At 70.5% G+C, this 57,671-nt stretch carries 45 protein-coding genes and 1 tRNA gene (1 of these 46 running past the window's edge); 30 read left to right on the top strand and 16 right to left on the bottom strand.

Translation table 11 applies throughout. The features are described 5' to 3' along the window. The 4 genes from MFF04_RS07845 to MFF04_RS07830 all read right to left on the bottom strand — a co-directional run. Positions 1–95: the beginning of a porin gene (locus MFF04_RS07845; protein ID WP_238274877.1), read on the bottom strand. 214 nt of this gene lie to the left of the window's left edge; 95 of the gene's 309 nt are visible here — the first part of the coding sequence; the start codon lies at positions 93–95; its stop codon lies off the left edge, out of view. A 73-nt stretch (positions 96–168) separates the two neighbouring features. Beyond that, positions 169–1,992, bottom strand: coding sequence for a flagellin N-terminal helical domain-containing protein (locus tag MFF04_RS07840; protein ID WP_238274876.1), 1,824 nt, complete (start codon positions 1,990–1,992; stop codon positions 169–171). A 4-nt stretch (positions 1,993–1,996) separates the two neighbouring features. After that, positions 1,997–3,877, bottom strand: a complete 1,881-nt coding sequence (flgK, locus tag MFF04_RS07835) for a flagellar hook-associated protein FlgK (RefSeq protein WP_238274873.1) — start codon at positions 3,875–3,877, stop codon at positions 1,997–1,999. A 39-nt stretch (positions 3,878–3,916) separates the two neighbouring features. Further along, entirely contained in the window at positions 3,917–5,311 is a 1,395-nt protein-coding gene (locus MFF04_RS07830; protein WP_238274872.1) for a flagellar hook protein FlgE, read from the bottom strand. 224 nt (positions 5,312–5,535) lie between these two features. Between MFF04_RS07830 and MFF04_RS07825 the strand changes: the two genes are divergently transcribed. Beyond that, positions 5,536–6,003 (top strand): BLUF domain-containing protein, encoded by a 468-nt coding sequence (locus tag MFF04_RS07825; protein WP_238274870.1) that lies wholly within the window; start codon positions 5,536–5,538, stop codon positions 6,001–6,003. Positions 6,004–6,034: 31 nt separating this feature from the next. Beyond that, complete coding sequence (locus MFF04_RS07820; protein WP_238274868.1) at positions 6,035–6,487, top strand: response regulator; 453 nt, start codon at positions 6,035–6,037, stop codon at positions 6,485–6,487. 7 nt (positions 6,488–6,494) lie between these two features. Here the strand turns inward: MFF04_RS07820 and MFF04_RS07815 are convergent, their stop codons facing one another. Both MFF04_RS07815 and MFF04_RS07810 read right to left on the bottom strand, forming a co-directional pair. Beyond that, a complete protein-coding gene (locus MFF04_RS07815) occupies positions 6,495–8,120 on the bottom strand; it encodes a peptide chain release factor 3 (protein ID WP_238274866.1) in 1,626 nt (541 codons plus the stop codon). A 121-nt stretch (positions 8,121–8,241) separates the two neighbouring features. Next, positions 8,242–8,985, bottom strand: coding sequence for an SDR family oxidoreductase (locus MFF04_RS07810; RefSeq protein ID WP_238274864.1), 744 nt, complete (start codon positions 8,983–8,985; stop codon positions 8,242–8,244). A 105-nt stretch (positions 8,986–9,090) separates the two neighbouring features. Between MFF04_RS07810 and MFF04_RS07805 the strand changes: the two genes are divergently transcribed. The 4 genes from MFF04_RS07805 to MFF04_RS07790 all read left to right on the top strand — a co-directional run bounded on the left by MFF04_RS07805 (position 9,091) and on the right by MFF04_RS07790 (position 13,032). After that, positions 9,091–9,165 (top strand) — tRNA-Gln (locus MFF04_RS07805). A gap of 494 nt (positions 9,166–9,659) precedes the next feature. Continuing rightward, entirely contained in the window at positions 9,660–10,097 is a 438-nt protein-coding gene (nikR, locus tag MFF04_RS07800; RefSeq protein ID WP_238274862.1) for a nickel-responsive transcriptional regulator NikR, read from the top strand. Between the two features lie 233 nt (positions 10,098–10,330). Beyond that, positions 10,331–12,307 carry a TonB-dependent receptor gene (locus MFF04_RS07795; RefSeq protein WP_238274860.1) on the top strand — a complete coding sequence of 659 codons (1,977 nt, stop codon included), beginning with the start codon at positions 10,331–10,333 and terminating at the stop codon, positions 12,305–12,307. Next, positions 12,304–13,032, top strand: a complete 729-nt coding sequence (locus tag MFF04_RS07790) for a DUF4198 domain-containing protein (protein ID WP_238274858.1) — start codon at positions 12,304–12,306, stop codon at positions 13,030–13,032. Before MFF04_RS07795 ends, MFF04_RS07790 begins: the two co-directional genes overlap by 4 nt. A gap of 16 nt (positions 13,033–13,048) precedes the next feature. Here MFF04_RS07790 and MFF04_RS07785 read toward each other — a convergent pair whose 3' ends face one another. The 8 genes from MFF04_RS07785 to MFF04_RS07750 form a co-directional block, all read right to left on the bottom strand. After that, complete coding sequence (locus tag MFF04_RS07785) at positions 13,049–13,924, bottom strand: urease accessory protein UreD (RefSeq protein WP_238274856.1); 876 nt, start codon at positions 13,922–13,924, stop codon at positions 13,049–13,051. A gap of 17 nt (positions 13,925–13,941) precedes the next feature. Next, the gene (gene ureG / locus MFF04_RS07780) at positions 13,942–14,607 is read right to left on the bottom strand and encodes an urease accessory protein UreG (RefSeq protein WP_238274855.1); all 666 of its coding nucleotides are present in this window, start codon (positions 14,605–14,607) and stop codon (positions 13,942–13,944) included. A gap of 10 nt (positions 14,608–14,617) precedes the next feature. Beyond that, a complete protein-coding gene (gene ureC, locus MFF04_RS07775) occupies positions 14,618–16,330 on the bottom strand; it encodes an urease subunit alpha (protein WP_238274854.1) in 1,713 nt (570 codons plus the stop codon). Between the two features lie 16 nt (positions 16,331–16,346). Beyond that, positions 16,347–17,042, bottom strand: coding sequence for an urease subunit beta (locus MFF04_RS07770; protein WP_238274853.1), 696 nt, complete (start codon positions 17,040–17,042; stop codon positions 16,347–16,349). Between the two features lie 12 nt (positions 17,043–17,054). Continuing rightward, positions 17,055–17,738 (bottom strand): urease accessory protein UreF, encoded by a 684-nt coding sequence (locus tag MFF04_RS07765; protein WP_238274852.1) that lies wholly within the window; start codon positions 17,736–17,738, stop codon positions 17,055–17,057. A 4-nt stretch (positions 17,739–17,742) separates the two neighbouring features. Further along, the gene (gene ureE / locus MFF04_RS07760) at positions 17,743–18,210 is read right to left on the bottom strand and encodes an urease accessory protein UreE (protein ID WP_238274851.1); all 468 of its coding nucleotides are present in this window, start codon (positions 18,208–18,210) and stop codon (positions 17,743–17,745) included. Between the two features lie 238 nt (positions 18,211–18,448). After that, a complete protein-coding gene (locus MFF04_RS07755) occupies positions 18,449–19,369 on the bottom strand; it encodes a response regulator transcription factor (protein ID WP_238274850.1) in 921 nt (306 codons plus the stop codon). Beyond that, entirely contained in the window at positions 19,362–22,829 is a 3,468-nt protein-coding gene (locus tag MFF04_RS07750; protein ID WP_238274849.1) for a hybrid sensor histidine kinase/response regulator, read from the bottom strand. The genes MFF04_RS07755 and MFF04_RS07750 overlap by 8 nt, the downstream gene beginning before the upstream one ends. Before the next feature lie 253 nt (positions 22,830–23,082). Here MFF04_RS07750 and urtA point away from each other — a divergent pair, with 253 nt between their 5' ends. The 16 genes from urtA (at position 23,083) to ureG (MFF04_RS07670) (ending at position 38,850) form a co-directional block, all read left to right on the top strand. After that, on the top strand, positions 23,083–24,348 hold the full coding sequence (gene urtA, locus MFF04_RS07745; protein ID WP_238274848.1) for an urea ABC transporter substrate-binding protein: 1,266 nt from the start codon (positions 23,083–23,085) through the stop codon (positions 24,346–24,348). Positions 24,349–24,448: 100 nt separating this feature from the next. After that, positions 24,449–25,375, top strand: a complete 927-nt coding sequence (gene urtB / locus MFF04_RS07740) for an urea ABC transporter permease subunit UrtB (RefSeq protein WP_238274847.1) — start codon at positions 24,449–24,451, stop codon at positions 25,373–25,375. Between the two features lie 10 nt (positions 25,376–25,385). Continuing rightward, positions 25,386–26,567 (top strand): urea ABC transporter permease subunit UrtC, encoded by a 1,182-nt coding sequence (gene urtC / locus MFF04_RS07735; protein ID WP_238274846.1) that lies wholly within the window; start codon positions 25,386–25,388, stop codon positions 26,565–26,567. Positions 26,568–26,574: 7 nt separating this feature from the next. Beyond that, positions 26,575–27,369, top strand: a complete 795-nt coding sequence (gene urtD / locus MFF04_RS07730; RefSeq protein WP_238274845.1) for an urea ABC transporter ATP-binding protein UrtD — start codon at positions 26,575–26,577, stop codon at positions 27,367–27,369. Positions 27,370–27,439: 70 nt separating this feature from the next. Next, a complete protein-coding gene (gene urtE, locus MFF04_RS07725; RefSeq protein WP_238274882.1) occupies positions 27,440–28,129 on the top strand; it encodes an urea ABC transporter ATP-binding subunit UrtE in 690 nt (229 codons plus the stop codon). 11 nt (positions 28,130–28,140) lie between these two features. Next, positions 28,141–29,157, top strand: coding sequence for an alpha/beta fold hydrolase (locus tag MFF04_RS07720; protein ID WP_238274844.1), 1,017 nt, complete (start codon positions 28,141–28,143; stop codon positions 29,155–29,157). A 155-nt stretch (positions 29,158–29,312) separates the two neighbouring features. After that, positions 29,313–30,542: a formamidase gene (gene fmdA / locus MFF04_RS07715; protein ID WP_238274843.1), complete on the top strand. Its 1,230-nt coding sequence runs from the start codon at positions 29,313–29,315 to the stop codon at positions 30,540–30,542. Positions 30,543–30,600: 58 nt separating this feature from the next. Beyond that, complete coding sequence (locus tag MFF04_RS07710; RefSeq protein ID WP_238274842.1) at positions 30,601–30,930, top strand: FmdB family zinc ribbon protein; 330 nt, start codon at positions 30,601–30,603, stop codon at positions 30,928–30,930. 189 nt (positions 30,931–31,119) lie between these two features. Beyond that, the gene (locus tag MFF04_RS07705; RefSeq protein WP_373319986.1) at positions 31,120–32,493 is read left to right on the top strand and encodes a carbohydrate porin; all 1,374 of its coding nucleotides are present in this window, start codon (positions 31,120–31,122) and stop codon (positions 32,491–32,493) included. Between the two features lie 75 nt (positions 32,494–32,568). Next, positions 32,569–33,621, top strand: coding sequence for an aliphatic amidase (locus MFF04_RS07700; RefSeq protein WP_238274840.1), 1,053 nt, complete (start codon positions 32,569–32,571; stop codon positions 33,619–33,621). A 225-nt stretch (positions 33,622–33,846) separates the two neighbouring features. After that, on the top strand, positions 33,847–34,680 hold the full coding sequence (locus MFF04_RS07695) for an urease accessory protein UreD (RefSeq protein ID WP_238274839.1): 834 nt from the start codon (positions 33,847–33,849) through the stop codon (positions 34,678–34,680). A gap of 62 nt (positions 34,681–34,742) precedes the next feature. Continuing rightward, on the top strand, positions 34,743–35,363 hold the full coding sequence (locus MFF04_RS07690) for an urease subunit gamma (RefSeq protein WP_238274838.1): 621 nt from the start codon (positions 34,743–34,745) through the stop codon (positions 35,361–35,363). 2 nt (positions 35,364–35,365) lie between these two features. Next, positions 35,366–37,087, top strand: coding sequence for an urease subunit alpha (gene ureC / locus MFF04_RS07685; protein ID WP_238274837.1), 1,722 nt, complete (start codon positions 35,366–35,368; stop codon positions 37,085–37,087). Further along, the gene (locus MFF04_RS07680; protein ID WP_238274836.1) at positions 37,087–37,554 is read left to right on the top strand and encodes an urease accessory protein UreE; all 468 of its coding nucleotides are present in this window, start codon (positions 37,087–37,089) and stop codon (positions 37,552–37,554) included. Before ureC (MFF04_RS07685) ends, MFF04_RS07680 begins: the two co-directional genes overlap by 1 nt. Next, complete coding sequence (locus tag MFF04_RS07675; protein WP_238274835.1) at positions 37,511–38,215, top strand: urease accessory protein UreF; 705 nt, start codon at positions 37,511–37,513, stop codon at positions 38,213–38,215. Before MFF04_RS07680 ends, MFF04_RS07675 begins: the two co-directional genes overlap by 44 nt. Before the next feature lie 8 nt (positions 38,216–38,223). Then, on the top strand, positions 38,224–38,850 hold the full coding sequence (ureG, locus tag MFF04_RS07670) for an urease accessory protein UreG (RefSeq protein ID WP_238274834.1): 627 nt from the start codon (positions 38,224–38,226) through the stop codon (positions 38,848–38,850). Positions 38,851–38,968: 118 nt separating this feature from the next. Here the strand turns inward: ureG (MFF04_RS07670) and MFF04_RS07665 are convergent, their stop codons facing one another. Further along, positions 38,969–39,289 (bottom strand): SDR family oxidoreductase, encoded by a 321-nt coding sequence (locus MFF04_RS07665; RefSeq protein WP_238274881.1) that lies wholly within the window; start codon positions 39,287–39,289, stop codon positions 38,969–38,971. Positions 39,290–39,624: 335 nt separating this feature from the next. Between MFF04_RS07665 and MFF04_RS07660 the strand changes: the two genes are divergently transcribed. Genes MFF04_RS07660 through MFF04_RS07650 form a run of 3 tightly spaced genes read left to right on the top strand, consistent with a single transcriptional unit; the run spans position 39,625 to position 45,129 of the window. Further along, on the top strand, positions 39,625–40,401 hold the full coding sequence (locus tag MFF04_RS07660) for an ImuA family protein (protein WP_238274833.1): 777 nt from the start codon (positions 39,625–39,627) through the stop codon (positions 40,399–40,401). Continuing rightward, complete coding sequence (locus MFF04_RS07655) at positions 40,313–41,827, top strand: DUF6504 family protein (RefSeq protein WP_238274832.1); 1,515 nt, start codon at positions 40,313–40,315, stop codon at positions 41,825–41,827. The genes MFF04_RS07660 and MFF04_RS07655 overlap by 89 nt, the downstream gene beginning before the upstream one ends. Before the next feature lie 5 nt (positions 41,828–41,832). Next, the gene (locus MFF04_RS07650) at positions 41,833–45,129 is read left to right on the top strand and encodes an error-prone DNA polymerase (protein WP_238274831.1); all 3,297 of its coding nucleotides are present in this window, start codon (positions 41,833–41,835) and stop codon (positions 45,127–45,129) included. Between the two features lie 333 nt (positions 45,130–45,462). Here MFF04_RS07650 and MFF04_RS07645 read toward each other — a convergent pair whose 3' ends face one another. Further along, on the bottom strand, positions 45,463–46,122 hold the full coding sequence (locus MFF04_RS07645) for a L,D-transpeptidase (protein WP_238274830.1): 660 nt from the start codon (positions 46,120–46,122) through the stop codon (positions 45,463–45,465). A 103-nt stretch (positions 46,123–46,225) separates the two neighbouring features. On the opposite strand from MFF04_RS07645, the gene MFF04_RS07640 reads away from it, so the two are divergent. The 5 genes from MFF04_RS07640 to MFF04_RS07620 form a co-directional block, all read left to right on the top strand. Then, on the top strand, positions 46,226–47,137 hold the full coding sequence (locus MFF04_RS07640) for a LysR family transcriptional regulator (protein ID WP_238274829.1): 912 nt from the start codon (positions 46,226–46,228) through the stop codon (positions 47,135–47,137). A 141-nt stretch (positions 47,138–47,278) separates the two neighbouring features. After that, a complete protein-coding gene (locus MFF04_RS07635; RefSeq protein ID WP_238274828.1) occupies positions 47,279–47,857 on the top strand; it encodes a TetR/AcrR family transcriptional regulator in 579 nt (192 codons plus the stop codon). Between the two features lie 223 nt (positions 47,858–48,080). Next, entirely contained in the window at positions 48,081–50,159 is a 2,079-nt protein-coding gene (locus tag MFF04_RS07630) for a prolyl oligopeptidase family serine peptidase (protein ID WP_238274827.1), read from the top strand. Between the two features lie 112 nt (positions 50,160–50,271). Beyond that, positions 50,272–50,646 (top strand): VOC family protein, encoded by a 375-nt coding sequence (locus MFF04_RS07625; protein WP_238274826.1) that lies wholly within the window; start codon positions 50,272–50,274, stop codon positions 50,644–50,646. Positions 50,647–51,291: 645 nt separating this feature from the next. Further along, a partial coding sequence (locus MFF04_RS07620) for a tandem-95 repeat protein (protein WP_238274825.1) occupies positions 51,292–57,671 on the top strand: 6,380 nt, incomplete at its 3' end.

Raw genomic sequence — 57,671 nt, 5'->3', positions numbered from 1 at the left:
CAGGGCAGGAGCGTCTCGGCCGCAGCGGGGCGCGGCCGCTCGCCCGCGGCGACGCCCGTCGCGCTCAGCAGGCCGAGGAGAAGTCCCAGTATCATCCGCATCGTTCCGGCCGCCCTCGAAGCTGTCGCGGCGCCAGGGTAGGCCGGGGCTCCGCCGCCGGGCAAGCGCTCAGCCGAGGTAGTTGGCGAGCGTCAGCTTCGAGAGGGTGGCGGTGATCTGGTAGCTCGCCTGGAGGCGGGTCTGCACGGCGAGGAGCTTGGCGGCCACCTCCTCGGTCGTGGCGTTCTCGACCTTGTCGACGGCCCCGTCGAGCGTTGTGCGGGTCGCCTTGTTGTAGGCGGTGGCGTTCGAGAGCGCGCTCGAGGCGAGGCTGAACTCGCCGGTGATGTCGTTGAGGCCCGGCGAACCCGTCGTCGCCGTCTGGAGGAGGCTGGCGGAGCGGTCGGCGAGCGCGTTGAAGCGGGTCTTGCCGGTGCTGCCGGTCGGATCGGCGATGCCTTCCACCGCCATCGCCGCGATGCCGGCGAGCGCCGTGCGGATCGCGGTCTCGTTGGCGGCGGCGCCGATCGAGAGATCGTTGCCGGCCCCGATCCGCACGGTGGTGGTGGCCCGGGCGTCGGCGCTGTCGGCGTCGCCCTGGTACCAGATCACGGTGCGCCCCTGCGGGCTCTGCGCGTAGTAAGGGTTGCCGGAGCCATCGGTGAGGATGCGCCTCGGCTCCTGGCCGGCCTTGGTGGTGCCGTTGAAGAAATCCGCCGAGGCTCGGGCCGTCGAACTGGCCGAGAGCGTCGCGGAGGCCGCCGTCGTCACCGCGGTGCCGAGCGCCGCCGAGAGGTTGCGCGCCGTCTCGGCCGCGTCGGCGCCGATCTGGAAGACGCCCGTATCGCCGGCGGAGACCGTCTTGCGGGCAGCGAGCGTCACCGTCGTCGTGGTGCCGTCGTGCATGCCGAGCGTCACCGTGAGGCTGTCGCCCTCGCTGGGCTGGGCGGAGAGCCCGATCTGGTAGGAGGCCGGCGCCCCGCCCGAGAAGGTCGCCACGAGCGCCGGCGGATTGCCGCTCTGCACGCCGGCCACGGTGCCCGGCGCGACGAGGTTCTTGAGCGCGAGGCTCGCGGCCGCGCCGTCGGTGGTGACGGGGAAGCTGTCGGCGGCGGACGCGGCGGCCCCGGAGCGCACGGTGAGGTCGAGGGTCTTCTGGCTGCCGTCCGGCTGGTTGACGGTGACCCGGAAGCTCTGGCCCTCGGCCGGGGCGTGGTCGAGGGTGACGTTCGGCGGCACCGAGGTCCCGGTCTGGGTGATCGTGAAGGCGGCGCTCGTCGCCGTCGGCGTCGAGGGGATCGTGAAGCCGAAATTGGCGCGGGTCCGTCCGGTCGGGTCGCTCGCCGCGCTCTCCTCGCCGAGCGAGAAGCTCGTGGCGCCGGTCGCCGGCGTCCCGATCGAGAGGCGGCCGTTGCCGGATCCGAGATCGGCGGCCTTCTGCTCGGAGACGAGCTTGGCGAGCCCGTCGAGCCCCTTGCCCGCATCGCCGTTGAGGATGGTGCCCACGTCTTGGACGGGCTGCACGTCGGTCGCCCGGCCGCTGAACAGGTACTGGCCGGCGACGCTCTGGTTGAGGGCGTCGATCACCGCGCCGAGGTTGTTCCTGGCGAGCTGCGAGCTCGCCGTGGCGTTCGAGTTGTTGACGAGGCTGTTGCTCAGGCTCGAGCGGAGCGTGCTCGTGAGGGTCGTGACCTGCTGGAGGCTCGCCGCGGTCAGGTTGACGCGGGTCGTCGCCGTGCCGATCGCGGAATCGTAGCCGTCGAGCGCCGCGAGGGCCGCATGGGCGCTGAGGCTGGTGGTGCGCCCGGCGCCGAGGCCGCCATAGGTCTCGGCGGTGCGCCCGGTCGCGAGCTGCGTCGTCAGCCCTTCGAGCTGGCTCTTCAGGTTCAGCAGGTTCTGCGTGCTGCGCAGCGTGTTGTAGCTGCCGGCGGCGAAGTTCGTGATCGTCGTCATCGCCTCAGATCCGCAGCAGGGTGTCGAGCATGTCGCGGGCGGCCGTAAGGACGCGCGCGTTGGCCGTGTAGGCGGTCTGCAGCTCGATGAGCCGCGACATCTCCTCGTCGATGTTCACGCCCGCGCTCGACGAGAAGCGGCTCTGGGCGGTGGCGAGCGCCACGCTCTGGCCCTCGTCGAGGCTCTTGGCGGAGGCCGCCGCCGCGCCCTGGGCCGCGATCAGGTCCTGCGCGAAATCCACGACGCTCGTCCGGTAGGGCGCCGAGATGCCGCCGAGCCCGCTCGCCGCGGAGAAGGTCTGCTGGGCCGTGGTGAGGGCGTCGTAGACGAACTGGGGACGCGTCGAGACGGGCGTCGTGCTCGAGGCGCTCGTGGCGGTGAGCGCGGTGCTGTTCGAGACGAGGGCCGGGTTGATCTGGAGGCGCTGGGCGAGGCCGGTGATCTGGGCGCCGTTGTCGAGGGAGCCGGTGACGAGGGCGTTGCCGGAGCCGTCCGTGAAGAGCGGGATCTGCGGGTAGGCGGTGGTGAGGTCGCTGGCGGAGGTCGGCACGGTGATGGCCGCGCTCGCCCCCTTCACGGTCCAGCCGGGATTTCCGGTGAAGGTCACGCTCGCGCCGGTGCCGGTGGCGCCGAGGCTCGGCACGGAAGCCGCGCCCGAGGCCGTCAGCCGCGTCGAGAGGGCGGTGAGCGCCTGCGCGATCTTGGCGACGTAGGTCGAGGGGCCGCCCGAGATGTCGAAGGTCTGGGCGAGGCCGGCCGAATCGGTGGTGAGCGCCGGATCGACCCCGGCGGTCGGGTTCGCCGAGGCGATCAGCGTGACGTTGCGGAGGGAGCCGTCCGGGCCGCTCACGGGGATGGTGATCGCGTTGCCGGCCTGGATGCCGGAGAGGTCGATCTGCGTGCCGGCGCCGTTCGGCGTGCCGGTCACGCTCTTGTCCGTGAGGGAGCGGGCGAGGCCGGAGGCGAGGTCGTCGAGCTGGCGCTGGGCCTGGGGCAGGACCGTGTCGCGCAGCTCCAGCTCGGCCGCCATGGTGCCCGAGCGCAGCACGCCGGGCTCGCCGAGATCGATGGTGCTGCCGCCCGGCATCTGCGCCAGGATGGTGCCGACGCTGCGCTTGGCCGGATCGGTCGAGTAGCTGGACGAGGCGTTCAGCGTGCCGCGCCCGTCGAAGCTGAGGACCGCCGCCCGGCCGCGGTCGACGAGGGTGATGCCGGAGCCGGTCATCACCGACATGGTGCCGTCCTGCTGCTCGATCGTCTGCACGTCGAAGTAGCCGGAGAGCTCGTTGATCTTCTGGTCGCGCTGGTCGAGCAGGTCGGCGCGGGAGGCGTCGTCGCTGGTGCTGCCGATCTTGACGTTGAGATCGGCGATCGAGCCGAGGAGGTTGCTCGCCGCCGCGGTCTCGTTGCCGAGGCGGCTCTCCGCGGCGCTGCGCAGCGACTGGACGTTGCCGGCGATGCTGCCGATGCGCGCGGCGAGCGCCGAGGCGCTGTTGAGCACCACGGTGCGCGCGGTCGACAGCGTCGGGTTGCTGGCGAGGTTCTGGAGGGAGCCGGTGAAGCTGTTCAGGAGCCCGTCGAGGGCGGTCGAGGAGCCCGGCGTGCCGTAGAGCGTGTCGAGCTGCGAGACGACGTCGGCCTTGGTCGAGGTGTAGGCGGCGCCCGCCGTCTCCAGGCGGAGCTGCTTGAGGGCGGCGGCGTCGAAGCTGCGGGCGATGGCGCCCGTGGCGACGCCGGCGTTGCCGATGCCCGCCGAGACGCTGGTGAGGGTGCGCTTGACGTAGCCGGCCGTGCCGGCGTTCGCGACGTTCTGCGAGACGATGCCGATGGCGGCCTGCGTCGCCTTCAGGCCGGCATTGGCCGTGCTCAGCGCGTTCAGCGACATGGCGCGGGTCTCCGTCGGGGCGCCTCAGATCTCGTTCGCTCAGCGGATGACGTTGAGGAGGTCCGACATCATCGACTGCGCCGTCGACATGACGCGCGTGTTCGCAGAGTAGGCCTGCTGGGTTACGATCATCTTAGAGAATTCGCCGGCAATGTCGGTGTTGGACTGCTCGACGTTGCCGCCCACCACCGTGGCGCCGTTGAGGCCCACCAGCGCCGCCCCGGAATCGTTGGTCTGGCTGTAGTTGCCGCCCGATTCCGCCTTCAGCCCGTCCGGGTTCGTGAAGCGGGCGATGCCCACATTGGCGACCGCGAGCGTCGAGCCGTTCGAGTATGTGCCCATGATCTTGCCGTCGGTCGACACCGACAGGCTGTTGAGCGTGCCCGCCGCGTAGCCGTCCTGCTTCAGGGTGTTGGTGGTCACGCTGCCCGAGGCCGAGGCGTATTGGGTCAGCGCGCCCTTGCCCAGGTTGAGCGCGATGGTCCCGACATTGGTGCCGTCGACGGTGAGCGAGGGGATCGTCGCTGTGGCGACGCCCGTCGTCGCGCTGACGGCGGGCGAGGTGAGCTGGCCCGCGGCGTTGAAGGCGAAGGCGGTGCCGGTGTTGGTCCAGGCGCTCGAGGAGCCGACCACGCTGCTGTTGGCGGCGTAGTACAGGTTCCACACCGCCGGCTGCGTGGGGGAGGTGTAGTCCTGCACCTTCGCCCAGCGGGTCGAGACCGAGATCGGCGCGCCGCTCTCCGTGTAGGCGGTGAGCGAGGGGCCGACGATGCTGTGGTCGACGAAGTCGGAGGCGGCGGTCGAGGCGACCGTGAGGCCGCTCACGGTCTGGGTGGTGTCGGTCGTGGTGGCGCCGGTCGCCGTGTAGAGCGACGACCCGCCGGCCTGCGAGGTCGCCGTCGTCGGCGTGCGCGGCAGGTTGGCGCCGTAGGTGATGCTGGTCGTCTGCCGGGCCGGCAGCGTCGCCCCGTCGACGACGATCGGGCCGGAGCTCTTCACCTGTCCCGTTACGGGGTCGAGGTTGTCGCCGGTCAGGTAGCTGCCGGCGCCGTTGACGAGGAAGCCCGAGGCGTCGCGGGTGAAGTCGCCGCGGCGGGTGTAGACGGTGGTGCCCGAGAAGGTCGGCTGGCCGTTGGTGTCGCCGGTGCGGGTCTGCACGGTGAAGAAGCCGGACCCGTTCAGCGCCATGTTGGTCGGCACGCTGGTGGCGGTGATGTTGCCCTGGATGGTGTTGGTGAGCTGGGACTGAGCGAGCACCGTGCCGGCGACCTCGTGGCGCGGCGTCTGCTCGGCGATCAGGTCCACGAAGCTCGTGTCGATGCGCTTGTAGCCAGTGGTCTGGGAGTTCGCGATGTTCCCGGAGATGTTGTCGATGGCGTAGGACTGCGCCTTCAGCCCCGTGACCGCCGTCTGAAGCGCGGTGAAGATGTCCATGGCAATCGGCTCCGGGCCCGACAGGGGCTCGGGCCGGTGCCGCAACCGCCGTGCCAGCGCCAACCCACTGATTTCATTGACGGCGCGAGCGCGCTCCCGGCAGAATCCGCCGCGGCGTCCCGGCCCCGCTCGGCAGCTTCTGCCGGGGGCGGGGCGCGTTTACGGCCCGTTATGTCCGCGGGCGCTATCGTCCGGCCCGCGCCGATGCGGAAGCGGACACGACCATGCGTGCCAAGCGGACGACCCTGGTCCACCTGATCTACTTCTCCCGACTGGCCCTGTCGTCGGAGCCGCAGCTGCGCGCGAGCCAGCTCGGGGACATCACGCGCCAGGCGCAGAAGAAGAACGAGTTCTCGGTCATCACCAGCCTGATGATGGTCGAGCAGAACTTCGCCGCCCAGGTGATCGAGGGCGAGCGCCAGCAGATCCAGGACACGTTCGGGCGCATCGCCGAGGATCCGCGCCACCGCGACGTGCAGATCTGCGAGTGGCGCGAGATCGCCAAGCGCGAGTTCGTGAACTCCTTCACGATCGTGGCGCGCACCCCGGCCAGCGAGGCCTCCTTCAACAAGGCCAACCTGCTGCCGAGCCTCCAGCGCGGGACGCCGAAGGCCGCCGCGATCCATGCCCTCGCCGTGGCGCTCCAGTCGGAAGCCATGTCGAAGCAGGGCATCGACCATCTCTTCGTCTGACCGCGACCGCTGAGCAGAGCCGCATCGCGCCATGAGCGACACGCCCCCCATCCTCGTCGTGGACGATCAGGAGAAGCTCCTGAAGCTCGTCGTGATGCTCATGAACCGCCTCGGCTTCCCCGAGGTCGAGGGGGTCTCGACGGCCGCGGACGCTCTCGACCGCCTGCGCGAGCGCCGCTACGCGCTGGTCATCTCCGACCTCGAGATGGAGCCGATGGACGGGATCGGGCTCCTGCGCGAGATCCGCGCCGACGACGCCCTGATGAACACGCCCTTCATCCTGACCGAGTCGTCCTTCACCTTCGAGGACATCAACCTCGCCCACCAGGCCGGCGCCGACGCCTTCATCCTCAAGCCGTTCGACATGAACGTGCTCAAGGCCAAGCTGAAGCAGGTGCTCAACCGCAAGCCGCGCAAGCGCGAGGCGCCGCTCGCCACCGAGTCGACGCTGAGCATCGACTTCCCGATGCTGGGGAAGTTCTGAGGCGGCCTTACCCCGCCCGCTTCTGATAGTCCTTCACGTCGGTGAAGCGCACGTCCGGCCAGCGCTCCTCCTCGTAGCGGAGCGAGAAGGCGGTGGTCGCCATGAAGACCGGCGCACCGTCGAGGTCGCTCGCCATCGAGGAGCCGTGCGCCTCCGCGAACCTGTCGACCTCGCCGGGCTTGTCCGACTCGATCCAGCGGCAGACGGAGAAGCGGGTGGCGTCGTAGTCGACCGGCAGGCCGTACTCGGCCTGGAGCCGCTCCTTCAGCACGTCGAGCTGAAGCGCGCCGACGACGCCGACGATGGCTTGGCTTCCATCCTGGGGCACGAAGACCTGGACCACGCCCTCCTCGCCCATCTGCTGGAGGGCCTCGCGCAGCTTCTTGGCCTTCATGGCGTCGGTGAGCTTCACCCGGCGCATGATCTCGGGGGCGAAGCTCGGCACGCCCCGGAACACGATCTCCTCGCCTTCCGTCAGCGTGTCGCCGATGCGCAGCGTGCCGTGGTTGGGGATGCCGACGACGTCTCCCGCGTAGGCCTCGTCGGCGATGGCCCGGTCCTGGGCGAAGAAGAACTGCGGCGCCGAGAGCGAGATCGGCTTGCCCGTGCGGACGAGCTTCGCCTTCATGCCCCTGTTCAGCTTTCCGGAACAGACGCGCATGAAGGCGATGCGGTCCCGGTGGTTCGGGTCCATGTTCGCCTGGATCTTGAAGACGAAGCCCGTCATCTTCGGCTCCGTCGGCTCGATGGTGCGCTTGTCGGCGTCCTGGCCCCGGGGCGGAGGCGCGACGCGGGCGAGCCCGTCGATGAGATCGCGCACCCCGAAGTTGCGCAGCGCCGAGCCGAAGAACACAGGCGTCAGGTGGCCCTCGCGGAAGGCGTCGAGGTCGAAGGTCTTCAGGCCGCCTTCCGCCAGCTCGACCTCGTCGCGCCAGGCCTGCGCCGCGCCATCCTCGGTGAGCAGCGTGTCGAAGAGCGGGTCCGCGATCCCGGAGACGGGGATGGTGCCGGCATCGTCCGCGGCGTCGAGGCGGCGCACCCGGTTGCCGCCGAGCTCGTAGGTGCCGGCGAAGTTGCGCCCGAGCCCGATCGGCCAGGTGACGGGGGCGACGTCCAGCGCCAGCGTCTTCTCGATCTCGTCGAGGAGCTCGAACGGGTCGCGGGCCTCCCGGTCGAGCTTGTTCACGAAGGTGACGATCGGGATGTCGCGGAGCCGACAGACCTCGAACAGCTTGCGCGTCCGCGCCTCGATGCCCTTCGCCGCGTCGATCACCATGACCGCCGAGTCGACGGCGGTGAGCGTCCGGTAGGTGTCCTCGGAGAAGTCCTCGTGGCCCGGCGTGTCGAGCAGGTTGAAGACGCAGTCCCCGTACTCGAAGGTCATCACCGAGGTGACGACCGAGATGCCGCGCTCCTTCTCGATGCCCATCCAGTCGGAGCGGGTCGAGACGCGGTTGCGCTTGGCCTTGACCTCGCCGGCGAGCTGGATGGCGCCCCCGAACAGCAAGAGCTTCTCGGTGAGCGTGGTCTTGCCCGCATCCGGGTGCGAGATGATCGCGAAGGTGCGCCGGCGCGCCACCGGATCGGCGGGCCGCGTGCTGCTCTCGGTCTTGGTTTCGGTCTGCATCAGCATGGCGGGCACCGGCCGCCGGTCGGGCGGCCTCTCCGGGCGTCGGGCGAGGGCGGGTGGCGTCGGTCTTTAAGCGCTCCGCCGCGGGGACGCAAAAGCCGCCCGCGGCGGCACGGCGAGAGAGTCAGCCCCGCCCGACATAGGGCATGCCCGTCGCCATCACGCTCATCGAGAGCACGTTGGCCGAGAGCGGCAGCCCGGCCATGTAGACGACGGCGTCGGCGACGTGGCGGGCGTCCATAATCGCCTCACGGCGCATCGAGCCGTCCGCCTGCCGGGCGCCCTCCCCTTCCGCGAATTTCCGGGTCATCTCCGTCTCGGCGTTGCCGATGTCGATCTGCCCACAGGCGATGTCGAAGGGGCGCCCGTCGAGCGCGGTCGCGCGGGTGAGCCCCGTCACCGCGTGCTTGGTCGCCGTGTAGGGCGCCGAGCCCGGCCGCGGCACGTGGGCCGAGAGCGAGCCGTTGTTGATGATCCGCCCGCCCCGCGGCGTCTGCGCCTTCATCATGCAGAAGGCCGCGCGGGTGCACAGGAATAGGCCGGTGAGGTTGGTGTCGAGGCTGCGTCGCCAGTCCTCGAGCGTGACCGCGTCGATGGACGCCGCCGGCGTGAACACGCCGGCGTTGTTGAAGAGCACGTCGAGCCGCCCGAACGCCCGGCCGGTCTCGGCGAACAGCGCCTCCACGGAGCCCTCGTCGGTCACGTCCGCCGGCAGTGCCAGGGCGGACGGGCCGATCTCGCCGGCCAGGCGCTCCAGGGGCTCGGCCCGGCGGCCCGCCAGGACGACGCGAAAGCCGGCGCCCGCCAATCCCAGCGCCACTGCCCGGCCGATGCCGGAGCCGGCTCCCGTCACGATCGCGACCCGCATCGATGCCTCCCGCCGAGCCCCGGTCTGCGTCGGCCGGGACGGGGATGCAAGCCGCGCCCGCGCGGTTGCGCCGCCCCCTGCGCCCGTCTAGACACCACCCGACGTTGGGGCGTCGCCAAGTGGTAAGGCAGCGGTTTTTGGTACCGCCATTCCCAGGTTCGAATCCTGGCGCCCCAGCCAATCCGCTTTAAACCTCGCTCTGCGAATACCGAGCGCTGATTGCGAAGCTCTCCGCGACTTCCCGAGTCGTGACGAGTAGGCGTGTGCTGTAGCCGGGCCTCCGGCGGGGTGCTCCGGCGACGAGGCTGCTGAGCGGCTCGCCCGTCTGCCGCGAGAGCCTGATGCCGTCCATCGTGGGTATGATGGCGCCGCGCGGGCTCTCGGTGCCGGGCGGCACGACGAGCGTTCGATCCGCCGCGGGTTGGCGCACACCGGCGGAGAGGTGCCGGATGAACGGAGGAGTCGACACCCTCTAGGGTTCGGCTGGGAGCCGGCGCCATATCCGCCGCTCCCCGCACGTCGGCACTCGCCGGCCGTGCGGCGGTCGGATCGCTCGCGGCGGCCCCCGACGCGACCGGCGCGGATCGGCGCCGCCGAGGCCGACGACGCGGGAGCTTCCGGTCAGCCGAGTTTCACGGAATGATGTGCGCTGGAGTGGGGAGTGTCCGATCGTCATGCAGCGTGTGACCCTGACCCTGGACGACGACCTGCTCAGCGCGGTCGACGCGCTGGCCGAGCACCGCGGCTACGCCAGTCGCTCCGAGGCCGTCCGCGATCTCCTGCGCAGCGGTCTCGGCCATGAGGACGGAGCGGTCGACGGCGACGCCTACGCCGCGCTGACCTACGTCTTCGATCACCACAAGCGCGACCTCGCCAAGCGCCTGCTTCAAGCCCAGCACGATCATCACGACTTGGCCGTTGCCGCCATGCACGTGCATCTCGATCACGAGACCTGCCTGGAGACCGTGGTGCTCCATGGCCCCCGCCGGGACCTGATCGCGCTCTCGCATGCCATCATCTCGCAGCGCGGCGTCCGCCACGGCGCTCTGCAGATCATCCCGGGCACCAACGAGGGCGGCGTGATGAACAAGGCACAGGACGAGGGCTACTGATCCAATTGCCTACGCATTGGGCGCGTAAGCGATTCTTTGAGCTTGTTCATACTCGATGGTCTGGCCTTGTACGGGTCGGCGAAACTCCGGCCGGTCCCGTCATGCTCTCGATCCGCGTTCTCGCGTCAGCGATCCTCCTCACCGCCGCTGTCCCGCCGGCTCGGGCTCTCGATCCGGCTGCCGTTGCGCTGGACGAGCTGGAAGTCGGTGGCGGCGGGGGCGGTTCGGCCGGCGTGTCGACGATCGCGGGTCCCGCCACGGGCCTGAGGACGGCCCTCTCGCCCTCCGTCGCGGCCCTGCCCGCCAGCACCACCGTGCTCGGCGCGGCCGAGATCGCCCGGCTGCCGGTGCAGAGCTACGGCGACCTGTTCCGGCCCATCGCCGGCTTCGACGTCTCGAACTACGGGCAGGGCGGCGTCGGCTACGGCATCGCTCTGCGCGGCTTCAGCGACGCCGAGCACGGCCGCGACGTGGCGGTGTTCGTCGACGGCGTGCCGATCAACGAGGTCTCCTCGATCCATACGCCGAACTACGTCGACCTCAACCCGCTGATCCCGGAGACGATCCGCTCGATCGGCATCGTGCGCGGCCCCTTCTCCGTCGAGGCGGGCGACGCCGGGCTCGGCGGCGCGATCTTCATCGAGACGAAGCGCGCCGAGCCGCTCTCCACGGTGGGCGTCTCGGGCGGCTCCTTCGAGACCCTGCGCGGGCTCGCGACCTTCAGCCAGGTTGGTCCCGGCCTCCAGCCCTTCCTCGCCTATGAGGGATACGGACAGGGCGGCTACCGGCAGAACGGCGACCTCGGCCGCTACAACGCCTTCAACAAGGTCACGATCCCCCTCGACACCGGCTCCAGCCTGTCGGTGCGCGTGCAGATGTACGGGACGAGCTTCGGCCAGCCCGGCTACCTGGAGCGCGACCTCGTGCGCGCCGGCCTCGTCTCGCCGCGGGCGGCCACCAATGTCACCGACGGCGGCGGCAAGACCCTTCAGACGGTCGTCGCCAACTACCTTAGCGGGCCGCCGGAGGACGAACTCTCGGCCCTGCTCTACGCCAGCCACGACCAGACGAGCCGCTTCTCGGATTTCGGCGGCGGCCAGCGGGGGCAGGTGCAGGAGCGCGCGACCGTCGGCGGGCGCCTGCGCCGGGTCTGGACGACGAACCTCTTCGATGTCCTGCCGACGCAGGTTCTCGCCGGCGCGGACTGGCGCAGCGACGCCCTCGACGTGATCACGGGCCCTTCCGTGGCCCGCGGCTTCACCGGGCGGAGCCTCGACCTCGACATCCTCCAGCACGACCTCGGGGCCTACGCGCAGGTGCAGGTGAAGCCCACCCCCTGGCTGAAGCTGACCGGCGGCGCCCGCGCCGATCAGTTCCTCTACGACGTGCGCAACGCCCTCGACCCGGCCCTCTCGCCGGCGGTCAGTCCTCACATCGTCTCGCCGAAGGGCGGGGCGGCGCTGACGCCCTTCGACTGGCTGGAGCTGTTCGCCAACTACGGCCAGGGCTTCCGCAGCCCGTCCGCCTCCAGCGAGCTCGTCGGCAACCCGCGCCTGACGCCCTTCAGCGTCGAGAGCACGGAGGGCGGCGGGCGCCTGATCTTCGACCGGGTGAGCCTGCTCGGCACGGTGTTCTTCACCGACATCTCCAACGAGGTCTTCCAGGCCGCGCCGGGATTGCCGGTGCAGAACCTTGGTAGATCGCGCCGGGACGGGTTCGAGATCGAAGGCAAGCTTCTCGCCTGGCGCGACGGGCTCGACCGGGTGTCCCTCTTCGCCAGCACCTCCGCGGTCTCGGCGCGGCTTCTGAACGGCGCCACGTCGATCTTCGTGCCCAACGTGCCGGCATCCCTCGCCACGGTCGGGGCCGAGTTCGATCTCGGCGAGCCGGTCACGCCGTTCGGGCCCGGCCGCGTCACGGGGGCGGCCTACCTGTCCTATATCGGCGCCAAGCCGCTGACGGAGGACGGCCTGTTGCGCTCGAGGCCCTATACCCGGGTCAGCGGCCGCCTCGCCTACGTGCACGCGAGCGGCTGGACGACCTACGGGCAGGCGACGTGGTATCCCGGCGATCGGACCAGCGAGAGCATCTTCAACTTCGGCCCGACGCTTGCTGCGGCGGCCTCCGACATCTTCACGAGCCCGCAGCCGCGCCTGACGCTGCTCGCGGGCGTCACCTACGGTTTCGCAACGGGAGCATCCGCACCATGAGACACGCCCTCCTTCTCGCCGCCGCGACCCTGGCGCTCTCGGGGACGGCCCGCGCCCACGACATCTGGCTGAGCCCGGGCCAGGGCGTGGTGCATCTGCATTACGGCCACCCGAACGAGCCGGAGACGGCGAGCGCCGACAAGCTGATGAGCCTGACCGCCTACGCGCCGGGCGGATCGGTGACGCTCGCCGCCAAGCCCGGCCCCGGCGGCGCGCTCGACGCGGCCTACCAGGGCGATGCCCTCGTCGTCGCCGCCTACGACAACGGCTACTGGGTGCGCCTCGCCGACGGCAGCTACCGCAACGCCAGCAAGCGGATGCTGCCGCAGGCGGACAAGAGCCTGTGGTCGGTGAAGTTCGCCAAGGCCGCGCTCGGCCCCTCCGCGCCCTGGGACCGGGTGATCGGCCAGACGCTAGAGATCGTGCCCCTGGAGGCGCCGGCCGCGGCCTCGGGCAAGATCCGGGTGCGGGTGCTGTTCGAGGGCCGCCCCCTCGCGGGGGCCAGCGTCGTCGCGACCGACGGCGTGAACTTCAAGACCGAGGCGGACCAGGCCCGGACCGCGACCGACACGGACGGCATCGCCGAGGTGCCCCTCAGGACCGCCGGTCCCCAGGTGCTCGGCGTCGGCCACAGCGTCCGCCCCTCGCAGACGCCGGCGCTTGCGGATGCGGACTCCTACACGGCCACCTTCGCCTTCACGGTCGCCGACCCGAAGACGAACTGAGCCGGACACGGCGGCGCTACTTGCGCCGCCGGCCGGGCTCGCAACCGCTCAAGGCGCGGAAGGCGGTGCGGAACACCGCCTCCAGCCCCGCCGAGAGATGCCCGCCATCTATGGCGAGAAGGCGCAGGCCGAGCCCGGCGCCGTTGGGCAGCGGGCTCGCCCCCGCGAAGCAGCCGGCCGCGTCGGCCTCCGCTTGGAAAAAAGGGATCGCGGGCAGCGCCTCCGGCGGGCCGATCAAGACCATGGTTCCGTAGGCGCGATGGGGCCCGAGCGGCGAGGCCTCCGCGGCGAAGGCGGCGCCGTCGATCAGGCCGCGCTCCTGGACGAGGATGCGGCCGGCAGGGTCCGCGATCCTGAGATTGAGGCTCAGGCGGTCGAAGGGGCGGTCCTGTCCGGCCGGGTCGTGGCAGGCGACGCTCTCGGTGACGATGGCGCGGGCGCCGGGCTCGGCGACGATCTCGGTGTGCAAGGCGAGATGCGCGCCGGGAAACAGGATCAGCGGGTCCGGATTGAAGGCCAGGAAGGCGTCGGCCGCGATCCGGAGCGCCGTGTCCTGCCGCGACGCCGCCGCCCCGCCGCGATGCACGACGGTGCCGGCCTGGGTGGTGACGTGGGCGCGCGCTCCGGCCCGCGCCTCGACGGCGAGGCCCAGATGGTCGGCCGCGTAGAGCCCGCCCGAGGCCGATTGCAGGTAGAGCGTGGCAAGGTCCGGTCCGTCCGGGTGCATCCGGAAGGCGCGGGTGACGTGGAACGGGTAGGGCACGTGCTGGCGCGACAGCACGGTGCCCCCGCCGCCCCGGACGAAGACGAGGCGCGCCTCGGCGCGGCGGCCCGGCGCCGAGGCCGGCCCGACCGGGATCGGATCGCCGGCTTGCAGATGGTGCGGCTTCACGGGTCGCGGACGCGGGCTCAGGGCGCAAACAGCACGGCGCGCGCGATCGCGTCGGCGACCGCCTCGACGCCCGCGCCGGTGCGGGCGTTGGTGGCGATCACCGGCTTCTCGCCCCGCGCCCTACGGGCCTCGGCGAGCATGCCGTCGAGGTCGACGCCGACATGGGGGGCGAGGTCGGTCTTGTTGACGACGAGGAGGTCGCAGCGCAGCACGCCGGGTCCGCGCTTTCGCGGGATGTCGTCGCCGCCGGCGACGTCGATCACGAAGATCCACCAGTCCACGAGGTCGAGGGAGAAGGTCGAGGCGAGGTTGTCCCCGCCCGACTCGAACACGATGAGCTGGAGGCCGGGAAAGCGCGCCTCGAGGTCGTCGCCGGCGGCGATGTTGAGGGTCGGGTCCTCGCGGATCACCGTGTGCGGACAGGCGCCGGCCTCGACCGCCTCGACCCGGGCCGGGTCGATCAGGCCGGAGCGGCGCAGGCGCTCGGCGTCCTCCTTGGTCACGAGGTCGTTCGTCACCACGGCGAAGTCGATGCCGCGGGCCTGGAGGACCGGGATCAACCGTTCGATGAGCGCCGTCTTGCCGGAGCCGACGGGGCCGCCGATGCCGATCCGCGCCGCGGTGACCGGGGCCGGATCGGAGGCGGCGGGGAGGTGAGTGTGGCTGTGCGTGTGAGCGGTCATCGTCAGGCGATCATCGCAGCATGTAGCGCTGGGCGAGCGGCAGGGTGCGGGCGGGCTCGCAGGTGGCGAGCTGACCGTCCACGAAGACCTCGAAGGTCTGCGGGTCGACCCGGATCTCCGGGCAGGCGTCGTTCCAGAGCATGTCGGCCTTGGTGAGCGTGCGCGTCCCGCGGGCCGGCAGCAGGTGCTTGCGAAGGCCCAGGCTCTCCTTGAGCCCCCCCTCGATCGCTAGCGGATGGACGAAGCAGGCTGAGAGCCCCTGCTTGGCTAGCCCGAAGGCGCCCCATTGTGGGCGCATCAGCATCGGCTCGCAGGTCATCAGGGAGGCGGCGGAGTCGCCCATGGCGCCCCAGGCGATGAAGCCGCCCTTGATGACGAGCTCCGGCTTGATGCCGAAGAAGGCCGGGCGCCAGATCACGATGTCGGCCATCTTGCCGGGCTCCAGCGAGCCGATGTGGTCCTGGATGCCGAAGGTGCGCGCGGCGTTGATCGTGTACTTGGCGATGTAGCGCTTGATGCGGGCGTTGTCGCCGAAGCCGGGCCGCTCCTCGGGCAGGCTTCCCCGCTGGTCCTTCATCTTGGAGGCGAGCTGCCAGGTCCGGCAGATCACCTCGTGGATGCGGCCCATGCCCTGGCTGTCGGAGCCGAGCATCGAGATCGCGCCGATGTCGTGGAGCACGTCCTCGGCCGCGATGGTCTGGGCGCGGATGCGGCTCTCGGCGAAGGCCACGTCCTCGGGCAGCGCCGGGTTGAGGTGGTGGCACACCATCGTCATGTCGAGGTGCTCGTCGAAGGTGTTGACCGTGTAGGGATTGGTCGGGTTCGTCGACGAGGGCAGGCAGTGCGGGAGACCCGCCACGCGGATGATGTCCGGCGCGTGCCCGCCGCCGGCCCCCTCCGTGTGGTACATATGGATGGTGCGGCCTCCGATCGCGGCGAGCGTGTCCTCCACGAAGCCCGACTCGTTCAGCGTGTCGGTGTGGAGCTGGACCTGGAAGTCGTGCTCGTCGGCGAAGGCGAGGCAGGAATCGATCGCCGCCGGCATCGCCCCCCAGTCCTCGTGGATCTTGAGGCCCAGCACGCCGGTCTCGAGCTGTTCCTTGAGGGCTGCCGGCTTGTGGGTGTTGCCACGCCCGAGGAAGCCGAAATTGACCGGCCAAGCCTCCGACGCCTGGAGCATCTTGCCGGTGTTGAACGGCCCGCCGGAATCGATGCCCACCGTGATCGGTCCGAGGGAGCCCCCGAGCAGCGTGGTGATGCCCGAGGCGATGGCGTGGTCGGGCAGACCCGCGGAATCGAAGTGCACGTGCACGTCGATGGCGCCGGGGGTTGCGATGAGCCCCTCGCAGTCGCGCACCGTGGTGCCGGCCGAGACGATCAGGCGCGGGTCGACCCCGTCCATGATCGCCGGGTTGCCGGCCTTGCCGAGACCGACGATACGCCCGTCCTTGATGCCGAGGTCGCCCTTCACGATGCCGAGCACGGGATCGATGACGAGGACGTTGCAGAGCAGGAAGTCGAGGGCCCCCTGCGCGGCGGTGACGCCCGGCGCCATGCCGATGCCGTCGCGCAGGGTCTTTCCGCCGCCGTGCAGGCACTCGTCGCCGTAGACGGCGTGGTCGTGCTCGACCACCGCGATCAGCGAGGTGTCGGCGAGCCGCACGCCGTCGCCGGTGGTCGGGCCGTAGAGGGCGGCGTAGTCGCGCCGTGGAATCGTGACCATTTTCTTCGCGCTCCCCTCAGGCGCCCTTGAAGCCGCGGGCCCTGGCGCGGGCCAGGGCATCGGCGCGAGCGGCGTCGCTGTCGAGCTTGCCCTGCGTGAGATTGTTGAGGCCGGTGAGCTCTCGCGCGCCACCGAAGCCGACGAGGGTCACGGTCTTGCGCTGGCCGGGCTCGAAGCGCACCGCCGTGCCCGCCGGGATATCGAGGCGGTGGCCGAGCGCCTTGGCGCGATCGAAGTCGAGAGCTCGGTTGACCTCGAAGAAATGGTAGTGCGAGCCGATCTGCACCGGACGGTCGCCGGTGTTGACGACCTCGACGCTCACCCGCGGCCGGCCGGCGGCAAGCTCGATGTCGCCCTGCGCCGGCAGGATCGCGCCGGGTTGCAGGGTGTCGGGCTCGGCGCCCTCGGCGGGGCGGATCGGCTCGTGGACGGTGACGAGCTTGGTGCCGTCGGGAAAGACGCACTCGACCTGGAGGATATGCATCATCGCGCCGACGCCCGGCATCACGTCGGCGGTGGTCAGGATGGTCGAGCCCCAACCGATCAGGTCGGCCACCGAGCGCCCGTCGCGGGCGCCCTCCAGGATCTCGTCAGTGATGATCGCCACCGCCTCCGGATAGTTCAGCTTCAGCCCCCGCGCCCGGCGCTTCCGGGCGAGCTCGGCGGCGGTGAAGATCGTGAGCCGTTCGAGCTCCGTCGGCGTCAGCAGCATCGGTCGGATCTCTCAGTTGGCGAACAGGCGCAGCTCGGCCTGGGCTTGGCGCATGGCGGCGATCTCGATGAAGGGCGTGAGCCCGGTGAGCACGATCGCCCCGTCCTCCGGCTCCGGAACGGGACGCTCCAGATGCTCGGCGATCAGCGGCAACGCGCCCGAGAGCACCCGCTGCGCCTCGATCGCGCCGACCGCCCCGAGGCGGACCGCCGCCGAGGTGAGCCCGCTCGCGAACTGGTAGCCGGAGACGAGCGCCGCGCTCCGCTCCGGCAGCCCGAGCGCCCGCCACAGGGCGCCCTGCACGGTGGGCAGGTGGCCGAGCAGCCCACCTTCCCGCACCACACGGCGCAGGTCGGCCGCGCCCGGTGTGCCGAGACGGGCATGGGCGGCGAGCAGCGAGGCGCCGTTGCGGCGGCTGCCCGTCCGCATCGGCTCGGCCATCGAGGCGGCCTCGACCGCGGCGTCGATTGCCGCAAGGCGTCCGGCATCCCCGTCCGCGCGATGGGCGAGGATCAGGGCGACCCGGTCGGTCCCGGCCCAACGGAAAGCGAGGGCAGCGGCGACGGAGCGGGCGAGCGCCGCTTCGCCGAAGCCGGGATCGGCGGCGGCGAGGCCCTCGACGCCGTTCGAGAAGGCGAAGCTGCCGCTCGGAAAGGCAGCATCGGCCTGCTGGAGGGCGATCAGGTCGGCGAGCACTTCGTCAGGCCTCGCCCGGCGCGTCGTCGACGACGTCGTGGGCGAGACGCCCGTCGCCGGCGAGATCGCCGAGGCGGACGAGGTAGTCCTCGGCCGGAGCCTCCAAGGCGACGAGGAGGGCGCCGTCCGCGAAGCGGACGCGCCAATGCAGGTTGCCGGCGTGGTAGCCGAGCTCCAGCGCGTCAGGGAGGTTTTTCGCCCGCAGGCGCAGCCAGCGCACGGCGCCGACCCGGGCGACGATGGCCCGGTGGTCCTCCAGGACGAGGACGGCCCCGTCGAACAGGGTCTGATCCCGGGGCAGCGCCAGGGCGATCTCCTCCCCGCCCTCGGTGACCGCGCGCAGCCGGCGCCGGGCCGTGTCGGCGCTCGGCACCCGCAGGACATCCACCGCACCGTGATGCTCGAGGTGATGCAGGCGCTCGGCGAAGGCGGCATCGAGCCGGCTTCCCAGCACCCGTTGGATCACTCGCATCCGCCGATCCTCTCGACATTCCCCGCCCCGGTCCTCGGGGACTTCGCGTGATCTGGCCGGGCACAGGGTCGGCCCGAGGCCACTTTGGGCCGAGGAGCAGGATGCGCGCCGTTTGCGGCACTCTCAACCGCCGAGAGAAAACTATTTTCGCCTTGATAAACGGCATGGCGCTGCGCCGGCATCCCGGCGCGCGATGAACGGGCTCGTGCCGAGGCCGGCCCGGCTATCCATCGCCCCATCAGCCGAGGTCCTGGAGGTGGCGGGCGGCGATGATCGAGGCGGCGGTCCGGTTCTCGACGCCGAGCTTGGCGTAGATGCCCTCCAGGTGCTTGGTGATCGTGCGGGGGCTTAAGGAGAGAATCTCGCCGATATCCCGGTTCGCCTTGCCCCGGGAGAGCCAGAACAGCACGTCCGCCTCCCGCGCGGTGATCGGCAGGCGCTCGCGCAAGAGCTCGATGCCGGCGGCGGTGGCGTCCCGGGAGAGGCGCAAGAGCACCTCGTTGCCCGTTCGCCCGACGAAGCTGACCGTGTGGGCGGCGCCCGAGAGATCGGTGAGGGTGAAGGGCGGCGCCTGCGCGGCCTCCAGGCAACCCTTGAGCCAGGCGCGCCCGGCGGCGGGCAGGCCGTAGGCATCGCCCGCGCGAGGCGCGCAGGCGGCGAGCACCTGCGAGGCCTGGGGCGTCGCCCAGAGCACGGCGCCGGACGGGTCGACGGCGAACAGCGTGCGCCCGGTGGTGTCCAGCGCCGCCCGCAGGCTGCGCGCGGCCCGCGCGCCCGCCACATGGACGCGGATGCGGGCCAAGATCTCGTCGGGGGCGATCGGCTTCGTGACGTAATCGACGCCGCCGGCCTCGAGCCCCTGCACGATGTGCTCGGTCTCCGAGAGGCCGGTCATGAAGATCACGGGCACGCCCGCCACCGCCGGCTTCGCCTTGAGACGGCGGCAGGTCTCGAACCCGTCCATGCCGGGCATCATCGCGTCGAGCAGGATGATGTCGGGGGTGATCTCCTCGACGAGGGCGAGCGCCGCCTCGCCCGCCACCGCGACGAGGACCGTCGCGCCGGAGCGCTCGATCGCCTCGGTGAGGAAGCTCAGCGTGTCGGGGCTGTCGTCCACCACGAGCACGATGTCCCGCTGACCGGTCGGGCCGTCAGACATCGGCGGGCTCCCGGACCGACATGCGATCCGCGTCGGGCGGCGGCTCGCCGGCAGGCTCTGCGAGGGCGCTGTCGAGGGCGCGCATGTAGGCGGGCAGGTCGAAGGCCGCGACGAGCCTCCGAAGGCGTGCGGCGAAGGCACCCGCCTCCCCGCCGGCGATCTCCGCGAGCCGCGCCTCGATCGCCCTGACATGGCCGATGCGCCCGAGGCGGGCCAGTTCCTGAAGCACGGGCCGGGGCGGGAGCGCCTCCACCGGGGCCGCGGTGGGTCCGGCGGGCTCGGGCTGCGCCGCCTCGACCCAGGCGAGATCGAGGAGCCGGGTGACCCGGTCGAGGAAGTCGCGCAGGTCGAAGGGCTTGGCGATGATCGCGTCGTGGGGGGCGTCGGCGCCGGTCGCGGGGCTGATCTCGTGGACGTTGGCCGACATCATGGCGATGCGCACGGAGGGCGCGCGGTCGCGCAGGCGCCCGGCCACGGTCCATCCGCTCATGCCCGGCATGGCGATGTCGAGGAGGACGAGGTCCGGCGCCCCCGCCTCCAGCAGGGCGAGGCAGGCCGGGCCGTCCGGCGCCTCGGCGACCGTGATCCCGAGAGGCTCGAGGATGTCGCGCATCAGGGCGCGGTGGGCGGCATCGTCGTCGACGACCATCACGGAGCGCCGGCGGCCGGCGTAGCGGAGTGGCGCGGACGGGGCGCCGCTCTCGGCATCGGCCCGCGAGGCGGTCATGGAGGCCGGGACCGCCGCCGGCCGCGAGACGGAGGACAGCATCAGGCGGACCCGGAAGCGTGTGCCGCGCCCGACCTCGCTCTCCACGGTGATCTCCCCACCCATCACCTGCGCGAGGAGGCCGGCGATGGTGAGCCCGAGGCCGGTGCCCGGCGTGCTGCGGGCGGCGGCGATGGAGCCGCGCTCGAAGGGCTCGAAGATGCGCTGGAGGTCGTCGGGGCGGATGCCGAGGCCGGTATCGGTGATCGTGAAGACGGCGACCTGATTGCGGTAGGCGAGGTCGAGCCCGACCTCGCCCGAGGGCGTGAACTTGATCGCGTTCGAGAGGAGGTTGAGCAGGATCTGGCGCAGGCGCTTCTCGTCGGTGGCGACGATCAGCGGCAGGGTCTCGGGCCGGGTGAAGCGGAAGGCGAGGTCGGCGGCCTTCGCCTGGAGGCGGACCATATCGACGATCTGGTCGAGGAAGTCGGCGAGCCGGATCTCGTTGCGGTGGACCTGGAGGCGCCCGGCCTCCATGCGGGAGATGTCGAGAAGCCCGTCGATGAGCCCCGAGAGGTGCTGGGCGCTGCGGCGGATCACCTGAAGCCCGCGCCGCCGGGGCGCCGGAATCTCCGGGTCGCCCTCGAGGAGCTGGGCGTAGCCGAGCACGGCGTTCAAGGGCGTGCGCAGCTCGTGGCTGATGCCGACGACGTAGCGGCTCTTGGCGAGGTTGGCGGCCTCCGCGATCTCCTTGGCCTCCTGGAGCTTCGCGTCGGTGACCTTATGGGCCGCGATCTCGGCCTGGTAGAGCGCCGTCTGGCGCAGGGTCTCGGCCTGGGCGACCCGGCGGCTCTCCTGGGCGAGGACGAACAGCCAGGCGACGACCCCGAGAATCAGCACGAGGATGAAGAACACGCTGGTCAGCGCCGCCCGCAGGCTCTCCCGGTGCTCCGGGTGCTGCGCGCCGGCACCGGCGTGCACGATCCCGAGGATCAGCCCGACCACCCCGACGAGGCAGAACATCAGGGCGAGGTAGCGGCCGAGCGGCGCGCCGGCCCAGGCGGCGACGGGGGCGGGCACGAAGCGCCCGAGGCTCGCCTGCGCCTGAGCGTCGAGGCGCCCGTGGGGCTTGCACAGGTCTCCGCAGCGGGCGTCGAGGGAGCAGCAGAGCGAGCAGATCGGCCCGTCATAGGCGGGGCAATGGGCCATGTCCTCGCCCTCGAAGGACAGCTCGCAGACCCGGCAGCCGATCTCGCCGCAGCCCTCGCCATGCCCGTGCAGGGCGGCGGGCGGCCGCGCGATGTAGTAGCGCCCTCCCGTGCCCCAGGCGATCAGCGGCGCCGCACCGAACGCGGCGGCGAGCGCGAGAAGCGGCCCGAACGGAGCGAGCACCGTCCCAAGGAGACCGGCATAGGCGAGCCAGCCCGTCGCGAGACCGAGCGCCATGGCGCAAGTGCCCACGGGATTGACCGCGTAGAGATGGGCCCGCTTGAACTCGATGCCCGGCGGCGACAGGCCCAGCGGCTTGTTGACCGCGAGGTCCGAGGCCAGCGCCCCGACCCAGGCCGAGACCACCACCGCGTAGAGCGGCAGGGTGCTCTCCAGGGTCTTGTCGATGCCGAGCTCCATGAGAAGCAGCGCGATCGCGACGTTGAAGACGAGCCACACGACCCGGCCGGGATGGCTGTGGGTCAGCCGCGAGAAGAAGTTCGACCAGGCGATGGAGCCGGCATAGGCGTTCGTGAGGTTGATCTTGATCTGCGCCACGATGACGAGGGCGGCCATTAGCAGCAGCGCGCCCTGCGGCGAGGCGGTCACGTAGCCGAAGGCGACCGCGTACATGCGCGTCGGCTCGGCCGCCTGCGGCGCGGGGATGCCGTGGCCGAGCGCCAGCACCGCGAGGAAGGCGCCGAGCAGGATCTTGAGGAGGCCGGGCAGGATCCATCCTGCGCCGCCGGCGAGCACCGCCGACCACCAGCGCAGGTCGCCCGGGCTCCGGCGGGGCGGCACGAAGCGCAGGAAGTCGACCTGCTCGCCGACCTGGGCCAGCAGCGAGAGCAGCACCGCCGTGGCGAGACCGAAGCGTACGGGATCGAAGCCCACCGCCGCGCCGGGGCCGACGCCGGGGAAGGCGGTGAGCGTCTCCAGGGAGGCGGGCGCGTCCGCGCTCAGGGCGATGAAGACGAGGGGCAGGAGGTTCAGGGCGATCCAGACCGGCTGCGTCCAGATCTGGAAGCGGCTGATGAGCCGGATGCCGTAGACGACGAGCGGGATCACCGCGCCCGCGCAGACGATGTAGCCGAGCCAGAGCGGCAGGCCGAAGCAGAGCTGGAGCGCCAGCGCCATGATCGCCGCCTCGATGGCGAAGAACAGGAACGTGAAGCTCGCGTAGATGAGCGACGTGACCGTCGAGCCCAGATAGCCGAAGCCGGCCCCACGGGTGAGGAGATCCATGTCGATGCCGTAGCGGGCGGCGTAGACGGCGATTGGCGCGGCGGTGGCGAAGATCAGGGCGCCGACGAGGAGCACCGCGGCCAGCGTGTTGGTGAAGCCCACCGCCAGCACCAGGGTGCCCCCGATCGCCTCCAGCGCCAGGAACGAGATCGAGCCCAGCGCCGTCTGCGCGACAACGAACGGGCTCCAGCGGCGCGCCTTCTTGGCCGTGAAGCGCAGCGCGTAGTCCTCGAGCGTCTCGTCGGCCACGAAGCGGTTGTAGGCGCGCCGGATCGGGATGATGTGCTGGCGGCCGCTCATCGTGCCTGTGTCGTCGGTCCTGCGTGCGGCGGATGCGCGGCTTCGGTGCGCGCAAGGCGATGCAAGGGCCGTGCGAGGTCCGTCCCGCGCACCCGAAGGATCCATATCACGGGCATCGTGATCCGCCGACCCGGCACCGGCCATACGCAGAACGGCGTATATGCTGCGGCGCAAAGAGCGGCCTAGCCTGCATCCCGTCGATCCGCGGCCGCCTCCCAAGAGCCGCCGGACAACAGGGACCGGGGCTGGCAGAATGGCAAAGGATACACGGGATACCGAGACCGGCCTGGGCTCGCCCCTGCGGCGCAAGCTCCTGATGGGCCTCGCCGGCGTGCCGGCGCTGGCGATGATGCCGCGGGGCGCCTTCGCGGCTCCGCCGACCTCGGCGGTCAACACCACGGGGCTCGCCGTCACCGACACCGAGGTCACGGTCGGCATCCTGCACTCGGCCACCGGCACGATGGCGATCTCCGAGACCGGCTCGATCCAGGCGGAGAAGCTCGCCATCGAGCAGATCAACGCGGCCGGCGGCGTGCTCGGGCGCAAGATCAAGATCATCCAGGAGGACGGCGCCTCCGACTGGCCGACCTTCGCGGAGAAGGCCAAGAAGCTCCTCGTCAACGACAAGTGCGCCTCGGTGATGGGCTGCTGGACCTCCGCCTCCCGCAAGGCGGCGCTGCCGGTCTTCGAGCAGTACAACGGGCTCCTCTACTACCCGACCTTCTACGAGGGCCTGGAGCAGTCGAAGAACGTCATCTACACCGGCCAGGAGGCCACCCAGCAGATCCTCGAATCGCTGAACTGGGTCGCCAAGGAGAAGGGCGCGAAGTCGTTCTTCATGATTGGCTCGGACTACATCTGGCCGCGCACCTCGAACAAGATCGCTCGCAAGCACATCGAGAACGTGCTCAAGACCAAGGTCGTTGGAGAGGAATACTTCCCGCTCGGCCACACGCAGTTCAACTCGGTCATCAACAAGCTCAAGCTCACCAAGCCGGACGTGATCTTCACCGACGTGGTCGGCGGCTCGAACGTGGCCTTCTACAAGCAGCTCAAGGCGGCAGGCATCGACCTCTCGAAGCAGACGCTCCTGACGATCTCGGTCACCGAGGACGAGATCGACGGCATCGGCGGCGAGAACATCGCCGGCGCCTACTCGTGCATGAAGTACTTCCAGTCGCTCAAGAACCCGAACAACGAGAAGTTCGTCCCCGCCTTCAAGAAGATGTGGGGCGAGAAGACGGTCATCGGCGACGTGACCCAGGCCGCCTATCTCGGGCCGTTCCTGTGGAAGATGGCCGTCGAGAAGGCCGGCTCCTTCGACGTCGACAAGGTCGTCGCGGCCTCCCCCGGCCTCGAGTTCAAGGAGGCGCCGGAAGGCTACGTGAAGATCCACCCCAACCACCACCTCTGGTCGAAGACCCGCGTCGCCCGGGCCAAGACCGACGGGCAGTTCGAGGTCGTCTACGAGAGCCCCGAGCTCATCGAGCCGAACCCCTTCCCGAAGGGCTACCAGTAGTCGGTTCGCATCCGGCCCGGGCCTTGCGTGGCCCGGGCCGTCGCCGTCGCGGATGATCGCGACGGCACGACAGGCAGACGCGCGGCCCGGAGTTCGCGGCATGTTCGGTGACTATTCGATCGGCGATCTGAGCTCCATCTTCGTGATGCAGGGCTTCGCCGGGCTGATCCTGTTCTCCGTCTACGTCCTGATGGCGCTGGGGCTGGCGATCATCTTCGGGCAGATGGGCGTCATCAACATGGCCCACGGGGAGTTCATGATCCTCGGCGCCTACGTGACCTATCTCTGCTCGTCCTTCTTCCAGAGCCATCTCCCAAGCCTGTTCCCGATCTACTTCTTCGTGGCGATGGGGCTCGCCTTCCTGGCGTCCGGCGCCATGGGGATGCTCGTCGAGTGGGGGCTGATCCGCCACCTCTACAAGCGGCCGCTGGACACGCTGCTGGCCACCTGGGGCCTGTCGCTGATCCTGCAGCAGGCCTACCGGTCGATCTTCGGCCCCCGCGAGGTCGGCGTCGAGCTGCCGTCCTGGATGATGGGTTCCGTCCAGGTCACCGACACGATCGAGGTGCAGATCAACGGCCTGTTCGTGATGGGCGTCACCATCGTGATCACGCTCGGCGTCGCGGCCCTGATCTTCTATTCCCGCTTCGGCCAACAGATCCGTGCGGTGATGTCGAACCGCACCATGGCCGGCGCCGTCGGCATCGACACCGAGCGGGTCGACCGGCTCACCTTCGGCCTCGGCTGCGGCATCGCCGGCATCGCCGGCTCCGCCTTCACGATGATCGGCTCCACGGGGCCGACCTCGGGCCAGCTCTACATCGTCGACACCTTCCTGATCGTGGTCTTCGGCGGAGCCGCGAGCCTTCTTGGCACCATCGCCTCGGCCTTCTCGATCTCGCAGACCCAGTCGACGCTGGAGTTCTTCCTCTCCGGTTCCATGGCCAAGGTGCTCACGCTGCTGGCGGTCGTCGCCATCCTGATGCTGCGGCCCCAGGGCCTCTTCACCCTCAAGGTCCGGCGCTGAGGTCCCCCCGATGACGAACCCCGTCCAGACCCTCTCGAAATCCCTCACCGTGAACGACAACCCGTTCATGAAGCCGGTCGAGTGGCTGAGCCTCCTGCTGCTCGCCGGGGTAATCCTGGTGGTGCTGCCGCTGGCGCTCGACGCCTTCCGCCTCAACCTCGTCGGCAAGTACCTCACCTACGCCTTCGTGGCGCTGGGCCTCGTCATCTGCTGGGGCTACGCGGGCATCCTGTCGCTCGGCCAGGGCGTGTTCTTCGGCCTCGGCGGCTACTGCATGGCCATGTACCTGAAGCTCGAGGCCTCGAGCGTCGAGAACACCAAGATCCAGTCCACGCCGGGCATCCCCGACTTCATGGACTGGAACCAGATCACGGCGCTGCCCTGGTTCTGGACGCCGTTCAAGTCCCTGCCCCTGACCCTCCTCCTCGTGATCGCGGTGCCGGTGGCCTTCGCCTTCATCATCTCGGTGGCGATGTTCAAGCGCCGGGTCGGCGGCACCTACTTCGCCATCATCACCCAGGCCATCGCCGCGATCCTGACGATCCTCATCGTCGGCCAGCAGGGCTTCACCGGCGGCATCAACGGCATCACCGACCTGCGCACGCTGAACGGCTGGGACATCCGCACCGACCACGCGAAGTTCATCCTCTACTTCGTCAACGGCGGGCTGCTGATCGGCTGCATCCTGTTGGCGCAGTACGTGAAGAAGTCGAAGCTCGGGCGCATCCTCGTCGCCATGCGCGACAAGGAGGACCGGGTCCGCTTTTCCGGCTACTCGGTCGCCGGCTTCAAGGTCTTCGCCTTCTGCCTGGCGGCCGCCTTCGCGGCGATCGGCGGGGCGATGTTCACCCTCCAGGTCGGGTTCATGTCGCCCTCCTTCGTCGGCATCGTGCCCTCGATCGAGATGGTGATCTACGCCGCCGTCGGCGGGCGCCTGTCGCTCTTCGGCGCGGTCTGGGGAACGCTGCTCGTCAACTTCGCCAAGACGAGCTTCTCGGAGAGCTTCCCCGACCTCTGGCTGTTCGGCCTCGGCGCGCTGTTCATCGCCGTGGTGCTGGCCTTCCCCAACGGCCTCGCCGGCATCTGGCGGGAGCATATCGAGCCCCGCCTCACCCGCCGGGCGAAGTCCCTGCGCCCGCCCGAGCCCATCGCCGTGCCCCGTGGCGTCCCCCATGGCGCGCCCGCCGAGTGAGGATCTCATGAACGCGAGCATCCTCCCCGCCGCGCTGACCGGCGCCGAGCCCGCCCCGGCCCCCCAGCAGGACTTCCTGCTCGCGGTCGAGGGGCTGACCGTCTCCTTCGACGGCTTCAAGGCGGTCAACGACGTGTCCTTCTACGTCGACCCGGACGAGATCCGGGTGATCATCGGCCCGAACGGAGCCGGCAAGACCACGGTGCTCGACCTGATCTGCGGACGCACGAAGGCCAGCGCCGGCTCGATCAAGTATAAGGGCCAGGAGCTGACGAAGCTCTCCGAGAGCGCGATCGTGCAGGCGGGCGTCGGGCGCAAGTTCCAGACGCCCTCGATCTACGACGACCTCACGGTCTTCGAGAACCTGGAGATCTCCTTCCCGCGGGGCCGCTCGGTGTTCGGGGCGCTCACCTTCAAGCGCGACGCCGAGGTCCGCGACCGGATCGAGGAGATCGCGAGCCTGATCTTCCTCAAGGACCGCCTCCGCGAGCGGGCCGAGTTCCTCAGCCACGGCCAGAAGCAGTGGCTCGAGATCGGCATGCTGCTGATCCAGGACCCGGAGCTCCTGATGCTCGACGAGCCGGTGGCCGGCATGAGCGTCGGCGAGCGCATCAAGACGGCCGAGCTCCTCAACCAGATCATCAAGGGCCGCTCGGTGCTCGTCATCGAGCACGACATGAAGTTCGTCGAGGACATCGCCCACCGGGTCACCGTGCTCCACCAGGGCAAGGTGCTCTCCGAGGGCTCGATGGAGCGGGTGCAGAGCGACCCCCGCGTCATCGAAGTCTATCTCGGCCACTGAGGGGACCGACGCGATGCTCCAGACCCTCTCCGCCGCCCCGCTTCCGCCCGTCTCCGTCGCGGCCGAGACGATGCTCTCGGTCCGCGACCTCCACGCCGCCTACGGCCAGAGCGAGGTGCTGCACGGCATCGACCTCGACGTGGCGCCGGGCGAGATCGTCGCGGTGATGGGCCGCAACGGCATGGGCAAGACCACGCTCATGAAGACGCTCATGGGCGTCGTGCCGACGAAGTCCGGGACCATCACCGTCGACGGCACCGACGTCACGGCGATGAAGAGCCATGCCCGCGTCGCCAAGGGCCTCGCCTACGTGCCGCAGGGGCGGATGATCTTCTCGACCATGACGGTGCAGGAGAACATCGAGACGGGGCTCACCGTCACCGGCGCCCGCAAGGTGCCGCAAGACCTCTACACGATGTTCCCGGTGCTCCTCGAGATGAAGGGCCGGCGCGGCGGCAACCTGTCGGGCGGCCAGCAGCAGCAGCTCGCCATCGCCCGCGCGCTCGCCAGCAACCCAAAGGCGCTCCTCCTCGACGAGCCGACCGAGGGCATCCAGCCCTCGATCATCCGCGAGATGGGCCGCACCCTGAAGCGCATCCGCGACGAGCGCGGCCTCTCGATCGTCGTCTCCGAGCAGGTCTTGAGCTTCGCCATGGACGTCGCCGACCGCGTCCTCGTCATCGAGAACGGCGCCATCGTGCACGAGGCCCGGCGCGAGGACGTCGACGAGGCGCAGGTCGCCCGCTTCCTGTCCGTCTGAGGAGGACGCGCATGGCCGCTTACGAGGTCTTCGAGCTCGGCGACGTCGTCCTGCAGTCGAAGCAGACGATCCGCGGCGCGCAGCTCGCCTACAAGACCTACGGCACCCTCAACGCCTCGAAGGACAACGTCGTCGTCTACCCGTGCTGGTACTCCGGCACGCATCTCGAGAACGAATGGCTGATCGGGCCCGGCATGGCGCTCGATCCGGAGAAGTACTTCATCATCGTGCCGAACATGTTCGGCAACGGGCTGTCGAGCTCGCCGAGCAATACGCCCGCTCCGTACGACGGTCCGCGGTTCCCGAAGGTGACCGCCTACGACAACGTGGTGCAGCAGCACCGACTGGTCACGAAGCAGTTCGGGATCGAGCGGATCAGGCTGGTGACCGGCTGGTCGATGGGGGCGCTCCAGACCTTCCACTGGGGAGCGATCTTCCCCGACATGGTCGAGCGCATCCTGCCCTTCCAAGGGTCGGCCAAGTGCTCGCGGCACAACTTCGTCTTCCTGGAGGGCGTTAAGGCGGCGCTCCAGGCGGATGCCGCCTTCGCCGACGGGTTCTACACGGCCCAGCCCCAGAAGGGCCTGCGCGCCGCCGCCCGCGTCTATGCCGGCTGGGGCTTCTCGCAGACCTTCTACCGGGTCGAGGCCGACCTGAAGGCGATGGGCTACGCCTCGCTCGAGGACTTCCTGGTGGGCTTCTGGGAGGGCTGGCTGCTCTCGAAGGACGCCAACAACCTGCTCGCGATGCTCTGGACCTGGCAGAACGGCGACATCTCGAACAACGACCTCTACGGCGGCGACTTCGCGAAGGCGCTGGGCGCGATCAAGGCCAAGGCGCTCGTGATGCCGGCCTCGACCGACCTCTACTTCCCGCCGGAGGACAGCGCCATTGAGGTCTCCCACATGCCGAACGCGGAGTTGCGCGTGGTCGAGACCTATTGGGGCCACTTCGCCGGCGGCCCCGGCACCTCGCCGGGCGACATCGCGGTTCTGGACGCGGCCCTGAAGGAACTGCTCGCGCGCTGACTCACCGGCGCGCCGCGTCAGCGGCCCGCCCGAACCGGTCCGGCGCCCGGCGCGCCGGATGAACGAAGAGAACCGACGATCCGCGGGGGCGGCCGGAACCATGCCGGGCGCCCAACGGGGACGGCTGCCCGGACGATAGAGGAGCTCAGAAGGAAATGCCCGATACCCTCATCAAGGTCGACCTCACCCAGTCAGCCTACGACAACGACATGGTCCACAACCGCTGGCACCCGGATATCCCGATGGTCGCCACCGTGAAGCCGGGCTCGGACTTCATCGTCGAGACCTACGACTGGACCGGCGGCTTCATCAAGAACAACGACTCCGCCGACGACGTGCGCGACATCGACCTGTCGATCGTGCATTTCCTCTCCGGCCCGATCGGCGTCGAGGGCGCCGAGCCCGGCGACCTCCTCGTCGTCGACCTCCTCGACATCGGCGCCAAGCCCGAGTCGCAGTGGGGCTTCAACGGCTTCTTCTCGAAGAAGAACGGCGGCGGCTTCCTCGACGAGCACTTCCCGGAGGCCCAGAAGTCGATCTGGGACTTCGAGGGCATGTTCACGAAGTCGCGCCACGTTCCGGGCGTGCGCTTCCCCGGCCTGATCCATCCGGGCCTGATCGGCTGCCTGCCGGACCCGAAGATGCTCGAGACCTGGAACACCCGGGAGAAGGCGCTCTTCGACACCAATCCCGAGCGGGTGCCGGCGCTCGCGACCCTTCCCTTCGGGCCGACCGCCCACATGGGCCGGCTCAAGGGCGAGGCGAAGGAGACGGCGGCCGCGACGGGCGCGCGCACGGTGCCGGGGCGCGAGCACGGCGGCAACTGCGACATCAAGGATCTCTCGCGGGGCTCGAAGATCTACTTCCCCGTCTACGTGCCGGGCGCGGGCCTCTCCATGGGCGACCTGCACTTCAGCCAGGGCGACGGCGAGATCACCTTCTGCGGCGCCATCGAGATGGCGGGCTGGGTGCACCTCAAGGTCGACCTGATCAAGGGCGGCATGGCCAAGTACGGGATCAGGAACCCAATCTTCAAGCCGTCGCCGGTCACGCCGAAATACGACGACCATCTGATCTTCGAGGGCGTCTCGGTCGACGAGTACGGCAAGCAGCACTACCTCGACGTGACGGTCGCCTACCGCCAGGCCTGCCTCAACGCGATCGAGTACCTGAAGAAGTTCGGCTACTCCGGCGCCCAGGCCTACTCGATCCTCGGCACGGCGCCGGTCCAGGGCCACATCTCGGGCGTCGTCGACATCCCGAACGCCTGCGCGACCCTCTGGATCCCGACGGGCATCTTCGACTTCGACATCAACCCCTCCGCCGCGGGACCGATCAAGCATCTCGACGGCTCGATCCAGATGCCGCTCTCCCCCGACCTGTGAGCCCGCCGGCCCCGCCGCGGCCAGCGGCGGGGCATCGCCCCTTGCGCGAGAGTCCCCGATGCCCGTCTACGACTACGCCTGCGAGAGCTGCGGGCCCTTCACGGTGCTGCGGCCGATGTCGCAGTTCCGCGATCCTCACGACTGCCCGGACTGCGGGGCGGAATGCGCGCGCGCCTTCCTGACCGCCCCGAACCTGGCCTCCATGGATGCCGGACGCCGCAAGGCCTTCGCAGTGAACGAGCGCAGCGCCCATGCGCCTCGCCGGTCCGGCGGGCACGGCGCGGGCTGCGGGTGCTGCAATAATACAACAAAGAATGGCGCGAAGCCTGCACCGTTAGGCATGGCTAAGAGCTTCCCGGCCGCGAGACCGTGGATGATCAGCCACTGAATGCGTCAACTGCCTAGAAAACCGACGCTCATCGGTCCGGAAGAACCGAAAGCCGGCTGGGGAGTCCGGCGAACCGACAGAACACAATCTTGGGGACTCATGATGACACGAGTGAAACCTTCAGATGCGGATCGACCATCCGTCCTCGGCCGCGGACTGAGCGCTGCAGCCCTCTCCGCGCTCCTCGCGATGGGCTCGACGCAGGTCTCTGCCCAGGTTGCCTCTCCTGTCGGGCAGGAGGCGGGTCAGACGCAGCCGCGCACGGACCCGGCTCTGGCCGAGAAGCCCAAGGACCCGGTGCGCGTCGGGCCGCTGGCGCCCTGGGCCACCGAGATGGCGGCCCGCGGCCTGACCTTCGACATCAACATCTACGACTTCTACCAGGCCAACCCCTCGGCCGGCCTGCGCACCGGAGAGCAGTCGAACTCCGCCTACTTCGTGCTCTCCATGTCCGCCGACATGCAGAAGCTCGCCGGCATCACGGGCGGCTCGATCAACTTCACGCAGACCTTCTTCGGCCTCGTGCGCAACACCAACCTCGCCTCCGACATCGGTGACACCACGGTCGGCTACCAGCCGCCCTTCACGCCGAACAACAACCGCCTCTCGCTGCTCACCTGGCAGCAGAAGCTCATGGACGATCGGCTCGTCATCGAGGTCGGCCGCACGCACCCGGATCGATACTACGGCCTGCCGCCGTGCAACTCGATCAACTCCTGCTTCCAGGACCTGTTCTACTTCAACGCCGGCTTCACCTCGCCGCTCTTCGGCGTCTGGGGCGCCAACGTCGCCTACAAGACCTCGCCCACCACCTACATCCAGGCCGGCGCCTTCTCCGTGAACCCCGGCACCAACGCGCTGTCGGGCTATGATTTCGGCTACGAGCGCCTCGCGGGCGTCCTCGTCATGACCGAGATCGGCCGCAAGACCGACTACACGATCGAGGCTTATCCGGGCCGCGTCTCGCTCACCGGCTTCGTCAACACCGCCGACCACGACGACAACTTCAAGACCGTCTTCGGGACCTCCAAGGGCCTCAACCCCGCCGCTCCGGTGCTTCAGAAGAACGGCACCTCCGGCGTCGTGCTGACCGGCAAGCAGACCGTCTGGCGCGCCGATGGCGGCCTCGTCCCGAACGCCACGCCCACCGCGATCTCCTTCTACACCGGCACCGGCTACGCCTTCGACCCGACCATCCCGATCCGCTTCAACTCGTTCTTCGGCGTCCTCCTCGAGGCCCCCGACCAGAGCCGGCCCAACGACACCTTCGGCCTCAAGGTCAACTGGCAGCGCCTGAACGACAACTACACCCGGTTCCTGGCCGACGCGAACTTCATCTCCGGCGGCACCGGAGCCCCCTTCTCCCGCGACAAGCTCGTCTTCGAGGCTAACGCCCATATCGACCTCGGCAAGGGCGTCATCCTGGAGCCGGTGGTCCAGTACCTCGTCAACGGCAACTCCTTCTGGAACCCCTACACCGCACGCCGACCCAAGGACGGCGTCTACGGCGGATTCACCCTCGTCGTGCCGCTCGGAACCCTCCTCGGCCTCGCGCCGGGCTGACACCCTCGACACCGACGCGCCGCCCCAAAACAGGGCGGCGCGCCATCTTCCGGAACGCCAACGGAGACAAGTCCCATGATGCACGGCGACATCTCATCGAGTCACGACAGCGTCGGCGTGGCCGTCGTCAACTACAAGATGCCCCGCCTGCACACGAAGGCGGAAGTCATCGAGAACGCCAAGAAGATCGGCGACATGATCGTCGGCATGAAGGCAGGCCTGCCGGGCCTCGACCTGGTGATCTTCCCCGAATACTCGACCCACGGCATCATGTACGACGCGGCCGAGATGTACGAGACCGCCGCCAGCGTCCCCGGCGCGGAGACCGAGATTTTCGCCGACGCCTGCCGGAAAGCGAAAGTCTGGGGCGTGTTCTCGCTCACCGGCGAGCGCCACGAGGAGCACCCGCACAAGGCGCCCTACAACACCCTCATTCTGATGAACGACCAGGGCGAGATCGTGCAGAAGTACCGCAAGATCATGCCCTGGACCCCGATCGAGGGCTGGTACCCGGGCGACCGGACCTACGTCTCCAAGGGGCCGAAGGGCCTCATGATCAGCCTCATCATCTGCGACGACGGCAACTATCCCGAGATCTGGCGCGACTGCGCCATGCGCGGCGCCGAGCTCATCATCCGCTGCCAGGGCTACATGTACCCGGCCAAGGAGCAGCAGGTGCTGATCTCGAAGGCCATGGCATTCGCCAACAACACCTACGTGGCGGTGGCGAACGCCGCCGGCTTCGACGGCGTCTACAGCTATTTCGGCCACTCGGCGATCATCGGCTTCGACGGTCGCACGCTCGGCGAGTGCGGCGAGGAGGAGATGGGCATCCAGTACGCCGCCCTCTCGAAGTTCCTGATCCGCGACTTCCGCGCCAACGGCCAGTCGGAGAACCATCTCTTCAAGCTGCTCCACCGCGGCTACACGGGGATGATCAACTCCAAGGAGAACCGGCACGGGATGTCGGAATGCCCCTACGACTTCTACCGCCGCTGGATCGAGGACCCCGACGCCACCCGCGACGCCGTGCGGGCCATCACCCGCTCCAGCGTCGGCACCGAGGAGTGCCCGATCGAGGGCATCCCCTTCGTTGGCAAGGGAGAGGGGCCGCCGGACCCGCGCTGATCCCACGCATCGTCCGGCCCCGTGATTCCCTCTCCTCGAATGCCCCGGACGGCGTCCTCGTCCGGGGCGGCGCGCGGCAGCCCTCGCTTTGGCGCCACGAGCCGGTTGCCCCGCAGCCGACCCGGCGTCAGGAAGGGGCATGAGATCGGCGATGCAGGACTTTGCGGGCGAGGGACGGGGCCGCGCGCTGCTTCGCGCTCAATCCTGAGAGGCCGAGCCATCCACGTGCCCCGGCCGCCCTCCCTCGCCCCGCAGCGGCAGCGCTCTTGCGGGACCGTCGCGCTCCAGGCCGGCCCGGCCGGCGACGGCGGGCCGACGCGGGTGCGCGACCTCGCCGAATCCGGCCCCTCCCGCATCCGCTTCCCGAAGGTCGGGGGGGCGCTGGAAGGCATCCTCGTCAACACCGCCGGCGGCATCGCCTGCGGCGACGCCTTCTCGGTCGCCGCCCGGCTCGATCCGGGCGCCGACCTCGTCCTGACCACGGTCGCGGCAGAGAAGGTCTACTGCTCCGACGGCCCGGTCAGCGTGGTGCACAACGCCTTCACGGTCGGCGGCGGGGCGCATCTCGACTGGCTGCCGCAGGAGACGATCCTGTTCGACCGGTCGCGCCTGCACAGGCGTCTGGAGGCCGATCTCGCAGACGATGCCTCCCTGCTTCTCTGCGAGATCGTCGCCTTCGGCCGCGCCGCGCGGGGGGAGACCCTACGGGAGGCACTGTTCGAGGATGTCTGGCGGGTGCGCCGGGGGGGCCGTCTCGTCTACGCCGACACGGTGCGGCTCGACGGCGACGTCGCGGCCCTCCTCGCCCGGCCGGCGATCGGGGGCGGCGCGGGGGCGATGGGCACGATCCTCGACCTCTCGCCGGGGGCGGAAGCCCGGATCGAGGAGGCCCGCGCCCTGCTCGACGGGGCCGGCGGCGTCGAGGCAGGGGCCAGCGCCTGGAACGGACACCTCGCGGTACGCCTCCTCGGTCCCGAGATCGGCGCGCTGCGCCGGCTCGCCGCCCGTTTCCTCGAAGCCTATCGCCGGGCGCCGATGCCCCGCGTCTGGCAGACCTGACGGGTGGCGATTCCCGCCCCGCCGTGCATGATCCGCGTGATTTCGAGACCGGGACGCCGCCCTTGCTCCTCACCCCCCGCGAGAAAGACAAGCTCCTTATCGCCATGGCCGCGCAGGTGGCGCGCAACCGTCTGGCGCGGGGCGTGAAGCTCAACCATCCGGAGGCGGTGGCGCTGATCACCGACTTCGTGGTCGAGGGCGCCCGCGACGGACGCAGCGTCGCCGAGCTGATGCAGGCGGGGGCCCACGTGCTGACCGCCGATCAGGTGATGCCCGGCATCCCCGAGATGATCCACGACATCCAGGTCGAGGCGACCTTCCCCGACGGCACCAAGCTCGTCACCGTCCATCATCCGATCCGCGGCGCCCCCTCCGGCGACGTGCCGGGGCAGGTGACGACGCGGCCCGGCGAGATCGTCTTCAACGAAGGCGCCGAACGGGTCGTGATCGAGGTCGCCAACACCGGCGACCGGCCGATCCAGGTCGGCTCGCACTACCATTTCCACGAGGTCAATCCGGGCCTCGTCTTCGAGCGCGACAAGGCCCGCGGCATGCGCCTCGACATCGCGCCGGGCACGGCGGTCCGCTTCGAGCCGGGCTCGACGCGCGAGGTGACGCTGGTGCCGCTTTCCGGCGCGCGGAAGGTCTACGGCTTCCGCGGCGCGGTGATGGGGGACCTGTAGCCATGCCGCCCAAGCCCGCCTCGCTCCCCCGCACCGCCTACGCCGCGATGTTCGGGCCCACGACCGGCGACCGCATCCGGCTGGCCGACACGGGGCTGGAGATCGAGGTCGAGCGCGATTTCACCACCTACGGCGAGGAGGTGAAGTTCGGGGGCGGCAAGGTCATCCGCGACGGCATGGGCCAGAGCCAGGCGACGAATGCGGAGGGCGCCGTCGACACCGTCATCACCAACGCCGTCGTGCTCGACCACTGGGGCGTGGTGAAATGCGACGTCGGCATCGTGCGCGGGCGCATCCATCGGCTCGGCAAGGCCGGCAACCCGGACGTGCAGCCCGGCGTCGACATCGTCGTCGGCCCCGGCACCGAGGTGATCGCGGGAGAGGGCAAGATCCTCACCGCCGGGGGCTTCGACAGTCATATCCACTACATCTGCCCGCAGCAGATCGAGGAGGCGCTCTGCTCCGGCGTCACCACCATGCTCGGCGGCGGCACCGGGCCGGCGCACGGCACCTTCGCCACCACTTGCACGCCGGGCCCCTGGCACATCGCCCGGATGATCGAGGCGGCAGACGCCTTTCCGATGAACCTCGCCTTCGCCGGCAAGGGCAACGCCGCGCTGCCCGGCGCGCTGGAGGAGATGGTGCGGGCGGGCGCCTGCGCCCTCAAGCTCCACGAGGACTGGGGCACGACGCCAGCGGCCATCGACACCTGCCTGTCGGTCGCCGACGCGCACGACGTTCAGGTGATGATCCACTCCGACACCTTGAACGAGTCGGGCTTCGTCGAGGACACGATCGCGGCCTTCAAGGGACGCACCATCCACGCCTTCCACACGGAAGGGGCCGGCGGCGGGCACGCGCCCGACATCATGCGGGTGGCAGGCCTGCCCAACGTGCTCCCGTCCTCCACCAACCCGACGCGGCCCTACACGAGGAACACCATCGACGAGCATCTCGACATGCTCATGGTCTGCCACCACCTCGACCCGTCGATCCCCGAGGACCTCGCCTTCGCCGAGAGCCGCATCCGCCGGGAGACGATCGCGGCGGAGGACATCCTCCACGACATCGGCGCCCTCTCGATGATGTCCTCGGACTCGCAGGCCATGGGCCGGGTCGGCGAGGTCGTGATCCGCACCTGGCAGACGGCCTGCAAGATGAAGCGCCAGCGCGGCGCGCTCCCCGGAGATGCCTCGGGCAACGACAACCTGCGGGCGCGGCGCTACGTGGCGAAGTACACGATCAACCCGGCGATCGCGCACGGCGTCTCCCGCCACATCGGCTCCGTCGAGGCCGGCAAGCTCGCCGATCTCGTGCTGTGGTCGCCGGCCTTCTTCGGCGTGAAGCCGGATCTCGTCCTCAAGGGCGGCATGATCGCCACCGCCCCGATGGGGGACCCCAACGCCTCGATCCCGACGCCCCAGCCGAGCCACTACCGGCCGATGTTCGGGGCCTACGGCCGCGCGCCCTACGCAACCGCGCTGACCTTCGTCTCGGGGGCCGCGATCGAGGATGGCCTGCGCGAGCGGCTCGGCGTCCGGAAGGAGCTCGTCGCCGTCGAGAACGTGCGCGGCGGCATCTCGAAGAAGAGCATGATCCTCAACGACGCCACCCCGGTGATCGAGATCGACCCGGAGACCTACGACGTGCGCGCCGACGGCGAGCTCCTGGTCTGCGAGCCGGCGGAGGTGCTTCCCATGGCGCAGCGCTACTTCCTGTTCTGATGCTGCGCGCGCGAGACATCGTCCGCCGCGACGCGCTCACGGGCGGCGAGATCGTCGATCGGGTCGTGCTCGACCACGGCGACCGGCATCGGCGCCGGGTCGCCATGCGCGGCGTCGGCGGCCTGGCCTTCCTCCTCGACCTGCCCACGGCGACGGTGCTGGAGGACGGCGACGCCCTCGTGCTGGAGGACGGCCGCCTCGTCTGGGTCGAGGCGGCCCCCGAGCGCCTGCTGGAGATCCGGGCTGCCAGCGAGCACGCCCTGAGGCGGCTGATCTGGCATATCGGCAACCGGCACATCCCCGCCGAGATCGCGGCGGACGCCGTCTTCATCGCCCAGGACCACGTGCTCGTCGAGATGGTGCGGGGCTTGGGAGGCAGCGCCGAGCCGGTGACGCGGCCGTTCCGGCCCGAGGGCGGCGCCTATGCGGGCGGTCACGGCCACCACCACGGCCATGGCCATGATTGAGGCGCTGCGGCTGATGGCGTGGCTCTCGCCGACCTATCCGGTGGGGGCCTTCGCCTATTCGCATGGCCTCGAATGGGCCGTGGAAGCCGGCGACGTCTCGGACGAGGCGGGCCTCGCGGAATGGCTCGGCGACGTTCTGGAGCGGGGCGCCGGCCGCAACGACCTGATCCTCGCCGGCAACACTCATGCGGCGTCCGGGGAGGGCGATGCCCTGCGGGCGGTCAACGAGCTGGCGCTCGCGATGGCGCCTTCCCGGGAGCTTCTGCTGGAGACGAGCCAGCAGGGCCGCAGCTTCCTCGACGCGACACGGGCCGCCTGGCCCTGCCCGGCGCTCGACGCGGTTGGTGCGGCGATGCCCGGCGCCGTCGCCCTGCCGGTGGCGCTCGGCGCGGCGGCCGCTGCCCACGGCATGGCGCGGGCGCCGATGCTCGCGGCCTACGCGCTCGCGTTCGTCCAGAACCTCGTCTCGGCGGCGCTGCGCGTCGCGCCGATCGGACAGGCCGCCGGCACCCGCGTCGTCGCCGGGCTCGCGCCTCGCGCCGCGGCGCTCGCCGTGTCTGTCGACGGGCTCGGGCTCGACGCGCTGGGCTCGGCGACCCTGCGGGTCGATCTCGGCTCGTTCCGGCACGAGACCCAGTATTCCCGCATCTTCCGCTCGTGAGGGAAACGATGTCCGAACACGGTCCCGAGAACGGTCCTCTCCGCGTCGGCATCGGCGGCCCCGTGGGCTCCGGCAAGACGGCCCTGATGGAGCAGCTCTGCAAGCGCCTGCGCGATACCTACGAGATCTGCGCCATCACCAACGACATCTACACGAAGGAGGACGCCCGCCTCCTGACCGTCGCCGGCGCGCTGCCGGAGGAGCGGATCATGGGCGTCGAGACGGGGGGCTGCCCGCACACGGCGATCCGGGAGGACGCCTCGATCAACCTCGCGGCGGTGGCCGAGATGCGCGCCCGCTTCCCCCGGCTCGACGTGGTGCTGATCGAATCGGGCGGCGACAACCTCGCCGCGACCTTCTCGCCGGAACTCGCCGACATCACGATCTACGTCATCGACGTGGCCGGAGGGGAGAAGATTCCCCGGAAGGGCGGGCCCGGCATCACCCGCTCGGACCTGCTCGTCGTCAACAAGACCGACCTCGCCCCCCTCGTCGGCGCCGATCTCTCGGTGATGGAAGCGGACACGCGCCGGATGCGGGGGACGCGGCCCTACGTGTTCTCGTCCCTGCGCGAGGGGCACGGGGCCGACGCGATCGCCCGCTTCGTCGTCGAGTCCGGAGGCCTCGGGCAGTAAGGCCCGCGTGGCCGAGGCATCGGAAGGTGGCTATGCCTACCCAGCGCGTGTCGCACGCGAGGCCAACGGACTCCGCGGTTGTCGAGAACGTATTTGCGGATCAGGGCCTTAGAGCCTGTTACGGACTGCTGTGAAATCGGCAGCCCTGCGCAAGAGTAGGACGCTGAAGGCGACGAGGCGCAAGCCGGCCAGGGTGGCTGGCAGGCGTTCGTAGTCGCGGGCGCGGCGGCGGAAGCGGGCCATCCGGGCGAAGGCGCGCTCGACCACCCACGTCTCGCCGAGGATGGCTGGATGCGCGCGGACGCGCCCGCGAATCCGTCCGGAAGCCGCCGGGCGCTACGATGGTAACGGGCACGCCGAACGGCTTCGTCTCGATGGCCGGCCCCTCGGAGAAGCCTTCGCCCCCAGACTCGGCGGCCGAGTATAGGCCGCGCCCGATCGCTCCGGTGCGGCCGCTGGCGGAGGAGACCTGCAGGAAGTGGCGCGCCGCTGCGTCCGCAACGGAGGGATGGCCGCCTCAGTCAGTATTAAGATCTGATTATTCAGATTGATATTTATAACAGGGGCGAATTTTGCAAATCATCACGGACGGCATCTCATGGATCAGGGCCTGTCGCTTCACTCTCACAGGCTCCCTCTTCTGACGGACAGTGAGATGTCGAATGTGCACAACGCCACGTTCGTGACTTGTCCACAGCAGCCGAGCTTCGGTTGACTCGGTTCCGCATAAGAACAAAATAGGAACATAAGCCAATCTCACGGAGCGCCACGGCCATGCCGGAAGCCGCGAACGGGCGCGACGACCGGATGGCCGGGCTGCGACGGCAGATCGATGCCCTGGCTCGGGGCGGTGTCGCGCGATCGCCTGCGCTGCCCTTCGGCATTGCCGCGCTCGACGCGCAGCTTCCCGGCGGCGGCCTGCGTCGCGGCGCCCTGCACGAGGTCGGGGAAGCCGGGGTCTCGGCCGAGCACGCGGCGCTCGCCGCCCTGTTCGCGGCGGCGGTCCTCGCCCGCCTGCACGGGTCGGTGCTCTGGTGCTTGCGCGGCCGCGACCTGTTCGCCCCGGCGCTGGCCGGCGTCGGGCTCTGCCCGGACCGGATCATCTTCGCGGAGACCGGATCTGAGACCGCGGTGCTGCCGGCCATGGAGGAGGGGCTGCGGGCGAAAGGGCTCGCGGCCGTCGTCGGCGAGGTCGGCCGCCTCGGGCTCACCGCCTCCCGCCGCCTGCAGCTCGGGGCCGAGCGCTCGGGCGTCCTCGTCATCGCCATCCGCAGGCATCGCCTGGCCGTCGAGCGCGAGGGAGCCGCCGCCGAGCCCGGCGCCGCGCTGACCCGCTGGAGGGTCTCGCCGCAACCGGGAACCGGGCCGCCGCTCCCCGGCCTGCCCCGAGCCCGCTGGCTCGTCGAGCTGACCCGCGCCCGCGGTGCGGATGCCCCCCGTTCCTGGATCCTGGACGCGCCTGATGCGACGGGTCGTCTCCGTCTTCCTGCCGAACTGGCCGACCGACCTCTGGCGGCGGCGCCACCCCGCGCGCGCGCCGGGCTGGGATAGCCCCCTCGTCGTGGCCGATCAGACCGGGAACAAGCGCGTGCTCGCCGCCGTCGACCAAGCCGCGCGCCGGCTGGGGCTGCGCCCCGGCATGGCGGTCGCCCACGCGCAGGCCGCCGTGCCCGGCCTCGCCGTCGTCGAGGCCGACCCGGACGCGGACGCGGTGGCCCTCGAACAGCTCGGGGTTTGGTGCCTGCGCCGCTACGCGCCCCTCGTCGCCCTCGACCCGCCGGACGGGCTCTGGATCGAGGTCGCCGGGGCAGCCCACCTGTTCGGGGACGAGGACGGCCTGGTCGAGGACCTGCTCACCCGCCTCGCGCAGCGGGCGCTCTCGGCCAGTGCGGGCGTCGCCGACACGCCCGGTGCCGCCTGGGCCGTGGCGCGCTTCCTGCCCCACGAGCCCGTGGTGCCACCGGGCGGGCACGCCGCGGCGCTGGTGGACCTGCCGGTACAGGCCCTGCGCCTGGCCATCGAGAGCGCGGACGGTCTCGCGCAGCTCGGCATCGAGCGGATCGGTCAGCTCACGCAGATGCCGCGGGCGCCGCTGCGTCTACGCTTCGGTCCCGAACCCGGGCTGCGCCTCGATCAGGCCCTTGGTCATGCGCTCGAGCCTCTCGTCTATCTCGACTGGCCGGAGGCGCCGATGGCGCGCCTCGTCTTCGCCGATCCGATCGGCGCCCCCGAGACGCTCGCCCGCGTGACCGAGCATCTTCTCACGGACCTCTGCGCCGAGCTGGAACGGCGGGGGATCGGCGCGCGTCGGATCGACCTCGTGTTCCGCCGGGTCGACGGTCTCAGCCGGAGCCTGCGGGTGGCGACCATCCGACCGTCGCGCACCGTGCGCCATCTCGTGGCGCTGCTCGCCGAGCGGCTGGCGCTGGTCGACCCCGGCTTCGGCATCGACGAGGCGGTGCTCTGCGCCACCCGCACCGAGTGGTTCGACGCCGCGCAAGCCGACCTCGGCGACCTTGCGGAGGAGCCCGCGGAGAGCGGTCTCGCCGAACTCGTCGACCGGCTCGGGGCGCGGCTCGGACGGGGCCGGGTCTACCGCCTCGCTCCCAGGGCGAGCGCCCTGCCGGAGCGCGCGGTGCGGCGGATCGATCCGCTGGCGGGCGTGGAAGCGTCCTGGCCCGCCGATCTGCCGCGGCCCGCCCGCCTGCTCGCCCCGCCCGAGCCCGTCGCCGTGACCGCGCTCGCCCCGGACCATCCGCCGGCCCTCGTGGTCTGGCGAGGCCGCCGCCTGCGCATCGCCCGGGCCGACGGGCCCGAGCGCGTCCACGGCGAGTGGTGGCGCTCGGAGGCCGAGGCCGGGCTGGTGCGGGACTACTACCGGGTCGAGACGGTCGCCGGAGACCGCTTCTGGCTGTTCCGCGACGCCCCGGCGACCGAAGGCGGCCGCTGGTGGCTGCACGGGCTCGGCGAGGCCTGACCCGCATGGGCTCCCCCGGACCGGCCTACACCGAGCTGCAGGTCACCACCCACTTCTCCTTCCTGCGCGGGGCCTCCTCGCCGCAGGAGCTGTTCGCGACCGCCGCACTCCTCGGCCATACGGCGCTTGCCGTGACCGACCGGGCCTCCCTCGCCGGCATCGTTCAGGCCCACGAAGCGGCCCGCACCACGGGCTTGCGCCTCCTCGTCGGCTGCCGTCTCGACCTCGACGAGCCCGGCGCGCCGGCACTGCTGGTCTACCCCTTAGACCGGGCCGGATACGGGCGGCTGTGCCGTCTGCTCAGCCTCGGCAAGGCCCGTGCCGGGGCGGAAGGGCTCGGCAAGACCGGCTGCCGGCTGCACTGGGCGGACCTCGCCGAATGGGGCGAGGGCCTCCTCGCCGTGCTGCTCGCAGACCGGCCCGACGACGCGCTTGCCGGCGACCTCGCACGCCTCAAGAGCCTGTTCGGCGACCGGGCCTACTGCGCCCTGACCCGCCGCTACCGGCCGAACGACGCCCTGCGCCTCGACGCGGTCGCGGAGAGGGCCCGCGCCGCGCGGATGCCGACGCTGGCGGTCGGCGATGTGCTCTACCACGAGCCCGGCCGCCGGCCCCTCCAGGACGTCGTCGCCGCGATCCGGCTTGGTGTGAGTGTCGACCGCCTCGGGCACGACCGCGAGAGCCATGCCGGGCGCCATCTCGTGGCGCCGGCCGAGGCCGCGCGGCTGATGGCCCGCCACCCGGAGGCGCTCGCCCGCACGGCCGAGGTTCTCGCCCGCTGCCGCTTCTCCCTCGACGAACTCACCTACAGCTACCCGACCGAGGAGGCCGCCGATGGCACCTCCGCGCAGGACCGGCTCGAGACGCTGGTTTGGGCAGGAGCGGCCGAGCGCTACCCCAGCGGACCGCCCGACACGGTCTCCGCGCAGCTCCGGCACGAGCTGACCCTGATCGGGCGGCTCGCCTACGCGCCCTACTTCCTCACCGTCGACAGCATCGTGCGCTTCGCCAGGAGCCAGGGCATCCTCTGCCAGGGACGAGGCTCGGCGGCGAACTCGGCGGTCTGCTACGTCCTCGGCATCACCTCGATCGATCCCATCGCCGAGGGCCTGCTGTTCGAGCGCTTCATCTCCGAGAGCCGCGGCGAGCCCCCCGACATCGACGTCGACTTCGAGCACGAGCGCCGCGAGGAGGTGATCCAGTGGGTCTACGAGACCTACGGCCGCCACCGGGCGGCGCTGTGCGCCACGGTGATCCGCTACGGCCCCCGCGGGGCGATGCGCGAGGTCGGCAGGGCGCTCGGCCTCCCCGAGGACGTGACCGGCGCGCTCGCCGGCCTCGTCCGGGGCTGGTCGCGGGAGGGGATCGGCGAGACGCATGCGCGGGAGCTCGGTCTCAACCTCGACGACCGCCGTCTGCGGCTCGCCCTCGACCTCGCCCGTCAGCTCATCGGAACGCCGCGCCATCTCGGCCAGCATCCCGGCGGCTTCGTGCTGACCCTGACCCGTCTCGACGAGCTCTGCCCCGTGGTGCCCGCCACCATGGCCGACCGGCAGACGCTCGAATGGGACAAGGACGACATCGACGCGCTCGGCTTCATGAAGGTCGACGTGCTCGGCCTCGGCATGCTCGGCTGCCTGCGCCGGGCCTTCGGGCTGCTCGCCATCCACCGGCCGGATGTGCCGCGCGATCTCGCGACGATCCCCCCCGGCGATGAGGCGACCTACGCGATGATGTGCCGGGCCGACACGATCGGCGTCTTCCAGATCGAGAGCCGCGCCCAGATGGCGATGCTGCCGCGGATGCAGCCGGACAACCTGTACGATCTCGCCATCCAGATCGCCATCGTGCGTCCCGGCCCGATCCAGGGCGACATGGTCCACCCGTATCTCCGCCGCCGCGCGAACCGCGCCGACGTGACCTATCCGAGCGAGGCTCTGCGGGGGGTGTTGGAGAAGACCCTCGGCGTGCCTCTCTTCCAGGAGCAGGCGATGCGCGTGGCCATCGTCGGAGCCGGCTTCACGCCGGCCGAGGCCGACCAACTGCGCCGGTCCATGGCGACGTTCAAGGCCACGGGAGGCGTCTCGAAGTTCAGCGAGAAGCTCATCTCCGGCATGGTCCGCAACGGCTACGATGCGGACTTCGCCGAGCGGACCTTCCGGCAGCTCGAAGGCTTCGGCTCCTACGGCTTCCCGGAGAGCCACGCCGCCTCCTTCGCCCGGCTCGCCTACGCCTCGTCCTGGCTGAAGTGCCACCACCCGGACGTGTTCGCCTGCGCCATCCTCAACGCGCAGCCCATGGGCTTCTACGCTCCCGCCCAACTCGTGCGCGACGCCCTCGACCACGGCGTGCCGGTGCGGCCGGTCTGCGTGAACGCTTCCCGGTGGGACTGCACCCTGGAGCCGGCCGGCGGACCCCGGCTCGCCGTGCGCCAGGGGCTGCGCATGGTCCAGGGTCTCTCCGAGGACGACGGCACCCGCCTTGCTGCGGTACGCCCCTCGGGAGGCTACAGCGGCCTCGACGCGCTGTGGCGGCGCACCGGGCTGCCGGCGCGTACCCTGCGCCGGCTCGCGGCGGCGGACGCGTTCCGAGGCCTCGGCCTCGACCGCCGCGCGGCGCTCTGGGCGATCCGCGGGCTCGCCGAGCGTCCCCTCGACCTGTTCGCGGCCACGGACGCCCGCGAGGGGACCTTGCACCCGGAGGTCGTCGAGCCTCCCGTCGCACTGGAACCGATGAAGGCGGGCCGGGCGGTGGCGGAAGACTACTGCGCCACGGGCCTGAGCCTGCGCGGGCACCCGCTCGCCTTCCTGCGCGGCGATCTCGATGCGCGGGGCTACCGGCCCTGCGGCGTGCTCGCGACCGCCCGCTCCGGCCGAGCCGTCACCCTCGCCGGGCTGGTGCTGATGCGCCAGAGACCGGGCTCGGCCAAGGGCACGATGTTCATCACCCTGGAGGACGAGACCGGGATCGCCAACCTCATCGTCTGGCCGCGGGTGTACGAGGCCAACCGCCGCCTGATCCTCACCGCCGGGCTGATCGGCGTACGGGGCCGCGTGCAGCGCCAGGGCCTCGTCGTGCACGTCGTCGCCGAGCGCCTCGTCGATCTCAGCGCCTGGCTGCGGCGGGTCGGCGAGCGCGAGGACGGAAAGACCGTCTCTGGAGAGAACCGAGATGATTCAGTGCGGAAGATCAACTTGAACCAGCGCAGTTCTGAAGCTTCCCCAACACGGCCGCTCCATCCCCCCATACATGACCCATCCAACAGCTTGAGCATCAAGGTACCAACTCGAAATTTTCGATAGGATGGAGTCTATAGCACCGGCCGATCCGCCCCCACGGGAGCAGTCTGCCCTTTGGTCTGGCGTTTGAGCCAGGAGGACGGATCGATGTCGAGGAAGCGGCCCAAGCCTGAGGAGATCGTCGCCGAGCGGCGCGATGAGGGTTCGGTCCACCGCAAGGTGGCGCATGTCGGCGGGGATGCGCTGGCTGAACTGAGGGATGGAGGAGTCGTTGCGCTTCACGGGGCGGACAAGCCAATACCGCATCCGTAGCACGGCCGGCTCAGCGCAACATACTGTCCAGGCTTAGGGATCTGAGATGGTGGCACTCCTCAGAAAACGGGTGCCCAGGTGCTGCTAGCTCCCCAGGACGACGGCGCGCGTTCCCGTGGGCACGCGACGGTGGAGGTCGATGATGTCCTGGTTGAGCAGTCGCACGCAGCCCGAGGACACCATCGTTCCGATGGTCCCCGGCTCCGTCGTGCCGTGCAGCCGATACAGCGTGTCCTGTCCGTTCCGGTAGAGGTAGAGGGCGCGGGGCCCGAGCGGGTTGCCCGGTCCGCCCGGCAGGCCGCCGGCCACGGGGCCGTAGCGCTCCGGCTCGCGCCGCACCATCGCCGGGGTCGGCGTCCAGCGCGGCCACGCGGCCTTGCGGGCGACGACCGCCTCGCCGCGGAAGTTGAAGGCCTCCTCCTTGCCCACCCCCACTCCGTAGCGGATGGCCCGTCCGCCCTCACGCACGAGGTAGGCGTAGCGCGCGGTCGGATCGACCACGATGGTGCCGGGGGGCTCCGGAGTGGCGTACGCGACCTCGCGGCGCAGGAAGCGCGGGTCGATCCCGCCGAGGTCGACCGCCGGCACCGGGAACGGCTCGTCGTCGAGCGCGGCGTACATCGCCAAGTGGCCGGGATCGACCGGCGGACGCAGATCGGCGACCGGCTGCGGCGGCTCATGCGTGACACAGCCGGCGAGGAACAAGGGGGTGCTCGCGAGCAGGCTGCGGCGAGTGAGGTGCATCGGTGAGGTGATCCATCCATCCGAGAAGGCGCACAGGAAACCGCCATGCTTCCGCCCCGTCCATCGGTGATGGGGTGATCGGACCCATAACCGGATGGCATTGATGGATCTCGCTCTTGCGCTTCGCGCCTTCCAGCGCACCGTCGAGCGCGGCTCGATGACGGCGGCGGCGCGCGACCTCGCCGTCTCGCAGCCCGCGATCAGCAAGCACCTGCGCAACCTGGAGGCCCATGTCGGGGCGCGGCTGCTGGAGCGCTCCGCACGCCTCGTGCGGCCGACGCCACAGGGCCGGCGGCTCTACGAGACCAGCCGGCCGGCGCTCTCGGCCATCGACGCGGCCCTGGAGGATGCGCGCACCGAGGGAGCCGAGGTCGAGGGGCGGCTGCGCCTGCACGCGCCGACCTGCATCGGGGCGAAGCACCTGCACCCGATCGTCGCCGATTTTCGGGCCCGTCATCCGCGGGTGACGGTCGATCTCGTGCTGGAGGAGCGGGTGGTCGACCTCATCCACGAGGACTACGACCTCGCACTGCGCTACGGCCGGCCGGAGGGGCAGAACCTCGTCGTGAGGCGCCTGGGCTGGTCGCGCCGCATCCTCGCCGCCGCGCCGGCCTACCTGGAGCGGATCGGCGGGATCGAGGCGCCCGAGCAGCTGGCCGGGGCCGAGTTCGTGGCGATCGCCTCGGCGGCCACCGGGGGCGACGCGCTCGCGCTCCAGCATGGCGGCGAGACCGTGACCGTTCCCATCCGCCCGGTGCTGCGCACGAACAACGCCGAGGTGCTGGTCGCGGCGCTGCGCGCGGGCCGCGTCATGGGACCGGTTCAGCACCTGCTGGTCGCCGAGGACCTCGCCGAGGGCCGGCTGGTGCGCGTGCTACCGAACCATGCGATCCGCGCGACGGAGGCGTCCCTGGTCTTTCCCTCGGTGCGCCACATGCGGCCAGCCGTGCGGGCGTTCACCGACTTCGCCGTGCCTCGCATCCGCGCAATCGAGGGAATCAGCCAGACCACGTAGTACGATCCACCGCTCCTTCGCGGAGGCGCGTCCCGCTTCGAACGCCCTTGCAAGCTCTGTCACTCAGTGACATATGATTTGGCGCTGAGTGACAGGGAGGGTGCCATTGAACGGTCGAGGACGGAGGAGGCGCGGCTCGCGGTGTCGCGCCACGCGGCCGACCTGTTCTGGCGGCACGGCGTCGACGGCACCAGCGGCGAGGCCATCGCCGAGGCGTCCGGCCTCTCCAAGCGGACGGTCTGGCGCTACTTCCGCTCCAAGGAGGCCTGCGTCGAGCCGCTGCTGCTGGCGACCGAGCTCAGGTTCGTCGCCATGCTGCGGGAATGGCCGCCGGATGCATCCATCGAGGAGTATCTGCGCGCCGCGCTCGGCTCGTACGTCGAAGGCGAGCAGGCGGTCCGCGACGGCGTCGCCGCCGCGCGCATCGTCGCGCTCCTGCCGAAGGAGCCGGCGCTGCGGTCGGCCTGGCTCATGGCGTGCGCTGCGGCCGAGGCGGCGTTCGTCGAGGTCGTCGCCGCGCGATCCGGCCGGCCGGCCGGCGCCTTTGAGGTCAGGCTCTGCGCCGCCGCGGCGATGGCCGCGCTTCGCGTCGTCGACGAAGAGGTCAGCGCGGCCGCGATCAACGACGGCCGGGCCTTCACGCTGAACGAGATCGCCGACCGGGTCGCCGGTGCGATCCGGACGGCGAGCACCCTGCCGATCTGCGACCCGGTCGAGTGAAGTCTCGCCGCCGGAGCGGGTGAGGCACCGCCCCCAAAGCAACGGCGACACGAGGATAGCGAACGGCCCAGCTCGGCTCCCTGGGATCGCCGACGGCTGCCCGCGCGGGACCGGACCCCAGGGTCGGTCGGCCCGGCCGCGGCGCACCATCCTCATTGCGCCGACGGCAGGCCTTGCCCTGTCCCTGCTTCTCGCCCTCGCCTTTGCCCACCAGGAGACGCCCATGAAGTATCCCGACACCCGCCGAGACGCGATCGCAGAGGACAGGTTCGGCACGCGGATCGCCGATCCGTACCGCTGGCTCGAGAACGACCTGCGCCGCGACCCGGAGGTCGCCAGCTGGGCCCGCGCCCAGGACGGCCTCGCCCGCGGCTACTTGGTCGGGCTGCCTGGACGCGACACCTTCCGGCAGCGCCTGACCGCGCTCTTCGACCACGAGCGCCTGAGCGTGCCGAGGAAGCGGGGCAACCGCACCTTCTTCACCCGCAACTCCGGCCTCGACGCGCAAGCCGTCCTCGTCGTCCGCGAGGGCGAGGGCAAGGAAGGGGCCGGGCAGGATCGCGTCCTTCTCGACCCGAACCAGTGGTCCGAGGACGGCGCGGCGGCGCTGGGCGAGTGGGCAGCCTCGCAGGATGGGGCGCACCTCGCCTTCGCCGTGCAGGACGGCGGCAGCGACTGGCGCTCGGTCCGCGTCCTCGACGTGGAGACCGGGGAGTTCCTCCAGGACGAGCTCGTCCGGGTCAGGTTCTCGACCATGGCCTGGGCGAAGGACGGCTCGGGCTTCTTCTACTCGCGCTTCCCCGAGGCTGGGACGGACACGACGTTCGAGGCCCCGGTGCAGGGTCACGCCGTCCACTTCCACAAGCTCGGGACGCCCCAGTCGCAGGACCGGCTGGTCCATGCCACGCCGGACCGGCCGCACCTACTGCACTTCGCCGACGTGACCGAGGACGGCCGCTATGCCGTCATCGTCTCCTCGGCCGGCTCGGGTGGCAACGCCCTAACCGTCCTCGACCTGGACAACCCGGCTTGGGCGTCGCGGACCGTGGCGGCGGGGCTCGACGACCTCTGGGCCGTGATCGGCAACGTCGGGACGAAGCTGTTCCTGATGACGCGCGACGGCGCCCAGCGCGGCAAGGTCGTGACGCTCGACCTCGCCGACCCCGAGCCCGCGTTCGAGGATCTCGTTGCGGAGACGATGGCGGTGCTGAACGACGGGGCGCTCGTCGGCGGGCGCCTGCTGCTGGCGTATCTGGTGGACGCCGGGACGTGGATCGAGCGCCGTCGCCTCGACGGCACGCCCGACGGCGTCGTGGACCTTCCCGGCCCCGGCACCGCCGGCGGCTTTCACGGCCGCGCAGAGGATGACGAGGTCTTCTTCGTCTTCACCAGCTACGACACGCCCACCACCATCCTGCGCTACGAGGTCGCCCGCAACGCCACCATGGTCTGGGCGAGGCCGAAGGCCGCCGCCGATCTTGCCGGCATCGTCGTCGAGCGGCGCTTCTACGCCTCGAAGGACGGGACGCGCGTGCCGCTGTTCGTGGTCCGGCGCAGGGACGTCGTCGGCTCGGCGCCGACCCTGCTCTATGGCTACGGCGGCTTCGGGATCAGCATGGTGCCCTACTACGCGCCCGAGCGGATCGCCTGGGTGGAGCAGGGCGGCGTCTTCGCGGTGGCCAACATCCGCGGCGGCGGCGAGTACGGCAGGTCCTGGCACGACGCCGGCCGGCTCGCGAACAAGCAGACCGCCTTCGACGACTTCATCGCCGCGGCCGAGTACCTCAAGGCCGAGGGCATCGCCGCGCCGGACGGCCTGGCGATCCAGGGCGGCTCCAACGGCGGGCTCCTGGTCGGCGCCGTGGTCAACCAGCGTCCGGACCTGTTCGCGGCGGCACTGCCCGACGTCGGCGTGATGGACATGCTGCGCTTCGACCGCTTCACCGGCGGGCGGTACTGGATGCGGGACTTCGGCGACCCGGCCGTGGAGGCGGATTTCCACGACCTCGTCGCCTACTCGCCCCTGCACAACATCCGGGCGGGAGAGCGCTATCCGGCGATCCTCGCGACGACCGCAGACACGGACGACCGCGTCGTCCCGGGCCATTCCTTCAAGTACGTCGCGGCACTGCAGGCCGCCGACCTCGGGCCACGGCCACGCCTGCTGCGGGTCGAGGCCCGGGCGGGTCACGGTGCCGGTAAGCCGACCGATAAAGTCATCGAGGAGGTCGTGGACCTCTGGGCGTTCGCCGCCCGCTGGACCGGGCTGGCGGTGAAAGCCCCCGAATCTGCATTGCGATGACAGGAGTTGCGCTCCGTCCTGCCTCGCGATCCTCACGGCTCGTCGACCGGGACGGCCCCGCGTCGGGAATTTGTGATACGATCGTGACCCGTCACCCCGCAGCGGAGCGGACATGTTCACGCACGTGATGATCGGCAGTAACGATCTCGACCGGGCCAAGCTCTTCTATGACGCCACATTCGCGGCCTTGGGAGGCCGATCGGGCAAGCTGGATGCCAGGGGCAGGCTGATCTACACGCACGAGGGCGGTCGTCTGATGGTCACCAAGCCGATCAACGGACAGCCGGCGACGGCGGCCAACGGTGGGACCATCGGCATTGCCGCCGAGAGCCCGGATCATGTTCGCGCATGGCACGAGGCCGGCGCCACGCACGGCGGGACCGCGATCGAGACCCCGCCCGCCGAGCGCCCCAATGGGTCCTTCGTCGCCTACCTTCGCGATCCGGACGGAAACAAGCTGACGGCGCGCTCCAAGCCCACGAAGTGACCGAGGGCCGGCACGCTCGTCGAGCCGCCAATCTTCCAGACCCGACTGGCGGTTTTCGGCCGAACCAGTCGCTCGTATCGGCCAACCCGCCCGCAAGCAGACCTTGCGGATGTCCGTGGTTGCGATCCGCGCCCGCACACGGCGCGAGGGCCGCCCCCTGCATGTGAGAGCAGGCTGACATCTCAAGGTCACTGCGGTGGCCCATGTGGCTGCCGCACCTCGCAGCCTCGTCTCCCAAAGAACAAAATTGCACTCGGAGCAATAGAGCAGGCATCGCCGTCTCTTCGATAGATACTTGCGAGCGCTTCAGATTACTGAGAGAGGCCTGCCTCGATGAACGGCCGATCGACAATCGAAACGGATCGGCAATCCCGAGCGGCGTGAGTTCCGATCCCGTCCCCTCGTTATGCTTAATATTCGATTGAAGGGCATGCCGCGCCCCTGGAGTACTGAATTTAGGCGCAGGCCGCTTGCAAAATCCGGTTAAACAATTCTTAACATGCGGCGTAAGGTTCGAAGGCGACTGTTCTGCGGAGACGAGTGCGGGCGGGAATTTCCTGATCGCCTGCGATCGAGCTGGCAGACGGCCTCCGATCGCAGGGACGGCGAACGGATCTCGATCCGAGCGCTGCAGGGGGAAACAGCATGAGCACGTCCGTCGTCTTCTTCGATCCGCGCGCACCCGAGCTCGCGCGGCTCCTCGACGGGCTTCGTCCAGGCGCCCAGGGTTTCGTGATCGACCCCGCCCGTGATGGTCTGCGCCAGGTGGCCGAGATCATCGATCGCGAGCTCCTGTCGGGCCTGACGGACCTCTCGCTCGTGGCCCACGGCCGCCCCGGCGCGCTCGAGTTCGGCGCGCACGCTCTCGACGCGGAGGGTCTGGCAACCCACGCCGCCGTCCTGGCGGAGATCGGTGCGGCTCTCGCTCCCGCAGGCGCGGTGAGAGTTTATGCATGCGATCTGGCGAGCGGCACGGAGGGTCGTCAGTTCCTGGCGTTCCTCTCGCGGGCGCTGGGCGATGCGGCCGTGGCGGCGGCGACGCATCCCGTCGGCGCGGCGGGGGCGGGCGGCTCGTGGATGCTCGATGCCGGCGTCGGCACCGTCGCGCCGGGCACGCCCTTCACCCTTGCGGCGCAGCAGTCCTACCGCAGCCTCCTCGCAGTCAAGTTCACGAAGGGGCCAGATACGATCGGGGACACGGGCCCCTTCGATTCGCGGATGGTGTTCGGCGACTTCGACGGCGACGGCGACGTCGACATCCTCTACCAGAACGGCAACGTCGCCGGAGTCGGCATCGGCTACAAGCAGAACCTGGGCAACGGCACCTTCCGGGACTTCGCCGATGCCCGCGCCGCCGGCACTCCCTTCGCCGGCTTCGACTTCACGAACCAGCAGATCAGCTCCTCCTTCCTGTTCGCCGTCGACCTCAACAACGACGGACGGGTGGACCTCGTCGATCGGTCGAACAACGCGTTCCAGTATTGGCAGCAGCAGTCCAACGGCACCTTCGTGAAGGTCCTGCCGGACCCGATCGGGGACACGGGCCTCTTCGATTCGCGGATGGTGTTCGGCGACTTCGACGGCGACGGCGACGTCGACATCCTCTACCAGAACGGCAACGCTCCCGGAGTCGGCATCGGCTACAAGCAGAACCTGGGCAACGGCACCTTCCGAGACTTCGCCGATGCCCGCGCCGCCGGCACTCCTTTCGCCGGCTTCGACTTCACGAACCAGCAGATCAGCTCCTCCTTCCTCTTCGCCGTCGACCTCAACAACGACGGACGGGTGGACATCGTCGACCGGTCGAACAACGCGTTCCAGTATTGGCAGCAGCAGTCCAACGGCACCTTCGTGAAGATCTTGCCGGACCCGATCGGGCACACGGGCCCCTTCGATTCGCGGATGGTGTTCGGCGACTTCGACGGCGACGGCGACGTCGACATTCTCTATCAGAACGGCAACGTCGCCGGGGTCGGCATCGGCTACAAGCAGAATCTGGGCAACGGCACCTTCCAGGACTTCGCCGATGCCCGCGCCGCCGGCACTCCCTTCGCCGGCTTCGACTTCACGAACCAGCAGATCAGCTCCTCCTTCCTCTTCGCCGTCGACATCGACCATGACGGCGACGTCGATCTCGTCGATCGTTCCAACGGCGCCACGCAGGTCTGGATTCAAGGCAGCGACACCGGCGGCGACGGCTCTCCCCCGACGCTCGTCGCCACGAATCCGACCGACAACGCCACCGGCATCTCGCGGACGGCCAGCATCGTCCTCACCTTCGACGAGGCCGTGTTCGCGGGCTCCGGCAACATCCGGATCGTCAGGATCGCGGACCGGAGCGTGGTGGAGACCATCGCGGTGTCCGGCGGCGCGGTCTCGATCGCCGGCAGCACCGTCACCATTGCGCACGGCGCGCTCGCCGCGAATACGGGCTACGCGATCCAGATCGACCAGGGCGCCTTCGTCGACAGCGACGGTATCGTCTACGCAGGCATCCGCGGCACCGACTTCACGACGCTCAACTTCACCACCGTCGCCACCCAGCCGCCGGTGCTGACGGCGACGAGCGGGTCCACCGCGGCGAGCGAGCAGATTGCCGTCCCGATCGATCCCGGGATCATCGTCACCGACCCCGACAGCACGACGCTGGCCTCCGCGACCGTCGCGATCACGGGCAACTTCCGCTCCGGCCAGGACGTGCTGGCTTTCGCCAACATGAGCACCGCGATCTACGGCAACGTCGTCGGGACCTACAACGGCGCGACGGGCGTGCTCACGCTCACCTCGTCGGGCGCGACGGCGACGCTGGCGCAGTTCCAGGCGGTCCTGCGCAGCGTGACCTACACCGACACCTCGGACACGCCGGATACGAGCCCCCGCACCATCACCTTCACCGCCAACGACGGATCCGGCGCGTCCACGGCCGTCTCCAAGTCGGTCACCGTCGCGGCCGTCAACGACGCGCCGACCGCCACCGGCCTCTCGAACACGCTCGGCCTCGCCGAGGATACGATCGCCCGGCTCTTCACGACGCCCCCCACGATCGCGGACGTCGACAGCGCCACCGTCACCGCGACCCTGACGCTCGCCGATCCGGCCGCCGGCACGCTCCTCGGCGCCACGCCCGGCGCGGCCGGCGTCTACATCATCACCGGCAGTCCGGCGTCCGTGGCCGCGGCGCTCAGCGGCGTCGTCTTCGCCCCGGCGGCGAACTACAACGGCCTCACCTCGGTCGCCGTGGCGATCAGCGACGGCCAGAACGGCCCTCAGGGCACCAATCCCACCGGCACGGTCTCGATCACGGTCGCGCCCGTCAATGACGCGCCGACCGCCACCGGTCTGACGCAGGCGCTCATCGTCGCCGAAGATTCGGTCGCCCCGCTCTTCACGGGGGCGCTCACGATCGCGGACGTCGACAGCGCCGTCGTCACCGCGACCCTGACGCTCGCCGATCCGGCGGCCGGCAGGCTCATCAACGCCACGCCCGGCGCGGCTGGCGTCTACACCGTCACCGGCAGCCCGGCGGCGGTGGCCACGGCGCTCAAGTCCGTCGTCTTCGCCCCGGCGACGAACTACAACGGCCTCACCTCGGTCGCCGTGGCGATCAGCGACGGCCAGAACGGCCCGCAGGGCATCAACCCCACCGGCACGGTCTCGATCACCGTCGCACCCGTCAACGACGCGCCGACCGCCACCGGCTTGACGCAGGTGCTCGGCCTCGCGGAGGACGCGGCGGCCACGAAGCTCTTTACCGTCGCGCCCACGATCGCGGATGTCGATAGTACCTTCGTCTTCGCGACCCTGACCCTCGCTGACCCGGCGGCGGGCAGCCTCAACGCGCCCGGCCTCCCTCCCGGCACCGGCGGGGTCTACAACCTCTTCGGAAGCGTGGCTCAGGTGAACGCGCAGCTCGCCGCGATCACCTTCACCCCGGCGGCGAACTATCACGGCTCCACGTCGATCGCGGTGGCGATCAACGACGGCCAGAACGGCCCGCAGGGCAGCAATCCCACCGGCACGGTCTCGATCACCGTCGCGCCCGTCGCGGACACGCCCAGCGTCACCGCGGCCAGCACCGGCGAGGATGCCCAGACCACCGCCGGCCTCGTCATCGCCCGCAACGCGGTCGATGGCAGCGAGGTCGCCTGGTTCAAGATCACCAACATCCAGCACGGCACGCTCTACCTCGCCGACGGCACCACCCCCGTGAGCGCGGGCACGTTCATCACCGATGCGCAGGCGAGTGCCGGGCTGAAGTTCACGCCCGAGCCGAACTTCAACGGCACCGGCAGCTTCGACGTGCAGGCCTCGACCAGCAACGCCGACGCCGGTCTCGGCGGCGGCATCGCCAAGGCCTCGATCAACGTCGCACCCGTCAACGACGCGCCGACCGCCACGGGCCTGACGCAGGCACTCAGCCTCGCCGAGGACGCGGCGGCCACGAAGCTCTTCACCGTCGCGCCCACGATCGCGGACGTCGATGGCAACTTCGTCTTCGCGACCCTGACGCTGGCCGACCCGGCGGCGGGCAGCCTCACCGGACCGGGCCTCACCGGCGGCCCCGGCGGGGTCTACAACCTCTTCGGCAGCCTGGGGCAGGTGAGCGCGTCGCTCGCCGCCATCGCCTTCGCACCGGCCGCGAACTACCACGGCACCACCTCGATCGCGGTGGTGGTCGACGACGGCCAGAACGGTCCCCAGGGCGTCAATCCTGCCGGTACGGTCTCGATCACCGTCACGCCCGTCAACGACGCGCCGACCGCCACGGGGCTGACGCAGGCGCTCGGCCTCGCCGAGGACGCGGTGGCCACGAAGCTCTTCACCACGGCCCCCACGGTCGCGGATATCGACAGCGCCACCGTCACCGCGACCCTGACGCTCGCCGATCCCGCGACCGGCAGCCTTGCCGGTGCGGGCCCGGGGGTCGGCGGCGTCTACACGATCAGCGGCAGCCCGGCGGCGGTGGCGGCGCTGCTCGCCGCCGTGACCTTCACCCCGGCGGCGAACTACCACGGCACCACCTCGGTCGCGGTGGCGATCGACGACGGCCTGAGCGGCCCGCAGGGGGTCAACCCCACCGGCACGGTCGCGATCACCGTCGCCTCCGTCAACGACGCGCCGGTCGCCGCGGCCGAGGCCTACCAGACCGACCGGAACACGGCCCTGACCGTGCCGGCCGCGACGGGCCTCCTCGCCAACGACACGGATGTCGACGGCGATACCCTGTCCGCGGTGCTGGTCACCGGGCCGGCGCACGGCATCCTCACCGTCAACGCCGACGGCTCCTTCGTCTACACGCCCGCCGCCGGCTACGTCGGCGCCGACAGCTTCACCTACCGGGCCAGCGACGGACTGGCCTCCTCCAACGCTGTCACCGTCGACATCACCGTCGGCACGCCCGTGCCGACCGGCCTGGCGCTCGCAGCGGGCGACGACACCGGCATCTCGGGCAGCGACAAGCTCACGAACAAGGCGTCCATGACCGTCACGGGCTCGGGTCAGGCGGGCGCCGCGGTCTCGATCTTCGACGACGCCAACAATAACGGCGTGCGCGACGGGGCCGAGGCCGTCGTCGGGACGGCGAACGTCGGCGCCGGGGGCACCTTCTCCGCGGCCGTCACCCTGAGCGGAGACGGCGTGCACCACCTCGTGGCGACGCAGACGTCCGGCGTCGGCACCAGCCTCGGCTCGGCCGCCCTCGACGTGACCCTCGACACCACCGCTCCCACGGCCGCCGCGACGGCGGACGCCGCGAGCGCCGCGGCGGCGAGCACGACCTTCACCCTGCGGTTCAGCGAGGCGGTGCAGCGCCTGGACCTGTCCGACCTCGCGCTGACGGCGACGGGCAGCGCCGCGGGCACGATCGCGGGCATCAGCGGCTCGGGCGGAGACTATGTCGTCACTGTGAACGGCATCGTCGGGACGGGCACGCTGGCGGTGGCCCTGTCGGGGACGAGCGACGTGATCGACGCCGCAGGCAACCCGGCGACCCTGACGGGCTCGACGGCCCATGCGGTGGATCGGGTCGCGCCGGACGCGCCGGCGATCACCGGCTTCACGCCGGACACCGGAACCGCGGGCGACGGGATCACCGCGAGCCGCAGCCCGACCCTGAGCGGCACCGCCGAGGCGGGCGCGACCGTCACCGTGCTCGATGCCGGCGTGCGGCTCGGCGAGACCGTGGCCTCGGCGGACGGACGCTGGAGCTTCACGCCCGGAACCCTCGCGGACGGCGCCCACAGCCTCACCGCCACGGCGACCGATGCCGCCGGCAACACCGGCGCGGCGAGTGCGGCGCTCGCCCTCACGATCGACTCGATCGCTCCCTCCGTCCCGCGGATCGCGCTGGCGAGCGACACGGGCACGGCCGGGGACGGCATCACCAGCAACCCGGCGCTCGTCTACACCGTGGATGCGGGCACGAGCCTGCTCTACGCGATCGACGGCGGTGCCTTCGGGACGGCGGCGCCGGCCTTCCGGACCGACGGCACCCAGGACGGCCGCCACAGCGTGCAGGTGCGGGCGACGGACGTGGCCGGCAACGTCACCGACAGCGACACCTTCTCCTTCGTGCTCGATACGACGGCCGATGCCGGGTCCGATCCGACCGGCGCTGGCGGCCAGAACGACGATGGCGTGCGCGCAACGCTCGTCGTTGACGGGACGTCGAACGGATTGCTCGACCGGTACGAGGCGGGCCGGGTCTCGTTCGCGGTGTCGGGTCTCGACGCGGACGCGCAGGCGGTGGCGAGCTTCACGGACGGCAGCCACAGCGCCACGGCCACGGTCGCGGCCGACGGGCGCTTCACCGTCGACCTGTCCGCCTTCAAGGGCACGGTCACGAGCGCGCTGGCGATCAGCGACCTCGCCGGCAACACGGCGAACGTGACGGGCAACGCGGTCACCGTCGACACGCTGGCCTACCAGAGCCTGTTCGGCACGCTCGTGCACGATGCCGGCACGGCGCTGGGCCAGGTCGTCGAGCTCTATCTCGGGCTGCTAGGCCGGGCGCCGGACGCGGCCGG

Origin of the sequence: Methylobacterium jeotgali (genome assembly GCF_022179345.1) — a bacterium.
In the GTDB taxonomy this organism is placed as follows: domain Bacteria; phylum Pseudomonadota; class Alphaproteobacteria; order Rhizobiales; family Beijerinckiaceae; genus Methylobacterium; species Methylobacterium jeotgali.
Note: the sequence above shows the minus strand (reverse complement) of the source record. Positions and strands in the feature narration are given on the sequence as shown.

Coding starts and splice junctions, on each gene's coding strand:
- MFF04_RS07840 (WP_238274876.1), bottom strand. CDS start 1,992: ATGACGACGATCACGAACTTCGCCGCCGGCAGCTACAACACGCTGCGC.
- flgK (WP_238274873.1), bottom strand. CDS start 3,877: ATGTCGCTGAACGCGCTGAGCACGGCCAATGCCGGCCTGAAGGCGACG.
- MFF04_RS07830 (WP_238274872.1), bottom strand. CDS start 5,311: ATGGACATCTTCACCGCGCTTCAGACGGCGGTCACGGGGCTGAAGGCG.
- MFF04_RS07825 (WP_238274870.1), top strand. CDS start 5,536: ATGCGTGCCAAGCGGACGACCCTGGTCCACCTGATCTACTTCTCCCGA.
- MFF04_RS07820 (WP_238274868.1), top strand. CDS start 6,035: ATGAGCGACACGCCCCCCATCCTCGTCGTGGACGATCAGGAGAAGCTC.
- MFF04_RS07815 (WP_238274866.1), bottom strand. CDS start 8,120: ATGCTGATGCAGACCGAAACCAAGACCGAGAGCAGCACGCGGCCCGCC.
- MFF04_RS07810 (WP_238274864.1), bottom strand. CDS start 8,985: ATGCGGGTCGCGATCGTGACGGGAGCCGGCTCCGGCATCGGCCGGGCA.
- nikR (WP_238274862.1), top strand. CDS start 9,660: ATGCAGCGTGTGACCCTGACCCTGGACGACGACCTGCTCAGCGCGGTC.
- MFF04_RS07790 (WP_238274858.1), top strand. CDS start 12,304: ATGAGACACGCCCTCCTTCTCGCCGCCGCGACCCTGGCGCTCTCGGGG.
- ureG (WP_238274855.1), bottom strand. CDS start 14,607: ATGACCGCTCACACGCACAGCCACACTCACCTCCCCGCCGCCTCCGAT.
- ureC (WP_238274854.1), bottom strand. CDS start 16,330: ATGGTCACGATTCCACGGCGCGACTACGCCGCCCTCTACGGCCCGACC.
- MFF04_RS07770 (WP_238274853.1), bottom strand. CDS start 17,042: ATGCTGCTGACGCCGACGGAGCTCGAACGGCTCACGATCTTCACCGCC.
- ureE (WP_238274851.1), bottom strand. CDS start 18,210: ATGCGAGTGATCCAACGGGTGCTGGGAAGCCGGCTCGATGCCGCCTTC.
- MFF04_RS07755 (WP_238274850.1), bottom strand. CDS start 19,369: ATGTCTGACGGCCCGACCGGTCAGCGGGACATCGTGCTCGTGGTGGAC.
- MFF04_RS07750 (WP_238274849.1), bottom strand. CDS start 22,829: ATGAGCGGCCGCCAGCACATCATCCCGATCCGGCGCGCCTACAACCGC.
- urtA (WP_238274848.1), top strand. CDS start 23,083: ATGGCAAAGGATACACGGGATACCGAGACCGGCCTGGGCTCGCCCCTG.
- urtB (WP_238274847.1), top strand. CDS start 24,449: ATGTTCGGTGACTATTCGATCGGCGATCTGAGCTCCATCTTCGTGATG.
- urtC (WP_238274846.1), top strand. CDS start 25,386: ATGACGAACCCCGTCCAGACCCTCTCGAAATCCCTCACCGTGAACGAC.
- urtD (WP_238274845.1), top strand. CDS start 26,575: ATGAACGCGAGCATCCTCCCCGCCGCGCTGACCGGCGCCGAGCCCGCC.
- urtE (WP_238274882.1), top strand. CDS start 27,440: ATGCTCTCGGTCCGCGACCTCCACGCCGCCTACGGCCAGAGCGAGGTG.
- MFF04_RS07720 (WP_238274844.1), top strand. CDS start 28,141: ATGGCCGCTTACGAGGTCTTCGAGCTCGGCGACGTCGTCCTGCAGTCG.
- fmdA (WP_238274843.1), top strand. CDS start 29,313: ATGCCCGATACCCTCATCAAGGTCGACCTCACCCAGTCAGCCTACGAC.
- MFF04_RS07710 (WP_238274842.1), top strand. CDS start 30,601: ATGCCCGTCTACGACTACGCCTGCGAGAGCTGCGGGCCCTTCACGGTG.
- MFF04_RS07705 (WP_373319986.1), top strand. CDS start 31,120: ATGGGCTCGACGCAGGTCTCTGCCCAGGTTGCCTCTCCTGTCGGGCAG.
- MFF04_RS07700 (WP_238274840.1), top strand. CDS start 32,569: ATGATGCACGGCGACATCTCATCGAGTCACGACAGCGTCGGCGTGGCC.
- ureC (WP_238274837.1), top strand. CDS start 35,366: ATGCCGCCCAAGCCCGCCTCGCTCCCCCGCACCGCCTACGCCGCGATG.
- MFF04_RS07680 (WP_238274836.1), top strand. CDS start 37,087: ATGCTGCGCGCGCGAGACATCGTCCGCCGCGACGCGCTCACGGGCGGC.
- MFF04_RS07675 (WP_238274835.1), top strand. CDS start 37,511: ATGCGGGCGGTCACGGCCACCACCACGGCCATGGCCATGATTGAGGCG.
- ureG (WP_238274834.1), top strand. CDS start 38,224: ATGTCCGAACACGGTCCCGAGAACGGTCCTCTCCGCGTCGGCATCGGC.
- MFF04_RS07660 (WP_238274833.1), top strand. CDS start 39,625: ATGCCGGAAGCCGCGAACGGGCGCGACGACCGGATGGCCGGGCTGCGA.
- MFF04_RS07655 (WP_238274832.1), top strand. CDS start 40,313: ATGCGACGGGTCGTCTCCGTCTTCCTGCCGAACTGGCCGACCGACCTC.
- MFF04_RS07650 (WP_238274831.1), top strand. CDS start 41,833: ATGGGCTCCCCCGGACCGGCCTACACCGAGCTGCAGGTCACCACCCAC.
- MFF04_RS07645 (WP_238274830.1), bottom strand. CDS start 46,122: ATGCACCTCACTCGCCGCAGCCTGCTCGCGAGCACCCCCTTGTTCCTC.
- MFF04_RS07640 (WP_238274829.1), top strand. CDS start 46,226: ATGGATCTCGCTCTTGCGCTTCGCGCCTTCCAGCGCACCGTCGAGCGC.
- MFF04_RS07630 (WP_238274827.1), top strand. CDS start 48,081: ATGAAGTATCCCGACACCCGCCGAGACGCGATCGCAGAGGACAGGTTC.
- MFF04_RS07625 (WP_238274826.1), top strand. CDS start 50,272: ATGTTCACGCACGTGATGATCGGCAGTAACGATCTCGACCGGGCCAAG.